Raw genomic sequence first — 55646 nt, 5'->3', positions numbered from 1 at the left:
CGAGGGCCTCACCCCCGCCCTGGGTGAAGACGAAGCCGAGCCCCGCGGCGACAGCGAGCACGGCCACGCCCGCCACGAGCTTGCCCTTGCCGGCCTTCGGCGCGGTGGGCGCGTTGGCGGGCGCGGCCTTGGGCCGGGCCGGGGTCGGGGCCGGCTGCATCGGCTGGCCGCTCATGAAGGCCAGCCATTCAGCGGCGGACTGCATCCGGTCACGCGGCAAGATCGACAAAGCCTTGTCGATCGCCTTCAGCATATTCTCGTCATATTCCGGGAAGCGCCCCGCCAGCGGCACATAGGGGTCCGGATCCCCCGTAGCGATGGCGGTCAGGCGGCGCTGGCTGTCCGGCGGGATCTCGCGCGAGATCAGATGGTAGAACGAGGCGCCCAGCGCGTAGAGGTCGCTGAACGGCCCCTGCTCCGACCCGGTGATGTAGAATTCCTGCGGCGAGTAGCCGTCCTTGACGACGCGCATCGCCGAGAGAACGCGGCTCTGCTTTTGCGCCTGCTGACGCGCGGCGCCGAAATCGATCAGCACGGGCTTGCCCGAGCCGTCGATCAGGATGTTATCCGGCGAGATGTCGCGATGAAGCATCCCCTGCCCATGCACGAATCGCACCGCGTCCAGCATGTCGTCCAGGATCGAGACGATCTGGTCAGGCGGCAGATCCGTGCTCGGATCCTCCAGGATGTCGAGCAGGTCGCGGCCCTCAACGAAATCGAGCGCCATATAGGCCGTGTCGTTCTCCTCGAAGACCTGATGCACGCCGACGATATTGGGGTGCTGGAGCTTGGAGAGGCTGCGCGCTTCTTCCACGAAGAGGCGGACAATTCCGTCGAACTCATTGGTATGGGCGCGAGATCTGGGCTGCACGATCGCGCGCGAGCGGCGGCAGAAGGCGCCCGGGAAGCACTCTTTGATGACGACGGGACGGTCGAGGCTGTCGACCGCGCGATAGGTGATGCCGAAGCCGCCAGCGTTCAGGAAACTGACGATCTTATACTGGCCGTGCAGCAGTTCCGTGCCGGCGGGGAGTTCGTCCGCCGTCCCCTCCGCAAAGGTCTGATCACCCATCTCAGCGCTAACCATAGCTACCATCCTCGGTCCTTGGCCGCCTCGCCCGACGGCTTTTGTTGACCCAGAATTGACAATGCAGTTTGGTTAAAACGTGGCGTCGTTAGGGTTAATTCTGCCCGTTTCCGCGGTGCGGAGAGCGGACGGCGCCCCTGCCCAGGCGTCGTTTTGCGGGTCTGCTTCGTCGCGAAGTGCCTTTCTGTCTGACCTTTTGCCGCCTACCCTGACGCCAACAGGCCAGCGGAGCGACCATGCCCGACACGATCACATTCACCCTGGATGGCGAGACCGTCCAGGCCCGCCCCGGCGAGACCATCTGGGAGGTCGCGAACGGCCGGGGCCTCGTGATCCCACATCTTTGCCATAAACCCGCGCCGGGCTATCGCCCCGACGGGAATTGCCGCGCCTGCATGGTCGAGATCGAGGGGGAGCGGACGCTCGCCGCCTCCTGCATCCGGGAGCCGACCGATGGCATGGTCGTCACCACCCATAGCGCCCGCGCCAAGAGTGCCCGCAAGATGGTGATCGAGATGCTGCTCGCCGACCAGCCCGAGCGGGACGCGGCGCATGACCGCTCGTCGCATCTATGGGACATGGCCGAGGCCAATGGCATCGCCGAAAGCCGCCTGCCCACCCTGGAAGCGGAGCGCATCCCCCTGCTCGACGACAGCCATGTCGCGATGCGCGTCAATCTCGATGCCTGCATTCAATGCGGCCTCTGCGTGCGCGCCTGCCGCGAAGTGCAGGTCAATGACGTGATCGGCATGGCCGGGCGCGGGCATGACGCCTATCCGGTCTTCGATTTCGACGACCCGATGGGCGAAAGCACCTGCGTCGCCTGCGGCGAATGTGTCCAGGCCTGCCCGACCGGCGCGCTGATGGAGGCGTCAATAGTCGACGCCCGGCAAATCGGCGATTCGGCCGATTGGGACCGGGAGACCAAGTCGATCTGCCCGTTCTGCGGCGTCGGCTGCCAAGTCTCGCTCAAGTCCAAGGGGGACCGGATCGTCAAGGTCGATGGCATCGACGGGCCCGCCAATGAAGGTCGGCTTTGCGTCAAGGGCCGCTTCGGCTTCGACTACATCCACCACCCCCACCGCCTGACGGTGCCGCTGATCCGCCGCGACGACGCGCCGGCCAAGGGCCTGAACGTCGATCCGGGCAATCTGTCCACCCATTTCCGCAAAGCGACCTGGGAAGAGGCGCTGGAGGCCGCCGCAGCGGGGCTGCGTGGCCGGGGGCGCGAGGTGGCGGGCTTCGGCTCGGCCAAATGCTCCAACGAAGAGGCGTATCTCTTTCAGAAGTTCATCCGCCAGGGCTTCGGCCACAACAATGTCGACCACTGCACCCGGCTCTGCCACGCCTCCTCGGTCGCGGCGCTGCTGGAGAATGTCGGCTCCGGCGCCGTGACAGCGACCTTCAACGAGATCGAGAACGCCGATGTCGCCATCGTCATCGGCGCCAACCCGGTAGAGAACCACCCCGTCGCCGCCACCTATTTCAAGCAATTCGCCAAGCGCGGCGGTAAGCTGATCGTGATGGATCCGCGGGGTCAGGCGCTCAAGCGCCACGCGGCGCATATGGTGCAGTTCCGCCCCGGCGCGGATGTGGCGCTGCTGAACTCGATCATGCACGTGATCGCCGATGAGGGGCTGACGGACCGCCAGTATATCGAGGCGATGACCGAGAACTGGGAGGCGCAGAAGGCCCATCTGGAGGGCTTCGCCCCCGAGAAGATGACCGGCCTGACCGGGATCGACGCCGACACCGTGCGCGCCGTGGCGCGGACCTTCGCGGGCGCAAAGGCCGCGATGATCTTCTGGGGCATGGGCGTGTCGCAGCATATCCACGGCACCGACAACTCCCGCTGCCTGATCTCGCTCGCGCTGATGACGGGTCAGGTCGGGCGGCCCGGCGCGGGGCTGCACCCGCTCAGGGGACAGAACAACGTGCAGGGCGCCTCCGATGCGGGGCTGATTCCGATGTTCCTGCCGGACTACGCCTCGGTGCTATCGGAGGAGGTGCGGGAGAAATACGCGGGCCTCTGGGGCGATGAAGGCGGCCATGGCGGCGAGATCGTCGCGGAAAAGGGCCTGACCGTCACCGAGATCCTGGGCGCGGTCCATGACGACCGGATCAAGGCGATGTACATCCTGGGCGAGAACCCGGCCATGTCGGACCCCGACCTGGACCATGCCCGCGCTGCCCTCGCCAAGTTGGACCATCTGGTGGTGCAGGACATCTTCCTGACCGAGACGGCCAATTATGCCGATGTCATCCTGCCCGCCTCGGCCTTCGCGGAAAAGGCGGGGACCGTCACCAATACCAACCGGCAAGTCCAGATGGGCCGCCCCGCCGTGCCGCCCCCGGGCGAGGCGCGCCAAGACTGGTGGATCGTCACCGAGCTGGCGAAGCGTTGCGGTCTCGACTGGCGCTACACCCATCCGCGCGACGTCTTCGCCGAGATGAAGCAGGTGATGCCGTCCCTCGACAACATCACCTGGGCGCGGCTGGAGGACGAGGGCGCGGTCACCTATCCGTCGCTATCGCCCGAAGATCCTGGCCAGCCCATCGTCTTCGCCGACGGCTTCCCGAGGGCCGGAGGCCGAGCGCGCTTCACCCCCGCCGACGTGATTCCACCCGACGAGACCCCGGACGCCGAGTATCCGATGATCCTGACCACGGGACGGCAGCTGGAGCATTGGCATACCGGCTCCATGACCCGACGCGCCACCGTGCTCGACGCCGTTGAGCCCGAGGCGAACTGCTCGCTCCACCCCTCGACCCTGCGCAAGCTGGGCGTGGCACCGGGCGGCACGGTTCGGCTGACGACGCGGCGCGGCTCGGTAACGCTGCTGGCACGGATGGACCGCGCGGTGGCGCCGGACATGGTCTTCCTGCCCTTCGCCTATGTGGAAGCCGCGGCGAACCTCCTGACGAACCCGGCTCTGGACCCGTTCGGCAAGATCCCCGAATTCAAGTTCTCGGCGGTCAAGGTCGAAGCAGCCGAGCCGATCGCGGCCGAATAAAGCGAGAAAGGGGGAGACCCATCGCCTCCCCCTCCCACAACACACTCGAGAAAAGACGGCACATCGGTCGGAGACCATAATGCCGCCGCACCGTCTCCTGACATAGTGCATCGAACCCGGTTGACCTATTGCAGATCGAGGTAAACCGGATACCACTGACGCAACGTCATTTAAGAGCCACACAAGGCAGTCTTATTCCGCGGCCAGCCGCGTGATCAGGACCGTCACTTCAGGCCGTTTTCCGACCTCGTCCTGGGCGACCTTACGCACGCCCTTGATGATCAGATCTTCGAGCTTTTCGTCATCGCCCGCCGTGCGCGTGTCGATCCGGGCCAGTTGCCGGGCGAGGTAGTCCTCCATCCGGTCCGCCAAAGGTCCGCCCTTGTCCATCTCCGGCAGGCCGCGCAGATCGACCCAGGTGTCTTCTAGAACCTCGTCGTCATCGTCGACCATGACCGCGACCACGGCATGGCCGTTCAGCGCCATGCGGAGACGATCCCGAACGACGCCGTCGAACTGCCCCACCAGCTCCGAGCCGTCGAGATAGGTCCGCCCCGTCTCAACGTGATCGACCACTTCGGGCTGATTGCCCGCCAGGTCCACCATCGTGCCGTTCGGCGCCAGCACGCCCACCCGGCCCAGCCGATCGGCCAGCTTGGCGTGTTCACGAAGATGTCGATGCTCGCCATGCATGGGAATGACGATCTGCGGATCGACGAGCTGATGCACGGTCTCCAGGTCCGGGCGGTTGGCATGGCCCGAGACGTGGTAGAGCCCATCCGCCTCGGTCACCACATCCACCCCCAGTTCGGAGAGGTTGTTCATGATGATCGCCACGTCCCGCTCGTTCCCCGGGATGGTCTTGGAGGAAAAGAGGAACGTGTCGCCGTCCTTCAACTCCATTCCGAAATACTTGCCGCGGCTCAGCTGCGCCGAGGCCGCCCGCCGCTCCCCCTGGGAGCCGGTGACGATCAGCATCAGGTTCTCGCGCGGAACCGAAGCGGCATCCTCGGGCGAAATCGTCTTGGGGAAATCCGTCAGGATCCCCTCCTCCACAGCGGCTTCGGTCATGCGGCGCATGGCGCGGCCCATCAGACAGATGGAGCGGCCCGCCGCCTCTCCGGCTTTGGCTAGCGATTGCAGCCGCGCCACGTTCGAGGCGAAGGTGGTCGCCACGAACATGCCCTTGGCCGATTTAACCAGGGGTTCCAGGTTCGGCTTCACCTCCGCCTCGGAGCGGCCGGGATGCTTGCTGAACACATTGGTCGAGTCGCAGACCAGCGCCCGCACCCCGCCCCGCGCGACCTCGGCCCAAAGCGCGTCATCGAAGGGCTCGCCCACGACGGGGGTACGGTCGATCTTGAAGTCGCCGGAATGGATGATGCGGCCCGCGGGCGTGTCGATGACCAGCGCAGCGCTCTCGGGGATGGAATGCGAGACGGGCAGGAAGCCCACCTTGAACGGCCCGGCCTCGATCTGCGCGGGCCAGGGATGCGCGGTCTTGACCAGACCGACATCCTGGCCCTTCTCGGCCAGCTTGCGGCGGGCGAGGTTGGCGGTGAACTTGCGGGCGTGGATGGGGGTCTTGAGATGCGGGCTGAGATGCCCGACACCGCCGACGTGATCCTCGTGGGCGTGGGTGATGAAAACGGCCTCCAGCCGGTCCAGCTTGTCGGTCAGCCAGGAGATATCCGGCAGGATCACATCCACGCCGGGGGTGCTGTCCATGTCCGGAAAGGCGATGCCCAGATCGACGAGGATCAGCCGCTCCGCCCCTTCCGGCCCGTAGCCGTAGACATAGGCATTCATGCCGATCTCGCCCGCCCCGCCGAGGGGGAGGTAGATGAGCCTGTCGCGTGCCATCCTAAATTTCCTTGTTGTATCGGTGGATCACGGTGAGGCCGTGCATCGTCAAGTCTTCTTCGAAGACATCAAATAGGGTGTCGCCCTGCTGGAACAAAGGGGCCAGCCCGCCCGTGGCGACGGTGCGCATCGGGCGGTCCCGTTCCGCCCGGATGCGGGCGGAGATCTCCTTGATGAGGCCGACATAGCCCCAGAAGATCCCGGACTGCATGCAGGCGACCGTGTTGGTGCCCACGACCCGCGTGGGCTGCGTGATGTCGACATGGGGCAGCGCGGCGGCGGCCATGTGGAGCGCCTCCAGGCTGAGATTGACGCCCGGCGCGATCACCCCGCCGACATAGGCGCCGTCATGGTCGACCACGTCGAAGGTGGTGGCGGTGCCGAAATCCACCACGATCAGGTCGCCGCCATGCCGGTCATGGGCGCCCGCGCTGTTGACCAGGCGGTCGGGCCCGACTGTGGTGCCGGCATCGACCCGGGGCGGGACCGGTAGCGCGCAGTCGGGCTTGCCCACGACCAGTGGACGCGTGTCGAAATAGCGGTCGCAGAGGACGCGCAGGTTGAACACCACCCGGGGCACGGTGCTGGAGATGATGCACTCGGTGATGGTCACGTCGATTCCGCGCAGCATCATCGAGGTACGCAGCCAAGTGTAATACTCGTCCGCCGTGCTCTGGTGATTGGTCGCCCGCCGCCAGGAGGCGACGAAGGCGGTGCCGTCCCAGATGCCGAAAACGGTGTTGGTGTTGCCACAATCGATGGTCAGGAGCATAGCGCGGCCTCCGTCTCTTCGCCCGGGACCGGTCCGAAGAAGATATCCGCCGCCGGGATGCGTCGCGGCCCCTCCGCAGTGCGGAGCACGAGCTGCCCGTCCTCGTCCACGTCCTCGAACGTGCCTTGGAGCGTCTCGCGCATGGTCCGCGCCGTGACGCCCTCCCCCAGCCGGGCGGCGCGGTGTAACCACGCCCTACGGATCGGCGCGAAGCCCCAGGTGACGAGCTCCGCCTCGCGGGCGGCGAAGGCGGGTGCCAGCGCGTCGAGCATCGCTTCGGGCGTGACGCGCAGACCCGTGGCTTCCAGCAGGGAGACGGGACGCACCGCCCCGGGCTCCACCTCGGCCGCACCCGGGGCGGCGACCAGATTGATGCCGATGCCCAGGATCAGCCGGTCTCCGGATCCCTCCAGCAGGATGCCGGCCAGCTTTCCGCCCTCCAGCAACACGTCGTTCGGCCATTTCAGCGTCAGTCCCGCCACGCCCATCCCGCTCAGCGCGTCATGGAGGGCCAGCGAAGCGGTGAAGCTGCGCAGCGCGTGCATGGCCGGGGCGCCACCGGGGCGCCAGGTCAGAGAGGCGGCGAAATTGCCCTCCGGCATCGACCAGGCCCGCCCGCGACGCCCGCGCGCGGCGGTCTGGCGGCGGGCCAGGATCCAGGTCGGACCCGGAGGCGCCCGGCGCGCGGCCTCGGCGGAGGTGCTGTCGGTGCTCTCCAGGACGACCCGATCGACGTCAGCGGGCCACGCCGCCACTCAGTTCACCAGCGTGGTGGCAGCGGCCAGGGCGGCACCTTCCAGCCCGAACATGTTGATGATGCCCACCAGCATGATCGCGGCGGAGGCGACCAGAGCGACCATCTGCACCAGCGGCATATCCCCATCGACCGGGCTCTCGGTCTTGCCGAAATACATGTAGAACACGATGCGGAGGTAGTAGAACGCCCCGATCACCGAGGCGATCACGCCCAGAACGGCCAGCCAGACCAGCCCCGCCTCGACCGCCGCCTGAAGCACCGCCAGCTTGGCGAAGAAGCCTAGCATCGGCGGAATGCCCGCCAGCGAGAACATCAGGACGAGCAGCGCCAGCGCCTTGCCCGGATGCTTGTCCGAGAGCTGATTCAGGGACCGGATATCGGTGGTCTCCATTCCGTCGCGGGTCATGCACAGGATGAAGGCGAAGGTGCCGATATTCATCACCACGTAGATCGCCATGTAGAGCAGCATCGCCTGGACGCCACCCGCCGTGCCGGCGGCCAGCCCCATCAGCGCATAGCCCATATGGGCGATCGACGAGTAGGCCATCAGCCGCTTGATATCGCGCTGCCCGATAGCGGCGATGGCGCCGACGAACATCGAGAGCACCGCGAGCAGCGCCACGATCTGCTGCCAGTCGCCGACCACACCGCCGAAGGCATCATGCACGACACGGGCGAACATCCCCATGGCGGCGACCTTCGGCGCGGTGGCGAAGAAGGTGGTCACCGGCGTGGGCGAACCCTCGTAGACGTCCGGCGTCCACATGTGGAACGGGGCCGCCGACACTTTGAACGCCATGCCGGAGATCATGAACACTAGGCCGAACAGCAGGCCCAGCGGGATGTCGCCATCGGTTGCGGCGGCGATCACGCCGGCGAAGTCGGTTGTGCCCGTATAGCCGTAGGTCAGCGAGATACCGTAGAGCAGCAGGCCCGAGGACAGCGCGCCGAGCACGAAGTATTTCAGACCCGCCTCGGTCGACTTGACGTGGTCGCGCCGCATGGACGCGGCGACGTAGAGCGACAGCGACTGAAGCTCCAGGCCCATATAGAGGGTCAGAAGGTTACCGGAGGACACCATCACCATCATGCCGATGACCGACAGCGTGATGAGGATCGGATACTCGAACTTCATCAGCCCCGCGCGCTCCATGTAGTCGGCGCTCAGGACGAGGACGATCGCGGCGGAGAGCAGGATGGTCACCTGCGCGAAACGGGCGAAGCTGTCCTTGACGATCATGCCGGAGAAGCCCGCGCCCAGGTCGTCCGAGAGCCCGACAAGCGCCGCCATCAGCACCAGCACGGCTGCCGTCACCCAGACCAAGGGCCGCGCCAGCGCGTCCTTCGTCGTGTAGACGGCCCCGATCAGCGCCACCATCGCGTAGACGGCCAGCAGGATCTCGGGGAGGATGAGTTCGAGGTCGGTAGCGGTCATGTCTCGGCCCTCAGTGGTCCGCATCCGCGACCGCGTGGTCGAGGATCAGGTCGGCGGTGGCGATCTGGTAGTCGGCGACCAACTCGGCCACGGAGGGGCCGATAATGTCGGTCAGAAGCGACGGGTAGACGCCAAGCAGGATGGTGAAGAAAACGAGTGGCGCGAAGATCGCCTTTTCGCGGGACGTCATGTCGGTGATCGAGCGAAGGCTCTCCTTGATGAGGTCCCCGAAGACCACCCGGCGATAGAGCCACAGCGCATAGCCCGCCGACAGGATCACGCCGGTACAGGCGACCAGAGCGACCCAGGTGTTGACCTGGAACACGCCGATCAGGGTCAGGAATTCTCCGACGAAGCCCGAGGTGCCCGGCAGGCCGACATTGGCCATGGTGAACAGCATGAAGACCAGCGCATAGGCGGGCATCCGGTTCACCAGACCGCCATAGGCGTCGATCTCGCGGGTGTGCATCCGGTCATAGATTACGCCGACGATCAGGAAGAGCGCGCCCGAAATGAAGCCGTGGGAGATCATCTGGAAGATCGCCCCATCCACCCCCTGCTGGTTGGCCGCGAAGATGCCCATTGTCACGAAACCCATATGGGCGACCGAAGAATAGGCGATCAGCTTCTTCATGTCCTCCTGCATCAGCGCGACGAGCGATGCGTAGACGATGGCGATGGCCGAGAGCCACAGCACCAGCGGCCCCATCACCTCGGACCCGACCGGGAACATCGGCAGGGAGAACCGCAGGAAGCCATAGCCGCCCATCTTCAGCAGGATCGCGGCCAGCACGACCGAGCCCGCGGTGGGCGCCTGGACGTGCGCGTCCGGCAGCCAGGTATGGACCGGCCACATCGGCATCTTGACGGCGAAGCTCGCGAAGAAGGCCAGCCACATCAGCGTCTGCGCGCCGCCGACGATGTTCAGGCCCAGCACGTTCAGCGGCGCATAGCTGAAATCATGGGCCAGCAGCGTCGGGATGTCGGTGGTGCCGGCATCGACATACATCGCGATCATCGCGATCAACATCAGCACCGAGCCGAGCAGCGTGTAGAGGAAGAACTTGAAGGAGGCGTAGATGCGATCCTTCCCGCCCCAGATGCCGATAATCAGAAACATCGGGATCAGGCCGGCTTCGAAGAAGAGGTAGAACAGGATCAGGTCGAGCGCACAGAACACGCCGATCATCAGCGTCTCAAGCACCAGGAAGGCGACCATATACTCCTTGACCTTGTGGGTGACGTCCCAGGCCGAGGCGATCACCAGCGGCATCAGGAAGGTCGTCAGCAACACAAAGGTGATCGAGATGCCGTCGACGCCCATCTTGTAGTTGAGGCCGAGCAGCCATTTCCGCTCCTCCACGAACTGGAAGCCCGTGTCCTGCGGGTCGAAGCCGAACAGCACGAAGAGCGACACGAGGAACGTGAAGCTGGTAGCGCCGAGCGCGAGCCATTTGGCGTTGCGCTGCGCCGCCTCGTCCTCGCCGCGCAGGAAGAGCGCGAGGATCAGCGCGGCGATCAGCGGCGTAAAAGTGACGATGGAGAGGAGGTTGGCCATGGCTTAGTTCCCCGCACCGATGGTCGTCCAGGTGATCAGGATCACGATCCCGATGACCATCGCGAAGGCATAGGTGAAGATGTATCCCGACTGCGCCTTGCTGAGCGCCTTGGTGAAGAACGGCACGATCCCCATCGCCAGCCCGTTGATCGAGCCGTCGATGACCGTCCCGTCTCCCCGTTTCCAGAGGAAGCGGCCCAACCACTTGGCGGAGCGGACGAAGACGTAGTCGTAGATCTCGTCGAAATACCACTTGTTGAAGATGAACTGATAGGCCGCCCCGGCATTGCGCGCCCAGATCCCCGGCAGTTCCGGCTTGCGGATGTAGAACATGTAGGCGGTGCCCAGGCCCAAGAGCATCGCCAGGAAGGGCGAGACCTTGACCCATTTCGGAACCAGATGCGCCTCGTGGATCACGTGGTTCTCAGGACCGACGAAGATCGCGCCCTGCCCCGGCTCCTGATGGCGCGGGTGCGCCTCCTCGGCTCCCTCTCCCGCGGCATGGGCCGCGCCGAGCGGGACGAGATCGTTGACGGCATATTCCGCCTCCGAGATCCCGAAGAACTTGTCGACCTTCTCCTGGCTTCCGAAATAGGGTCCGTAGAACACCATCCCCGCCAGCACCGAGCCCACGGCCAGCACGCCGAGCGGCGCGACCATGTTCATCGGGCTCTCATGGGCGTGCTCATGGGTGTGCTTGTCGCCCCGCGGCTTGCCGTAGAAGGTCAGGAACATCAGCCGCCAGGAATAGAAGCTGGTCATCGCGGCGGCCACGACCAGGATCCAGAAGGCGCCGGTATTGCCGACATAGGCCACCTCGATGATCGCATCCTTGGAGATGAACCCGGCAAAGCCCACCGGGAAGCCGATATAGAGAAGCGGGATACCCACGCCGGTGATCGCCAGCGTTCCGATCATCATCGCCCAGAAGGTGTAGGGGATCTTGTCCTTCAGACCGCCATAGTTCCGCATGTCCTGCTCGTGATGCATGGCATGGATGACGGAGCCCGCGCCGAGGAACAGCTGCGCCTTGAAGAAGGCGTGGGTCAGCAGGTGGAACATGGCGACCGAGTAGGCTCCAAGACCGGCGGCCACGAACATGTAGCCCAGCTGGGACATGGTGGAGTAGGCGATCACGCGCTTAATGTCGTTCTGCACCAGGCCGATCGTCGCCGCGACGAAGGCCGAGGCCGCGCCGATCACGACGACGAAGCCCATGGCGGAGGGCGCGAACTCCATGATCGGCGACATGCGGCAGACCAGGAAGACGCCCGCAGTGACCATGGTCGCCGCGTGGATCAGGGCCGACACCGGGGTCGGGCCCTCCATCGCGTCGGGCAGCCAGACATGCAGGCCCAACTGCGCCGATTTGCCCATGGCGCCGATGAACAGCAGGAAGGCGATGAGCTCCGCCGCGTTCCACGTGGTCCAGAGGAAGCTCAGCTCGGTCTCCGCGATCTCCGGCGCCATCTCGAAGATGGTCTGCAACTGGATCGTGTCGGTCACGTAGAAGATGGCGAAAATGCCCAGCAGGAAGCCGAAATCTCCGACCCGGTTGGCGATGAACGCCTTCATCGCGGCGGCACCGGCCGAGGGTTTGCGCCAGTAAAACCCGATCAGCAGGTAGGAAGCAACGCCTACGCCCTCCCAGCCGAAGAACAGCTGCAACAGGTTGTCCGCCGTCACCAGCATCAGCATCGCGAAGGTGAAGAAGGACAGATAGGCGAAGAAGCGCGGCTTGTAGACCTCGCCCTCCTTCCACTGCGGATCGTGATCCATGTAGCCGAAGCTGTAGACATGGACGAGCGCCGAGACCGTGGTGATCACGATCAGCATGGTCGCCGTCAGCCGGTCCATACGGATGGCCCATTCGGTGAACAGGCTGCCCGACTCGATCCAGGTCAGCAGCGGGATCGTCTCGGTGACACCATCATGGGAGAGGAACACGATCCAGCTGAGCAGCGCCGACAGAATCAGTAGGCCCGTAGCCGTGACCATGGCGGCCTGCTCGCCGATGAACTTCCAGCCGAAGCCGCAGATGATCGAGCCGACCAGGGGCGCGAGGAGGAGGATGGTTTCCATCTTTCGTTACCCCTTCATCACGTTGACGTCTTCGACGTCGATCGTGCCCTTGTTGCGGAAGAAGCAGACCAGGATGGCGAGGCCGATGGCCGCCTCGGCCGCGGCGACGGTCAGCACGAAGAGGGTGAAGACCTGCCCCGTCAGATCGCCCAAGAAGCCTGAGAAGGCGACGAAGTTGATGTTCACCGCCAGCAGCATCAATTCGATCGACATCAGGATGATGATGACGTTCTTCCGGTTCAGGAAGATGCCGAAGATCCCGATGACGAACAGTGCCGCCGCCACGGTGAGGTAGTGTTCCAGTCCGATCATCCGGTCGTCCCCTCGGGCCATTGCCCCGTCTTGGTCGCGGGGCCGTCCGCCCCGCCGTCTGTCATTCCAGCGCGAAGGCGTCCAGCCCCCCGCGCAAATCCGGGTGCAGCGCCGCGCAGGCGCAAGCCTCCCGCAGCATGGGCTCCACCCGGCTATCCTCGGCGACGCGATCCATTGCGGCGCTCAGGTCGTCCAGGTCGTAAAAGGCCGCGGCGCGGCCCGCATAGGTCTCGAACGCCTCCATCCCCGCGCGGCGGCGGTCGAATCGGCGGTCCTTGATGTTCTCTTCCCGCAACCGCGCGGTCATCAGCCGGTGGTCGCCGCAATCGGCGACCTTGAGGTCGGTATAGACGCCCTCCTGGCTCCACCACTCGATCCAGGACGCCCAATCCCCCGCCATCGCCTGATGCCGCGCCTCGCCCCCATAGGACGGGGTCGTGATGCGGCGGCATTGGGACAGGTCGAGCGCGAGGCCCGGGCCCGTCAGCGCCAGCAGGAAGAGGGCGACCAGGCGCACCTCAGAGCCCCTGCCCCGGCTTGACGTCATGCACCTCCATCGCCTTGGCCGGGTCGCGCCACATCTGATGCAGCACGTTCTGGCGCTTGACGTCCTTGCGGTGGCGCAGGGTCAGCGCGATGGCCCCGATCATCGCGACCAGCAGGATCAGGCCGGAGAGCTGGAATTGCAGGAAATACTCGTCATAGAGGACAAGGCCCAAAGCCGAGGTGTTCAGCGTCTCGGGCGGCGGGATATTGGACAGCCCATCGGCAACCACGACCCCCTCGGCCACGTCCCAGACGCCATAGGCGATGACCAGCTGCATCAGCAGCACGATCCCGATCAACCCGGCGAGCGGCACGTATTTCGCCATCTCCGCCTTGAGCGCGGCGAAATCGATGTCGAGCATCATCACCACGAACAGGAACAGCACCGCGACCGCGCCGACATAGACGATGATCAGCAGCATCGCCACGAACTCCGCCCCGATCAGCACGAAAAGGCCGGCCGTCGAAAGGAATGTCAGGATCAGCCAAAGCACCGAATGGACCGGGTTCCGGCTGAGCACCGTCATCAGGCCGCCGGTGATCGTGAGGATCGCGAACAGGTAGAACGCGAAGGTCAGGACAGTCATTCCGGCGTCTCCTCCAGCACTTCATTGGCGAGGCTCATCGCCTTGTTCATCGCGGGCAGGCCGCCGAACAGGCCCATCAGGCCGATTGCCTCGGCGATCTCCTGCTTGGTGGCGCCCTGCGCCACGGCTTGGCGCACGGTCATCCGAATCTGCGCCTCGGCCTGCGCCCCCAGGATGGTCAGCCCGCCCAGCGTCAGCAGCATCTTGGTCTTGGCGTCCAGCCCCTCGGGGTTCATCCCCTTGCCGGCGAACTGCTCGACCATGTCGCCGGGCATCGTCGGCCAGAGCTTCTCGAAGCCCTTGGGGGTGAAGCTCTCCAGCGCAGGGTTCATGGCCTTGGCCATGTCCTGCATCTGCTTGGTCCAGGCGGCGAAGGGGTTGTCGGTCATCTGTACGGCGCGTCCAGCTCAAGGTTCTTGGCGATCAGCGCTTCCCACCGCTCCCCGTTCGCGAGCAGCTTCTCCTTGTCGTAGAACAGTTCTTCCCGGGTCTCGGTGGCGAACTCGAAATTCGGGCCCTCGACGATGGCATCCACCGGGCAGGCCTCCTGACAGAAGCCGCAATAGATGCACTTCGTCATGTCAATGTCGTAGCGCGTCGTCCGGCGGGAGCCGTCGTCCCGCGGCTCGGCGTCGATGGTGATGGCCTGCGCGGGGCAGATCGCCTCGCAGAGCTTGCAGGCGATGCACCGTTCCTCGCCGTTGGGATAGCGGCGCAGGGCGTGCTCCCCCCGGAAGCGCGGGCTCAGCGGGCCCTTTTCGTGCGGATAGTTCAGCGTCGCCTTAGGCGCGAAGAAATACTTCAGCCCCAGCTTCATCCCGGTCCACATGTCCGCCAAAAGAAAATACTTGGCGCTGCGTTTCCAGTCGATCTGCGTGTCGGTGGTGGTCATTGGTCAGCCTCCGATCATCGGAAAGTTGCGTGCGGCCCGGGCCATCAGTTCACCATCGCCGCGACTTCGGGCCAACGCGCCCAGAACCCGCCCAGGATCTCGAACTTGGCGAGAAACGCGACCAGAACGACCCAGCCCAGCGAGAACGGCAGGAACACCTTCCAGCCCAGACGCATCAGCTGATCATAGCGGTAGCGGGGCACGATGGCCTTCACCATCGCGAAGAGGAAGAAGAAGAACGCCATCTTCGCCACCATCCAGACCGGCCCGTCGGGCAGGAACGGGATCGGCGACAGCCAGCCGCCGAAGAACAGCAGCGTAATCAGCGCGCACATCAGGAAGATCGCGATGTACTCCCCCGCCATGAACAGCAGGAAGGGCGTGGAGGAGTATTCGACCTGGTAGCCCGCGACCAGCTCCGACTCGGCCTCGGGCAGGTCGAAGGGCGGGCGGTTGGTCTCGGCCAGTGCCGAGATGAAGAACAGGAACACCATCGGCAGGTGCGGGAGCCAATACCAGCCGAAGAAGCCATAGGCCGTGTCCTGCGCCCGCACGATATCGCCGAAATTCAGCGAACCCGTCGACAGGATCACCCCGATGATGATCAGACCGATCGAGACCTCATAGGAGATCATCTGTGCAGCGGACCGCAGCGACCCGAGGAACGGGTATTTCGAGTTCGACGCCCAGCCGCCCATGATGACGCCGTAGACCTCCAGCGAGGAGATCGCGAAGACGTAAAGGATGGCGACGTTGATGTCGGACAGCACCCAGGTGTCGCTGAACGGAATCACCGCCCAGGCGATGAGCGCCAGCACGAAGGAGATCAGCGGCGCCAGCATGAACACGGTGCGATCCGCGCCCGCCGGGATCACGATCTCCTTGACGACGTATTTCAGCGCGTCGGCCACCGTCTGAAGCAGGCCGAAGACGCCCACCACGTTGGGGCCCCTGCGCATCTGGACGGCGGCCCAGATCTTCCTATCGCCGTAGACGAGGAACAGCAGCGAGACCATGACGAAGGTCACGACGCTCAGCACCTGAGCGAGGATCAGCAGGGCCAGTCCCGCCGGTGTCGCAAGAAAGTCAGCCATGTCGGTCCCTCATGGGTCTTGCCCCCCCACTCAGATCGTGGGGATGCCGCGGGCTTGGCAATCGTCGACCACCACTTCCGCATCGATCGTTCTCACCCCCCGTGGGAGGTCCGGCGACACGGTGTAAACCGCATCTCCGCTCCAAAGGCCAGCCCGTTCCTCGACGGATGTGCGCACATGACGCGCGAATCCGAAGCCCCGGATCAGCGCGTATTGCGCCGCCGCGCAGCGAGCGTAGTCGCTGACGTCCTCGCCGTCGCGCGCGCCTTCCATGCGGACGATCAGGTTGACCAGATTTTCCGCCAGAAGGCGCGTCTCCACACCTTGGTAGTCGGGGCGGAAGACGTTGATTTCCGGCAACTCCTCCATCTCGCACGCGGCACAGGCCAGGAGCGCCGCGCAAAGCGGCGCAGCCCGCATCACTCCGCGGCGATGGGCTGGGCATCGCGCCCCTTCGCCAGGGCGGCCAACTCGCCCATCAGCTTGGAGGCGCGCGCGATCGGGTTGGTAAGGTAGAACTCGTCCACGGCCGTCGTGAAGTCGCCCGCGCCCAACTCCGGCGCCGCGCCCAAGGCGCCCGCCTCGTTCACGGGCACCTGGTCGATCTCGCCCAGCTGCGGCGCCGTCTCGATCATCGCGCGGCGCAGCTGCGCCAGGCTGTCGAACGGCAATTGATGTCCCAACTCGGCCGAAAGCGCCCGGAGGATCGCCCAGTTCTCCTTGGCGTCGCCGGGGGCGAAGCCCGCGCGCAGGGCCAGTTGCGGACGCCCTTCGGTATTGACGAACAGCCCCTGCTCTTCCGTCCAGGCCGCGCCCGGCAGGATCACATCGGCGCGATGCGCGCCCCGGTCCCCATGCGAGCCCTGGTAGATGACGAAGGCGCCCTCGAGCACGTCCACCTCATCGGCTCCCAAGTTGTAGATAACGTCAGCGGCCAGCGCCTCGGCGATGCCGCCATCGCAGGTCGCGCCCACATCCATCGCTCCAACGCGACCGGCAGCCGTGTGCAGCACCAGCACCGATGCGCCCGCATCCGCCGCCATCGCCCGGATGACGGCGAGCACATCGGCCCCGTCCTCGCCCGTCAGAGCGCCTTGTCCGACGATGACGATTCCTTTGGTCTCGCGCTGACCGGAATGGTCCTGCGCGGCCAGCTTGGACAGCGCCTCGCGCCCGGTGCCGAGATCCACCGGTTCATAGGAGAGCTCCGCCGGAGCACCGATCCGCGCGACCTTGGCGCCGCGCAGCCACGCCTTGCGGATGCGCGCATTCAGCACCGGCGCCTCGACCGAAGGATCGGTCCCGATCAGGAGGATCGTCTCCGCATCGTCGATATCCTCGACCGCCGCGGTCCCGACATAGCCCGCGCGATCGCCGGCGGGCAGCTTCGCCCCATCGGTCCGGCACTCCGTCACACCGCCTAGAGAATCCATCAGCGATTTCAGCGCATAAGCCGCCTCGGTCGAGGCCAGATCGCCGACCAGACCGGCGACTTTCTTGCCCTTCATCGCCTCCGCCGCGGCCGAAAGCGCCTCGGGCCACGTCGCCGGCCGCAACCTGCCGTTCTCGCGCAGATAGGGCCGGTCCAGACGCTGCCGGCGCAGGCCGTCCCAGACGAAGCGGGTCTTGTCGCTGATCCACTCTTCGTTGGTGCCGTCATGGTTGCGCGGCAGGATGCGCATCACCTCGCGCCCTTTGGTATCGACCCGGATCGACGAGCCCAGCGCGTCCATCACATCGACCGTCTCGGTCTTGGTCAGCTCCCAGGGACGCGCAGTAAAGGCGTACGGCTTGGAGACCAGCGCACCCACCGGGCAAAGGTCGATGATGTTGCCCTGCATGTTCGACTTGAGCGTCTCTCCCAGATAGCTGGTAATCTCGCTATCCTCGCCCCGGCCTGTCTGGCCCATCTGGGTGATCCCGGCCACCTCGGTCGTGAAGCGAACGCAGCGGGTGCAGGAGATGCAGCGCGTCATATGCGTCTCGACCAGCGGGCCCAGGTCCAGGTCGACGGCCGCACGCTTGGGCTCGCGGTAGCGGGAGAAATCCACGCCATAGGCCATCGCCTGATCCTGCAGATCGCATTCCCCGCCCTGGTCGCAGATCGGACAGTCGAGCGGATGGTTGATGAGCAGGAATTCCATCACCCCCTCGCGGGCCTTCTTGACCATGGGCGAGTTCGTCTTGACCACCGGCGGCTGCCCCTCGGGCCCGGGACGCAGATCCTTGACCTGCATCGCGCAAGAGGCGGCGGGCTTCGGCGGGCCGCCCACCACTTCGACCAGGCACATCCGGCAATTGCCGGCGATCGACAGGCGCTCGTGATAGCAGAAGCGGGGGATCTCGATCCCGGCCTCCTCGCAGGCCTGGATCAGCGTCATCGCGGCGGGCACCTCGATCTCGTTGCCGTCGATCACGATTTTCTTGAGGTCGCTCATGGGAAGCTCCGGTCTCGGCGTTCGGGGGAGGTTCTACCCTCCCTCAACGCCCATGACCAGGAGGGGGTTCGCCGCAGGACGCGGGAATCGCGCGCCCCCGCCCGCCTCATCTTGCCGGAAATACCTCGGGGGGAGGCCGCAGGCCGGGGGGCAGAGCCCCCTCCCCGCCCGCCACGGGCGCTGTCACTTGGACAGAAGCCGCCCGATCTGGCTGTCGGCCGCAAGCTCCGCCTCGCCGACGCGGCAATGGGCCGCGACATCCCCGCGCCGCGCTCCCTTGGCTGCCAGCCGCGCGCGCGCGACCGCCTCCAGGCGGTCCTTGGCTGCATCGTCATCGATGAAGGCGTCGATCTCCGCATCGCTATAGCCCAGATCCCGCGCGGCGGCCTTGAGCGCCAGCAGATAGCGCAGGCCGCGAATCGTTCGCGCGTCGAGAGAGGGGCACAGCTCGCTGATCTCGTAGGCGATGCCGACCGTGATCAGCCCTTCGGTGATGCGCGGTTCCTGCTCCAACTCCGCAACGGCGGGCTGGGCGAAGAGAACGGCGAAGGCGAGGGCCAGGCGCGGCATGTCGGGTCTCCGGTGCTGTCCCGCCACCAGATCGGGCGCAGCCGGCTGTCATTCAATAGCCCGGGCGCCGCCACCGGCGCACGGCCGAGCGATCCGCTATCGGGCCAGGCAACGCCCGCTCAGCACGAGCACACCGTCTTCGAGCGGGATCTCCTCGACCGGGCGGTCCGGCCCTTCGGTCCATTCGATGTTGGAGCCGCCATAGCGTGTCAGACAGTAGCGGACCGCCTCGATCCGCGCCGCTTCCACGGCTTGGGGCGGAGCTCGGTCCGCACCGCGGGTCGCGACCATGAACCGCCGCGCGTCCTCGCCCGGCGAGGTCACGCGCGAGCGGAACCGGATGCCCTGCACCTCCTCCGCCGATCCGCGCAAGCTGCGACCGCCGAACAGACCGCTATCGCCCGACCCGATCCCGCCGCAGCCGGTCAGCGCCATGGCCGCGGCCAGCACCGATCCCGTCACCCTCATCCGTCGACCTCCAATAGCAGCGCCCCGATCTCGCTCCCCTCGGCGATCTCAGCCCGCCCCGCAGCACAGACGGCCGCTTCGGAGGCGCCGGTGGCCAGTCCATGTTTCGCTAGGAACGCGTCCTGCAACACCGCGATGGCCTCCGATGGATCCGCCATCTCCTCGGCCAGGATCCGCGGGGTGAAGCCATCCTCGGTCAAACGGTCTAGGATCTCGGCCGACAACTGGGAGATAGCGCCCAGATCCACCGATAGGCCAGCGCAGTTGACGGCCAGGATATTGGCGGTACTCGTCCGCATCACCGACTCGACGAAGTAGTCTGGCGCGGACCGAAGATCCTCCGCGGCGGCCGGGAGGGCCAGGGCAAGCGTAGCGGCGACGGCGAGCCTCATGAGACAACGCCCGCGATCACGGCCAACGCGGCCATTGCCAAGACGCAGACGGTGCCGGCCAGCCAGAAGGTGGAGCGCATCGGCTGATTCTCGGTACCGACATGGACGGCCACCATCGCGATCCGCGCGACAAGGAACAGCGACGCGAAGAGATTGACCCAAAAGGCTGACGCCCCGGTGAGGATGGCGGCGAGGAGCGCCGCGACGAAAGGGCCGGAGGTCTCGATGGCGTTCTGAAAGGCCCGGTGCCGGCGATAGGCGGGATCGGAATAGTCTCGCACCGGGTGGCCGCTCTCGGTCTTGGCCTTGGGCGCGCCCGAGACGGACAGCATCGACAGGCCCACCATCAGCACCGCCCAGAGCGCCAGCGCCACAAGCGCGTGCGAATAGGGTTCGAAGACCGCGCCGAACGACGCTCCCCCCGCCGGTTGAGCAGCGGCGGGCACGGCCATGGCGAAGACGGCCGCGCAAGGCCGGATGAGCCGTCGCGCGGCGTGGGTCACTGGGCAGCCACTGCCGGGCGGGAGGTCCGCTTGTGCTTGATCCGGTCCTCGATCTCGTCGCGGAAGTGGCGGATCAGCCCCTGGATCGGCCAGGCCGCCGCATCGCCCAGGGCGCAGATCGTGTGGCCCTCGACCTGCTTGGTCACGTCGAGCAGCATGTCGATCTCCTCGACCTCCGCTTCGCCGCGCACCAGGCGGTCCATGACCCGCATCATCCAACCCGTGCCCTCGCGGCAGGGCGTGCACTGGCCGCAGGATTCGTGCTTGTAGAACTTGCTCAGCCGCCAGATCGCCTTGATGATGTCGGTCGAGTTATCCATCACGATCACCGCCGCCGTGCCAAGGCCCGACCGCTGCTCGCGCAGGTAGTCGAAATCCATGATGGCGTCGCGCATGTCCTTGCCCGGGATCATCGGAACCGAAGACCCGCCGGGGATCACCGCCTTGAGGTTGTCCCACCCGCCGCGAATGCCGCCGCAATGGGTCTCGATCAGCTCCTCGAAGCTGATCGACATCGCCTCTTCGACGACGCAGGGCTTGTTCACATGGCCCGAGATCGCGAACAGCTTGGTGCCCGCGTTGTTCGGCCGCCCGAAGCTCGCGAACCATTCCGCGCCTCGGCGCAGGATGGTCGGCACAACGGCGATCGATTCGACGTTGTTGACGGTGGTCGGGCAGCCATAGAGCCCCGCGCCCGCCGGGAAGGGCGGCTTCATGCGCGGCATGCCCTTCTTGCCCTCCAGGCTCTCGATCAGGGCCGTTTCTTCGCCGCAGATATAGGCGCCCGCCCCGTGATGCAGGTAGAGGTCGAAATCCCAGCCCGACTTGCAGGCGTTCTTGCCGATCAGCCCGGCCTCATAGGCCTCGTCGATGGCGTTCTGCAGCGCTTCCTTCTCGCGGATATATTCGCCGCGGATGTAAATGTAGCAGGCATGCGCCCCCATCGCGAAGGAGGCGATCAGCGCCCCCTCGACCAGCGTGTGGGGATCGTGGCGCATGATCTCCCGGTCCTTGCAGGTCCCGGGCTCGGATTCGTCGGCGTTGATGACCAGATAGGCCGGACGCCCGTCGCTCTCCTTGGGCATGAAGGACCACTTCAGACCGGTCGGGAACCCGGCACCGCCGCGCCCGCGCAGGCCGCTCGCCTTCATGATCTCGACGATCTTGTCGCGCCCCAGCGCGATCAGATCCTTGGTCCCGTCCCAATGCCCCCGGGCCTGCGCGCCCCTCAGCGAGCGATCGTGCATCCCGTAGATATTGGTGAAGATCCGGTCCTGATCCTTCAGCATGCGTCTACTCCTCTTCGCGGCGCATCCGGCGCACGCGCAGCAACATGATAAGCGCCCAGGCCAGGGCGGCCAATGCGACGAGATCGGCCAGAGCCAGCCACCGCGCAGGAATGCCGAACGCGGCCCCCGCCCACTGAAGCGGAAGCCAGATCGCGAACGTTCCGAGGATCGTCAGTGCGACGTTACGCTGCGCCGTGGCAATGCGCTTTTGGAGGTCCGAGGGGCCGGTCATTTCGACCCCTCTTCAACAGGTCGCGCCCGGCGGCGTCAAGCGCGACGGGGCGCCGCGCGGCGTCGCCGCGCGCGCGGCGCTGGTCTTACTTGCCGCCCGCAAGCTCCTTGGCCTGCGACACCCAATCGTCACGGCTCACCCGGCCCCGGAAGCCTTCCAGGTTCTCATCGACCCAGGCGACTTCCTTGTCGGTCCAGGCGGCGATCTGATCGAAGGTCCAGAACCCCATGGAGTTCAGCACGCCTTCCAGCTTGGGCCCCACGCCCTTGATCTTCTTGAGATCGTCGCCGCCGCCCTCGGGTGCGGCGTCCAGGGTCATGGGCTTGCCGGCCTCTTCGGGCGCGGCCGGGGCGCTGGCGGCGACGGTGGAGGAGACGGTGGGGGAGACGTCCGCAGCTGCGCTGCCGCTCTCAGCCGCAGGGGCCGGCGCCGTGCCCACGGTCACCGGGGCGCCTCCGGCCAGTGCCGCCTCGTTCAGCGAGATCCGGCCGGGGGCCTCGCCCTCGAAGGGCTGCGGCGGCTCGGGCGAGACGATCTGGCCGTTGAGCGGGGTCGGATGAAGCATCGTTTTCGGATCGGCCGTGACGCCGATGGGCCGCGCGACGGCCGGATCGCCGGCATTGATCGGCGCGGGCGACGGCACGATGGTCGCGGGCTCGGCCTCGATCGTCCCCGTGATCGGCTGACGGTGCGACGGCCCGTTGAACCCCCGGCCCGAATCGGTGTCCGAGATCATCGACACGTCGACCGCCGCCTTGTGGGGCGACGGCTTATTGAGATCGCGCGGACGCATCGCGGACAGGTCAATGGCGAGCCCGCCCCCCGCCGTGCCCATCGCCCGCGTCGTCGACTCGTGGGGGAGAGCATCGCTCGGGCCGGTCTTGCCGACGGTCAGCGCGAGCACCGTGCCGAGGACGCCCAGGACCACAATCCCGGCAAAAGCGCCCTGGATAAAGGTCCAGCCGCCCAAAACGAGCAGTGCGCCAAAGGTCGCCACGCCCGCGAGAGCAGCCACACCCCAGGTGGTGGCTGCCGCTTCCATAGCCGGGATCGGACGGATTTGTTGTTGCATATCAATGCTCCCCATATGTCACGGGGAGCGGGCGGTCAGTCGACCTCTCCCCGATCGTGGCGCGCGGAGAACTCCGTTTCTCCGCCCTCGGCAAGGATCTTAGCCTGTTTCACCCATTCGTCACGAGTCACGCGTCCTTTGAATCCTTCAAGGTTCTGATCGACCCAGGCGACTTCCTCCGCCGACCAGGCCGCGATCTGGTCGAAATGGTAGAAACCGAGGCGGTTGCATAGCGCCGCCAGCTTGGGTCCGATCCCGCTGATCCGCGTCAGATCGTCGGCGCCGCTCTCGCGCGGGGCGCTCAGGGTCTCGGGCTTGACCGGGGCCGTGTCGCCGGTCGGCGCATCGGCAACGGCACCTTGCTCGGGCTTGCCCTTCGGCATGGCGTCGGAGCCTCGGACATTGGCAGCGCCGTCGCTCGCATCGCCGCGGTCACGCGGGGCCGGCTCCTGACCGGGGGTGCGGCCGCCCTGCGGGCCGTCGGGTCCGTCGGGGCCCAGAAGCGTGCTCCGCGAGGCCGTGACCGGATCGGGATCGGCCTCAGCGGCCCCCTGCCACGGCGCCTTGAAAGGCACCTCGGTCCCGTCGATACGCTTGACCGTGTCGCCGATTTCGGTGGCCAGCGCGACCGACGCGTTCTGGTCGTGGTCGCGGTTCTCCGCATAGGCCGTCAGCGAGGTCGCGCCTCCCAGAGGCTCGGAGGTGAAGCGCCCGTTCTGCGGCCCCGGCACCGGCACTTCGCCCGCGCGGAACTGATCCAGCATCTCGGAGAACCGCTGCGGCGTCAGGTCCTCGTAATAGTCCTTGCCGATTTGCGCCATCGGCGCGTTGGAGCAGGCGCCGAGGCACTCGACCTCTTCCCAGCTCAGCTTGCCGTCCTCGGAAATCTCATGCGGACGCTTGGCGATCTTTTCCTTGCAGACGGCGACCAGATCCTCTGCGCCGCAGATCATGCAGGAGGTGGTTCCGCAGATCTGGATATGGGCAACAGAGCCCACCGGCTGAAGCTGGAACATGAAGTAGAAGGTCGCGACCTCCAGCACGCGGATATAGGCCATGCCCAGCATCTCCGCGACATGCTCCATCGCGGGGCGGGTCAGCCAGCCCTCCTGCTCCTGCGCGCGCCAGAGCAAAGGGATCACGGCGCTGGCCTGACGGCCTTCGGGATATTTGGTGATCTGCGCCTCGGCCCATTTCTGGTTGGCCGGGGTGAAGGCAAAGGTCTCGGGCTGATCTTTGTGGAGGCGGCGGAGCATGGGGTCCTCGCGAATGGTCTGGATTGCGTCTTAACGCGCAAGGACCGCGCGCGAAAGGGCACGGCGGCTGCGACTAGAAGTATCGGAGGGTGAGCAGGACGCAGACGATCACCAAGCCGAAGGCGGGCACCTGCGCCCGGTCGCAAAAGCGCACGAAGCGCCCGCTATGCGAGCCCCGCCCCATGGAGACGAGGAACACGGTCAGGGCCAAGACTGCCGCTAGCGGCGTTATCAGGTAGAGGGCCCATGCGAGCACCGAGGCCGCCGAAGCGGGATCGGACGCCATGTCGCGCGCCCCGTCCCGTCCAGGTCAGCGATCGATCTCGCCAAACACCACGTCGAGCGTGCCGATGATCGCCGCCACGTCGGCCAGCTGGTGGCCCTTGGCGACGTGGTCCATCGCCTGCAAGTGCAGATAGCCCGGCGCGCGCAGCTTGGCCCGGTAGGGTTTGTTGGTTCCGTCCGAGACCATGTAGACGCCGAACTCGCCCTTGGGTGCCTCGACGGCGGCATAGACCTCGCCGGGGGGCACGTGGAAGCCCTCGGTATAAAGCTTGAAGTGATGGATCAGACTCTCCATCGAGGTCTTCATCTCGCCGCGCTTGGGCGGGGTCATCTTGCCCCGGGCCAGGACGTCGCCCTGCCCCTCCGGCGCGCGCAGCTTCTCGATGGCCTGGAGCATGATCGACACCGACTGCCGCATCTCCTCCATGCGGACGAGATAGCGGTCGTAGCAGTCGCCGTTCTTGCCCGTCGGGATCTTGAAGTCGAACTCGTCGTAGCACTCGTAGGGCTGAGCGCGGCGCAGGTCCCAGGCGAGGCCGGAGCCGCGGGCCATCACGCCGGAGAAGCCCCAATCCATCACCTCCTCCTCGGAGACGATGGCGATATCGACATTGCGCTGCTTGAAGATCCGATTCTCGGTCAGGAGTTCGTCGATATCCTGCATCACAGCCGGAAAACTGTGGCACCAGGCCTCGATGTCGTCGAGCAACTCGGGCGTCAGGTCCTGATGTACGCCGCCGGGCCGGAAATAGGCGGCGTGGAGCCGCGCGCCGCAGGCCCGCTCGTAGAAGACCATAAGCTTCTCGCGCTCCTCGAAGCCCCAGAGCGGCGGGGTCAGCGCGCCCACATCCATGGCCTGCGTGGTCACGTTCAGCAGATGCGACAGGATGCGCCCGATCTCGCAGAAGAGTACGCGAATCAGCTGGGCGCGGCGCGGCACCTCGGTGCCGGTCAGCCGCTCGATGGCGAGGCACCAGGCATGTTCCTGGTTCATCGGCGCAACGTAGTCGAGCCGGTCGAGATAGGGCAGGTTTTGCAGGTAGGTCCGGCTCTCCATCAACTTCTCAGTGCCGCGGTGGAGCAGGCCGATATGCGGGTCGCAGCGCTCCACGATCTCGCCGTCGAGTTCCAGCACGAGGCGCAGCACGCCATGCGCCGCCGGGTGCTGGGGGCCGAAGTTGATGTTGAAGTTGCGGATCTTCTGCTCGCCGGTGAGGGCGTCTTCGTAGCCGCGCGGGTTCAGGTCGCCGTCCATCATATCCGTCTCCTCACCCGTCCAGATCCGAGGCGCCCATCGTGCGGAACACCTTGGTCAAAAGTTTCCAGTTTCCGTCGACACGCACGAAGCCCAGGTGATCCTCGTAACGGCGCGGGGGCACGTCGACCCAGAGATGCACGCGCGCGATCTCCTCGCCGGCGACGTCGATGCTTAGGATCTCCGCCGAGACATCCCCGGGAAAGGCGTCGCGCCCGCGCACGCGGTCGAGATAGGACGCCTTGTCCCAGAAATTCGCACCGCCCTCGGCGGTGATCTCGGTCATCTGAAAGCGGTCGTGGCAGATCGCCTCGAAGATCTCGGGGCGCGCCTTGTAGACGCCTTCGCAATATTGCTGGGCCAGGTCCCGGATGGCGGCCTCGCCCGCAGTGGCTCCATCCTTCATTTGGAGCCCCCCTTCTCGTCGCCGGGCAGCACGTATTCCGCGCCCTCCCAAGGGGACATGAAGTCGAACTGCCGGTATTCCTGCGTCAGCGAGACCGGCTCATAGACGACGCGCTTCTGCACTTCGTCGTAGCGGACCTCGGTATAGCCCGTGGTCGGGAAGTCCTTGCGCAGAGGATACCCGCGGAAGCCGTAATCGGTCAGGATGCGGCGCAGGTCCGGGTGGCCCGAGAACAGGATGCCGAACATGTCGAACACCTCCCGCTCGAACCAGTTGGCGGCGGGGTATATGTCGGTAATGGAGGGGACGATCTCCTCCTCGCGGACATAGGTTTTCACGCGAATCCGCTGATTCCGGTACATCGACAGGAAGTGATAGACGACGCAGAACCGCTTTTGATCGCCGGGATAGTCGATCGCGGTGATGTCGACGAGCGTGGCGAAGCGGCACTGCTCGTCGGTCTTGAGGAAGTCCACCAGGGCCGGGATGTCGGCCGGCTGCGCCTCGACGGTCAGCTCGCCCAGCGTGATCGCGGTCGATTCGACCAGATCGGGCTGGCGCAGCTCCAGGTGGTCGAGAAGTTCCTTCAGTTGCTCTTCCATGACCCTCTCCTCAGCGAACCAGTGTGCCGGTCCGGCGGATCTTCCGCTGGAGCTGGAGCAGCCCGTAAAGCAGCGCCTCGGCGGTCGGCGGGCAGCCCGGCACGTAGAGGTCCACCGGCACGATCCGGTCACAGCCGCGCACCACGCTATAGCTGTAATGGTAATAGCCGCCGCCATTCGCACAGGACCCCATCGAGAGGACATAGCGCGGCTCGGGCATCTGGTCGTAGACCTTGCGCAGCGCCGGCGCCATCTTGTTGGTCAGCGTCCCGGCCACGATCATCAGGTCGGACTGGCGTGGAGAGGCGCGGGGCGCCGTCCCGAACCGCTCCATATCGTAGCGCGGCATGGCGGTATGCATCATCTCGACCGCGCAGCAGGCGAGGCCGAACGTCATCCAGTGCAGCGAGCCGGTGCGCGCCCAGTTGATGATGTCCTCGGTCGAGGTCAGCAAGAATCCCTTGTCCTGAAGCTCGCGGTTCAGGAGCTGGGTCGCATGCTCCTTGTCTGCGCCTGCGGTGTTCAGAGATGTCTGCACGCCCATAGCTTGCTCCTGGCTGAGGGCGGGACGCGGTCTGACGACGCCCCGGTCAATCTGCGGTCTAGCGCGCGGCCCTTGGGGGGTCAACGCGGCCCTCCCGAGATGTGGGGACGGCACGCGCCCCGCCCACCGCGACGGATCGTAGCGCCGCCGACAGGGCGCGTCCCCTGCCCCGGCAAGACGGGAGCCGCACCCGTTCAAGCAGGCATATTCCGCCGTCCCTGTCTATCGGCCTGCGGCCCGAGCGGCCAGCGGGCGCGTCAGACCGGAATGATCTCGTCGGGCCCGGACCGGCGCCGCGCCCCGCGGAAGGGACCACCGTGACAACATGGGCCAAGGCGCGAACGGCTTGAACGACCGAAGAAGTGACATGCGATCGCGGTTTGAGAGCGACGATGATGGCCTGCGGGCAGAGCGCGTCAGGCGCGCTGACCATTCGCGCCGGGACGAGCCCAATCCCCGAGGACGGCCCCGGGATTCGGCGCGCGCGTCACTCCCAGTCGAGGGCGCCCTTCTTCCATTCGTAGGCGAATCCGACGGTCAGGACGGCCAGGAACGCCATCATCGACCAGAACGCCGCCTCCGACAGGCCCGCGAAGCTGACGGCCCAGGGGAAGAGGAACGCGATCTCGAGGTCGAAGATGATGAACAGGATGGCGACGAGGTAGAAGCGCACGTCAAACTTCATCCGCGCATCGTCGAAGGCGTTGAAGCCGCACTCATAGGCCGAGACCTTCTCGGGGTCCGGGGCGCGGACGGCGATGATGGCCGCGGCCAGGATCAGCACCAGGCCCAGGCCGATGGCCACCCCCAGGAAGATCAGGATGGGCAGGTATTCCATGAGCATGGTCGACATGAGGGGCCTCCGCGCGTTTGCCCCGGTCTAGGCCGCGGCAGCGCGGGCGTCAACGCGGCTCGATGACATGACGCCTGGCCCCGACCAGAGTCATCTCGACCCAGCCCCGGCCCACCGGCGTGCGCAGCAGGCACCACTGTCCGGTCGGGTTGCAGGTCTCGATCGGCCCTCCCTCCCCCGGCTGCAACCGGCCGATGATAGGCCGGTCGGTGCCCGGTCCCGCGCGCAGATTGACCACGCCCTCGGTGACGTTCCGCATCGGTGCCGTCAGCGACAGGATCGGCGGCAGGCGGGCGCCTGGCACCTGCTCCAGCTCCGCCTCGGGAACGGCATCGAGGATCGCGGACGGCAAGGGTGGCGGGACCTCCGACAACGGTGTGACGGAGATGGATGGCGGCGGTGGAACGGCGGCGGCGGGCGATCCGTCGTGCAGGGCGGCGGCGTCCCGGTCGATCCAGCCGACCTCCCGGTCAGTCGAGACGAGGCACCAGCGCCCCGTCACGTCGCAGCGGGTGATCTGCGCCACCGCGCCCGGTGCCAGCGACCCGACCACCGGGGCCAGATCGTTCGGCCCGCTCCGCAGCGGCGCAACCACACGCCCGAGGTTCCAGACCGGCTGAGCGGCGACCGGAAGCGCGAAGAAGAACAAGCAAAGCAGCAGACGAAGCATCGGCCCCACCGTCGCACCGGCCGCACGCGGCGACAACGCGATCAGCGCAGCGCCCGCAGCAGCCCCTGCGAGGGATCGCCCGTCACCGCCAGCCCGTTGGCGCGCTGATAGGCCTCGATCGCCGCGCGGCTGTTCGGCCCGATCACGCCATCGTCACCCTGCGTGTCGTAGCCCGCCGCCGTCAGCCTGCGCTGCAATTCCTTGCGGTCGTCGATATCGAGCCCGAACTCGTCCGGCCCGAATTTCTGCGTCAGCGGCCCACCCCCGGCGATGCGCCCCGCCAGATAGGCCACACCCAGCGCGTAATTGTCCGAATTGTTGTAGCGCTTGATCGCGCGGAAATTCGGCCCCGTCCGGAAGATCGGCCCGCCCGCATCCGGGCGCAGGTCGCCGCCCGAGTCCTCCACCGCCGCCAGGGCACCCCTCTGCCAGCCGTTGCGCGCCAGATAGGCGGCGGTCGAGGCCAGCGCGTCCGAAGGATCCTCAGCCCAGATGTCACGCCGCCCGTCTCCGGTAAAATCGACGGCGAAAGCCTGGTAGGAGGTCGGGATGAACTGCGTATGCCCCATCGCGCCGGCCCAGCTGCCCACAAGGCGCTGCGGCGTGGTGTCGCCCGTTTGCAGGATGCGCAGGGCGGCGACGAGCTGCTGTTCGAAGAAGCGGCCCCGGCGGCCGTCATAGGCCAGCGTTGAAGTGGCGGAGATCACCGGGATCGTACCGCGCCGCTGGCCATAGCGGCTTTCGACGCCCCAGATCGCCGCGACGACCTCGGCGGGCACGCCATAGCGCGCCTCGATGGCATCCAGCCGCGCCCGCTGCGCGGCGAAGGCCGCGCGCCCCTCCTGCACCCGGGCCTCGCCGGCGATGATGGCGAGATAGTCCTCGAAGCTGCGCCGGAACTCGGTCTGGTTGCGGTCCCGCGCGACGACCCCGGGCACGAAACCCTGCCCACGAAAGGCCGTGTCGAGGAGATCGGCGCGGATGCCCTCCCCGGCGGCGCGGCGCTTGAAGGCCTCGACCCAGGCGGTCCAGCCGGGCGTCGTGCGGGGCACGAGATCCGGGTCGGAGTCGCGCGCGGCGGGCCGCACCGACGTCAAGGGCTGCGCACCGACACACCCGGCAATCGGGGTAGCGGCGAGGGACATCACGAATGCACGACGGGTATACATGGGCCTGTACTCCTTCTGACGAGGGGTTGCCGTCACGCTAGGCCATTGGCGACTCGCCGCCAAGCGCGCGGTGTTCCCCGCTCAGCGATCCGCCCCCAACGGCATGCTATCCCGCATCAGAGGGCGGCCCTTGTTCCGCGCCCCGCGCTCACTCCGCCCAGCGCGGCGCGCGCTTTTCGAAGAAGGCGCCGACCCCCTCGGCGGCCTCATCCCCCGCCCAACGGCGGGTCAGGGCGTCGATGCTGGCCGCGATGGTGTCCCGGTCGATCACAGGCCCCAGGCTGCGGGCCAAGGCCTTGGCCTCGGCCACCGCGCCGGGGGCGCAGGCCAGATAGGGCGCGACCTCCGCCTCGACCGCCGCGTCCAGCGCCTCGGGCGGCACGGCGCCGGCGATCACGCCCAGCGCCTCGGCTTCGGCGGCATCGAAGCGGCGCGACGACATGAACACGCGCCGCGCGCGCCCCTCGCCCATCCGCGCGATCACGTAAGGCCCGATGGTCGCCGGGATCAGCCCCAGCCGGGTCTCGGTCAGACCGAACTTCGCCGTGTCGGCGGCCACCGCCACGTCGCAGACGCAGGCCATGCCGACCCCGCCGCCGAAAGCCGCCCCCTGCACCCGTCCGATCAGCGGGACCGGCATCGTGTTGAGCGCCTGCAACATCTCCGCCAGACGCCGCCCCTCGGCCGCCCGCGCCTCTGGGGCGGCATCGAACTGCGCCCGCATCCACCCCAGATCGCCGCCCGCGCAAAAGCTGCGCCCGGCACCGGTCAGGACCACGGCCCGGGTCTCGCCCACGACGACGCTGCCGGCGAAGTCGGTCAATTCGTCCATCATCCGCGCATTCAGCGCGTTATGCACATCCGGACGGTTCAGCGTCACGGTCACCACACCGCGCCCGTCCCGCGCGATCTCCAACGTCTCGTCGCTCATCCTGTCCTCATCTTCCGCGCCATACGCCCCGCCTCGGCGACAATCCCTGCGTCCAGCCCCGTGGGATGGCCCGCCGCCTCCAGATGCGCCATCAGCGCCTCCGTGGCCACGTTCCCCGCGGCGCCCGGCGCATAGGGGCAGCCGCCCAGGCCGCCCACCGCCGCGTCGAACACCCGCAGGCCATGGGCCAGCGCCACATCCACATTCGCCAAGGCCCGCCCGGCCGTGTCGTGAAAATGCCCGGCCAGGTCCGCCGCAGGCATCTCGCAGGTCACGGCGGCCAGCATCGCGTCCACCGCCTCGGGCGTGCCCTGCCCGATCGTGTCGCCCAAGGACACCTCATAACAGCCGAAGTCGCGCAAGATGGCCACGACCCGCGCCACGTCGCCCGGCGCCACCGCGCCGTCGAACGGGCAATCGGTCACGCAGGAGACATAGCCCCGCACCGGGATCCCGTCGGCGCGCGCGGCCTCGACCACGGGCACGAACCGCTCCACGCTCTGGGCGATGGTGGCGTTCAGGTTGGCCTTCGAGAAGCCCTCGGAGGCGCTCGCGAAGATCGCAACCTCGTCGGCCCGCGCCGCCCGCGCGCCCTCGTAGCCGCGCAGGTTCGGCGTCAGCGCGGCATAGCGGACGCCCGCCGCCCGGGTGATCCCCGCCAGCACCTCCGCGCCATCGGCCATCTGCGGCACCCATTTCGGCGACACGAAACTCGCCACCTCGATCCGCCGAAACCCGGCCCGCGACAGCAGGTCCACCAGCGCCACCTTCTCGGCGGTCGGGATGGCCCGCTTCTCATTCTGGAGCCCGTCCCGCGGGCCGACCTCAAAGATCTCGACAGGATCAGCCATCTGGCACCTCATAGAAGTCGCGGTCGTAGAATTGCTGCGTGCCGTCCTTGGCCTTCGCCGCGGCGAAGGCCGGCCGCGCCTCGATCCGCGCCTTGTAAGCCACGAGCTTCGAGAAAGGATCCAGCCGGACGAAATGCGGCGCCGCCCACAGATTGAAACCCAACATCGCGTCCGCCGCCGAGAACCCGCCCGGCAGCAGATACCCATCCTCCCGCAGCATCCCCTCCAGCGCGCGCAGCGTATCCCGCAGCCGCGCGGTCACGATCTTGACGACCACCGGGGAGGGCCGCGCGGGTGGGCGCAGGAAGACATGGTTGAGGTTCAGGGTCTCGATCAGCGAGCCCATCGTCTCGGCGAAATGCATCGCCTGGAGGAAAGCCACCCGCTCGCCCGGACCGCCCCCCAGCCCCGCCTCGGGATGGCGCTCCGCCAGATATTGCAGGATCGCCCCGCTCTCGAAGATGGAGATCCCGTCGATCTCCAGCGCCGGCACCCGCCCGGCGGGCGTCACCGCCAGCACCTCCGGCGTGCGCAGGCTGCCGCCAGTGATCGTGTGCGGCACGATCTCCGCCTCCAGACCCAACTCCTCCAGCATCCAGAGCACCCGGAAAGACCGCGACATCGGCACATGGTGCAAGATAATCCGGCTCAAGCTCCGCCCCTCCTTCTTCCCTGCACAAATATCCCGGGGGGGCGCGAAGCGCGGGGGGCAGAGCCCCCCTCCCCGCTTGCAGCACGCGCTCCCGCAGCCCCGAGGGCCTGCCATCCGGCGCGCCTAGCGCGGATCATCGTCTGCGGTCCCCTCTTCCATCCGCACAAGCGCCGCGCCCGCCTCGACCTGGACGCCTTCGGCGGCCAGCACCTCGGCCACGACCCCGTCGCTTGGAGCGACCAGCGTGTGCTCCATCTTCATAGCCTCCAGCACAGCCAGCCGGTCGCCCAGAACCACCGTGGAACCAGCCGCAACGAAGACCGCCTTAACCAGCCCCGGCATCGGCGCCTCGACCAAGCCCGAGGCCGCGCGCGCCGCGCCTGCGACAGCCAGCGGGTCGGGGACGGCGAAGGAATAGACATTGCCCCAGAAGAGATGCACGGCTCCCTCGGCATGGCCGATCTCGGCGGGCACGCGGGCGCCGTCGACGGTCCAGCCCGCGCCGCGCGCGACCTCGTGAACCGCATCGCCGACCGTCACCCGGAATCGCCCTCGGCCCAGCGCCTCGACCTCGGCTGCGATCTCCTCCGCGCCCCAGGCAAGCATCTGCCGCCACCGCAGCGGCGCCCAGAGATGCATCCCTTCGAATGCCGTCTCCCGGTCCAGCCCGAGCGCCCCCAGAGCGGCCAGGGCCCTGGCGCGGCTGCACGGCACCGGCGGCGCGACGAGCGCATCGGCATGGCGGTCGATCAGGCCGGTATCGACCTCTCCGGCCGCGAAATCCGCCTGCGCAGCGAGGCGGCGCAGGAAGGAAAGATTCGTCACCGTGCCCGCGACCCGCGTCTCGGCCAGCGCCCGCTCCAACTGGCGCAGCGCCACAGCGCGGGTCGGCCCGTGCACCGTCAGCTTGGCGATCATCGGATCGTACCACGGGCTGATCGTGTCGCCGGGTCGCACGCCTGTATCGGCCCGCGCGCCTGCGGGGAACGTCAGGTGCGTCAGCGTCCCGGTGGCCGGCAGAAAGCCCGCTGCCGCATCCTCCGCATAGAGCCGCGCCTCGAAGGCATGCCCCGTGATCGACAGGTCCCCCTGCGCAACCCAGAGCGGCTCGCCCGCCGCCACGCGCAGCATCCATTCGACCAGATCGACCCCGGTGATCGCCTCGGTCACCGGATGCTCGACCTGAAGCCGCGTGTTCATCTCCATGAAATAGAACCGGTCGGGGCGCAGCCCGTCGGAGGCATCGACGATGAACTCGACCGTCCCCGCGCCCGAATAGCCGATCGCCTCCGCCGCGCGCACCGCCGCCGCGCCCATCGCCTCGCGCATCTCGGGGGTCATGCCGGGCGCGGGCGCCTCCTCGATCACCTTCTGATGGCGGCGCTGGAGCGAGCAGTCGCGCTCGAAGAGATGCACGGCCCGCGTGCCGTCGCCAAAGACCTGCACCTCGATATGCCGGGGCGTCGCAACGTATTTCTCGATCAGTACACGGTCGTTGCCGAACGCCTTGGCCGCCTCCGACTTGGCCGCCTCCAGCGCGTCGGCGAATGCGGCGGGGCCCTCCACCCGGCGCATCCCCTTGCCGCCGCCCCCCGCGACGGCCTTGATCAGGACCGGATAGCCGATCGCTTCCGCCTCGGCGGTCAGGCGCGCGACGCTTTGATCCTCGCCGCGATAACCGGGGACCACGGGCACGCCCGCGTCTTCCATCAAGGCCTTGGCCGCGTCCTTCAGCCCCATCGCCCGGATCGCTTTGGCCGAGGGCCCGATGAAGGTCAGGCCCGCCGCCTCCACCGCTTCCACGAAATCCGGATTCTCCGAGAGGAAACCATAGCCCGGATGGATCGCGTCCGCGCCCGTCTCCTGGGCCGCGGCGATGATCGTGTCGCCTCGCAGGTAGCTTTCGGCCGGGGCGGCCCCGCCCAGCGAGACCGCCTGGTCGGCCATCTCGACATGGCGCGCGCCCGCATCCACGTCCGAATGGACCGCAACGGTGGCCACGCCCATGCGACGGCACGTGTCGATCACCCGGCAGGCGATCTCGCCCCGGTTGGCGATCAGGATCTTACGGAACATCACTCCGTCCCTCCGATGTCGAAGTTCATGCGCCCGCCGCACCTCTCCCCTGAGGCGTAGCGGGACAGGTTCGTCTGCGGGACGATCTCGGCTCTGACCGGTGCGACCGCCTCCCGTCCCTTCCGCGCAAAGCTCTGGTGCTCGGACGCATCACGGCAGGCCGCGCAACGGATCTGCCAAGAACTGATGCCGACGGCTCGGCCCGATTCCCGCAAAAACGCGAAATGCGGCCGCGCGATCCCTGACGGACGGATGGCGCGGCGAAGGCACCGCCGGATCAACGCCCCCCCGTCCTCGACAGTCAGGATCCGTCCGGACAGGCCCCCGCGCGGTGGAAGACGATGCCATTGCCCATGCCGCGCCGAACGCTGGCGCAGTCGCTCCCTCCCGGCAGGCCGCGGGAGACTGGCACCGGTGATGGCGCAGGACGCGTCTGCGCGGTGGAGTTCACGGGATAGGCCGGGTGCGCACCCGCCGCCCTCGCGGGCACCCGCCCTGCGGGGTCCGGCGCCTGGATATCGGCCATCAGCGGCTCGAGCCGGGACAGTACGATCTCGGCGCCCGGTCCCTTCCAGACGAAGAGAATGCCCGCCGCCGCAAGGGCCGGAATGACCAGGATCATCATCACGGTCCGCATGACCGAGCGGCGCGGCTCCGGCCTCGGCTCGGAGGATGCGACCGGCAGAATGGGGGGTGCCTCGGACACGGAAGGCTGCGGCGTTGCTTCGGAGTCCAATGAGGGCATCCACTCGCCGCTCTCGTCGAGGACCCACCCCGCCCCGCCGCTGCGCCGCCTGTCCTGTTCCCACGCCGTCATCCTTCCGGGCTAGTTCCAGATCGAGGCGAATTTTCGGCGAATTGAGGCAGGATTGCGGCCAATTCAGCAGTCGCCGGGACGTTGAAAGCGGATCGCCGTACCCTCGACCGGCCGGATGCACCCGCGACGCCCCTCCAGAAGCTCCGGCCGCGCGGAGGGATCGGACACCGCAGATCGCGCGCTCAACTGCGCCGCAAGCTCCGGGCCGTGCGTGCGAAGGAAGTCGCGCAGGTCCGGCAGGACGCCTCCGACTTCCAGGGCCGCGTAGACGGGGATCAGCAGCAGGGCACGCTGCAACCGGACTCGCAGGACGTCCCGAAGCGTGAGGCGCCGGTTGGGATAGCGACCGAACATGGCGCCTCCCTGGCATGAGATCGCGGCAGTCCGATGGCAGGGTCACAGCACCGCCCCCAACCGAAATCGTTCGCAAAGCAGCGTCAGGTCCGAGGGACCAGCCGCCATTGGCCTCGCAATCTCGGACATGGCAGTCCCACCAGGCCCGAACGTCGCCCTCTTCTTCGGCAATGGCGAAGGCGTCGGGACCCTGCTGGAAGGGCCGTTCGACCACGTCCACGGCCTCGATCACAACGGCCGGGGTCAACTCCCAGAGGCAGGCGATGTCGCGGCAGCCGGACTTGGGCCGGTCCCCAGGAGTGACGTCGCTGATCGCAATCGTAAGACCGCCGATCACAAGCCGCGTCAGCTCGGCACAGAAGCCTGACCCATCGCTGAAACGAAAGGCCTGCGCGCCGGGATATCGGCCCATGACAGCCTCCAGAGCGGTCATGCAGCCCCCCTCATCACGGGTTCACAAATACTCAATTCCCGCCCTCTCGGCCCGCTCCCCGCTGGAAGCGGAGCACAGCCCACGCGCGACCGCCTGCCTCCCCCAGCCCGCAACTCCTGGCGTCGAAGGCCCGACGAGGCCTTCGATCCGGCCGGCCCCGACCGCGCGTCACATCCGGAAAACGCCAAAACGCGTCTCCTCCACCGGCGCGTTCAGCGCCGCCCTGAGCGACAGCCCCAGCACCTCCCGCGACTTGCGCGGGTCGATGATCCCGTCGTCCCAGAGCCGCGCCGAGGCATAAAGCGGGTGCGACTGCCGCGCGAACATCTCCTCGGTCGGGCGCTTGAACGCGGCCTCTTCTTCGGCGCTCCAAGTCTGCCCCGCCCGCTCCATCGCGTCCCGCTTGACCGTGGCCAGCACGCCCGCCGCTTGCGGCCCACCCATCACGCTGATCCGCGAGTTGGGCCAGGTCCAGAGGAAACGCGGCTGATAGGCGCGCCCCGCCATCCCGTAATTGCCGGCACCGAAGCTGCCCCCCACCAGCATCGTGATCTTCGGGACGCGCGTCGTCGCCACCGCCGTCACCAACTTGGCCCCGTGCCGCGCGATCCCCTCGTTCTCGTATTTCTTACCGACCATGAAGCCGGTGATGTTCTGGAGGAATACCAGCGGCGTCCTCCGCTGCGAACACAGCTCCACGAAATGCGCGCCCTTCTGCGCCGCCTCGCTGAAAAGCACCCCGTTATTGGCCACGATCCCGACCGGCTGGCCGTAGACCTCGGCGAAGCCCGTCACCAGCGTCTCCCCGAACCGCGCCTTGAACTCGTCGAAGCGGGAGCCGTCGACCAGTCGGGCGATCACCTCGCGGATGTCGTAGGGTGTACGCAGATCGGCGGGCACCACGTCGAGCAGTTCATCCGGGTCGTAGGCCGGATCCTCGCCCCGTAGGGCGGGGGTCTCCCCGCCGCTCCCCAGCGACCGCACCGCCTCCCGTGCCAGGGCCAGAGCGTGGGCATCGTCCTCCGCCAGATAATCCGCCACGCCGGAGAGCCGCGTGTGCACGTCGCCGCCGCCCAGATCCTCGGCGCTCACCACCTCTCCGGTGGCCGCCTTCACCAACGGTGGACCCGCGAGAAAAATCGTCCCCTGCTCGCGCACGATGATCGAGACGTCGGACATGGCGGGCACATAGGCGCCCCCCGCCGTGCAGGAACCCATGACCACGGCGATCTGAGCGATCCCCTTCGCCGACATCCGCGCCTGGTTGTAGAAGATACGCCCGAAATGGTCGCGGTCCGGAAAGACCTCGTCCTGATTGGGCAGGTTCGCGCCCCCGCTATCGACGAGATAGATGCAGGGCAGGTGGCATTCCTCGGCGATCTCCTGGGCGCGCAGGTGCTTCTTGACGGTGATCGGGTAATAGGTCCCGCCCTTCACGGTGGCGTCGTTGCAGACGACCATCACATCGCGCCCGTGGACCCGCCCCACGCCCGCGATGGCGCCGCCTCCGGGCGCCGCGCCGTCATACATGCCGTGTCCGGCGAAGACGCCGATCTCCAGGAAGGGTGAACCCGGGTCCAGCAGCCCCGCCACCCGGTCGCGGGGCAGCATCTTGCCACGGCTCAGATGCCGGTCTCGGGCCTTTTTCCCACCGCCGGCTTGGGCAGCGACGGCTGCCGCCGCGACCTCGTCCAGCGCGGCGAGATGGGCGGCGCGATTGGCGCGGGCCTGGTCCGAGCTGGGGATGAGAGAAGATATGAGCTTCATGACCTCAGGCTCCGCGCGCGACCCGGCGGGACGAAGCGGGGGCCAGCCCCCGCACCCCCGGGATATTTGTGCAGGGAAGAAGGGGGCATGCGGCGCGAGGCCGGTGGACGGGCCCGGAGGGGCAGGCGGCGACATGCGCCGAGGGGGAGAAGGGGGCGCTCACCCCATCGCTCCCATCAGCTCCCGTCCGACCAGCATACGGCGGATCTCGGAGGTGCCGGCGCCGATCTCCATCAGCTTGGCGTCGCGGAAGAGGCGCGAGACGGGGCTGTCGTTCATGAAGCCCGCGCCGCCCATCGCCTGTACCGCCTGATGCGCCTGTTTCATCGCCTCCTCGGAGGCATAGAGCACGCAGGCCGCCGCATCCTGGCGCGTGACCTCGCCCCGATCGCAGGCCTTGGCGACCTCGTAGACATAGGCCCGGGCGGAGTTCATCGCGGTATACATGTCCGCGATCTTGCCCTGCATCAGCTGGAAGCTCCCGATCGGCTTGCCGAACTGCTTGCGCTCGGCCAGGTAGGGCATGACGTGATCGAGGCAGGCGGCCATGATGCCGGTGCCGATGCCCGACAGCACGACGCGCTCATAGTCCAGACCGGACATCAGGACGCGGACGCCGCCGCCTTCCTCGCCCAGGACGTTCTCGTAGGGCACTTCGACATCCTCGAAGATCAACTCCGCCGTGTTCGAGCCCCGCATTCCCAGCTTGTCGAAATGCTTCGAGGTGCTGAACCCGGTCATGGACTTTTCGATCAGGAAGGCGGTGATGCCCTTGGAGCCGGCATCGGGGTCGGTCTTGGCGTAAACAACGAGGGTGTCGGCGTCGGGGCCGTTGGTGATCCAGTATTTCGTGCCGTTCAGGACGTAGCGGTCGTTGCGCTTCTCGGCGCGCAGCTTCATCGACACCACGTCCGAGCCGCTGCCCGCCTCGGACATGGCCAGCGCGCCCACGTTTTCGCCCGAGATCAGGCCCGGCAGATACTTGGCCTTCTGCTCCGCCGTGCCGTTCAGCGCGATCTGGTTGACGCAGAGATTGGAATGCGCGCCGTAGCTGAGGCTGACCGAGGCGGAGGCGCGCGCGATCTCCTCGATGGCGATGGTATGGGCGAGATAGCCCATGCCCGCCCCGCCATCGGTCTCGGGCACGGTGATGCCGAGCAGGCCCAGCTCTCCCATCTCGCGCCAGAGTTCGGACGGGAAGGTGTTGGACTGGTCGATCTCGGCGGCCATCGGCGCGATCCGCTCCTGGGCCCAGCGATGAACCATCTCGCGCAGGGCGGCGACGTCCTCTCCCTCGTCGAAGCGCATGCTGGCGGTGAACATCGGCGACCTCCCATCCGGCCCGCCCGCGGGCGGAACCCGTCTCTCCTGCCCGCGGCAGGAATTGAACATTGGTTCAATTAATAGCCACTGCGGGCGCGCGCGTCCAGAGGATGCGACTTTCCCTCGCGCGCGGCGCGCTAGATGACGTGAGAGCACGATAGAGAGGGGAACCACCGTGACCGAGACGCTTGACCGATTCGGTGCCCGTGGGGATGGGCGGACCGACGACACCGCGGCCTTCCAGCGCGCGGTGGAGTGGTCCGCGGCGCAGGGCGGCGCCATGGTCCGCGCCACGTCCGGCGCGGTCTACCGGCTGACCGAACGGATCCGATCGACCGGCCCGCTCAGGCTCGATCTGGGCGATGCGGAGTTGATCCTGGACGCGGAACACGCCGGCCTTCAGGCGGCCGCGCGGCTGGAGGGGCCGTTCGATCTACGCGAGACGCAGGACGGTGGCACGCGGATTAGCGTCGCCCTACCCGACGACACTCCGCTGCCCGCCCCCGGCAGCTGGATCAAGATCGTCTCCGACGCCCTGGCCCCGTGGCAGCGGGACCGTGGCTCGGACGACCGAGTCTACGCGATCGCAGAGTGGGCGGAGATCGGCGAGGGATCGACCCGCTCGCAGCTGGTCCTCGCGCGGCCCTTGCGGGTACGGCGCGGGATCGACCCGCGCTCCGTCCCCGGCGACGAGGACTCGGTTTGGCCTTGGGACACCCGATATAGACCCTGCGTCGTCTGGGCCCACGCCCATCCGGTGACGATCGCGGGCGGCGTCTGGGCGCATCCGCCGAATCGCGACGCCTGGAACGCGCCGACCCTCTTGGTTCTGGGCCATGTCGACCCGCTGATCGAGCGGGTCCACATCGCCCGCGGCTATGATACCGGGATTCGGCTGACGGGCACCCAGGGGGCTCGGATCGTCGATTGCCGGGCAGAGATGCTGGCGAGCGATCCGGGCAAGGGGCGCTTCGGCTATGGCGTGGCCGACGGAGGCGGACGCGGAACTTTGGTGCAGGGGCTGCGCGGCACTGACACGCGCAGTCTGTTCACCACCAGCATCGGCCCCTCTGAGCGCGGCGAACGGCGAACGGCGCGCCTGCTCGGCATGGGCAGCAGCGAGGCGATCCTCGTACGCGATGGCCAGGCTGGACCGCACGAGTCCGCCCCCTGGGACACGCATCACGACGGGCGCCACGTCACTTTCGAGCGGATCACGGCGACCGGAGGCGGCGGCCCAGCCGTCTCCATCCGCGCGCGGGAGACGGCGGTACGCGGCCTCGTGCTGAACGGGACGGAGCGCGGCATCCTCGTCTTCACCGATTGGGGCGGCGGTCGCGAGGATGGCGACAATTGGCTCAACGGGGCGACGCGCGCCGACTACCCGATGGTGCAGGTGGCCGATTACGCGGGCACCTGTCGGCGCAGGCCGATCTTCGTACGCGCCGGAACCCTGTCACTCACCGGAACGGGGCGGATCACGACACAGGCATGCTGCGGTCTGCGGCTGTCGGGTGGCACCGTGACCGTAACCGGGGCACACCGCATCGCCCTCGGCTCGGAGGTCGGTGAAGAAGACGACGAGGAGGCGCTGATCCGCCTCTTCCAGGGCCACGAGAAATCCCGGCGTATCTTCGGCGGCGCCACGGTCGATGTCGCGGGGCTACTGGAGCTCGACGGACGCGCGATCGGTCGGGCCGGAACCTACGGCCTCTATCTCGAGGAGAATACGCAGGTCCGGGTGTCTGGTTTGCTGGTGTTGCGCCTGCCCGCCCTGGCGACGGACTTGCGGGGCGGGCAGGGCAGGCTCGACATCCTCGGGACCGGATCCGTCGCCGTGACGCGGCCAGAGCGGGACGGGGCCGTCCTCCTCGACGCAAGCGGCAGCACCCAGATCACCGAGCGGGCGCTGGAGCGCCTGATCGCCGCCTACGCGCCAGGGCCGTAGGTCGGGAAACCCCTGACGTGACCCAGGGTCGCCTTGGACGCAGCGTCGTCGGTGCCATTCATCGCAAAGGAGCCGCCATGGGCCATTCTGTCGCTTTCCACAGGGGCAATGGCGCCGTGGCCGACCGCATCCTGCGCTGGGCGACCCGCTCTCCGTTCGGTCCTTGCGCGATGATCCTAACGGACCGGACGCCGCGCCGAGGCGATATGCTGCCCTGCCCCTCCGCGTCCGGGCGCGCTGGCGGCGTGCGGGTCGAGGACATCGCCGGGGCGGAGAGCACGTAGGACATCTACACGGCCCCCTGGGCCCAGGCCGAAGAGAAGCCGAGGCAGCCCTTGAAGCCATGGCAGATGGTGGACTCGCAGCTCTGCGATTTCCGCAAGACAGCACGGGACGGGTGGTTCCACACCGAGACCTGGCGCCCGCCGCACGAGATCGGCGCCGCGACATGACCGGAATCGCGGTGGAGCGCTGTGAGACGCTGCCCGACAGGCAGGCGCTCGACGGCATCTTGTCCCAATATTACGCCCCTATCGCCCGGCGGATGGGCGAGATCGGCCACCCGCTCGACCCGACCGCCCCGCAAAGCGCTGGCCGAATTCTGGAGCCATGCGGGGGATGACCTGCCGCCCGAGGGCTGTCTGGTCTTGGCGCGACGACCGGACGGCGAGAACGTCGGATGCGCCCTGCTCAAGCGCCTCGACCCGCGCACGGGCGAACTCCAGCGCATGTTCGTCTCCGAGGCCCGCGGGGCACGCGCACGGGCCGCGCCCTGGTGGAAGCCCGCGAGGCGGCCGCCCGCGAAATGGGGCTCACGCGGCTGGTGGCCGATACGCTCTCCCCCAATGCCGAAATGCGGTCGCTCTATCCCAAGCTCGGATTCGTCTAGCAGGAACCCCCATCGAGACGAGGACCTGGCGGGATCAGCCGATGCTGCGCCCGCACCTGCATTACTTCGTCAAGGCGCTGTGACCGGACGGGTCACACCAGATGCCGCGCCGCCTCTTCCGAGGTGATCCGCGCGATCACGGCGCAATCCTCCAGATCGAAGGTCAGCGGCACCCGCAGGTCGATCAGCCGGGCGAGCACGGCATCGGTGCGCGGCAGCGACTGCGCCTCGACATATTCCCAATGGCGGTGGGCGGAGGTGAAGCCGACCGCCTGGTCGGCCCCGAACCACTTCCATTCGACGCCCCGCGCGAGACAGCCCTCAATGAAGGGCGGCAGGCGCGCGGGATCGTCGGCCAGAAGCTGGATCGAGGAGCCGACATAGGCTTCGGCCTGCGGGCGCGGGATCACGGAGAGGCCCGGCGCGTCGCGGAAGCCCGCCTCCAGCGCGCGGTAGCGGTCGTTCCAGCGCTCCGCCTGCTGGGGCAAGTCGCGGATCTGCGGCGCCAGGATCGCAGCGCGCAATTCGTCCATCCGGCCCGAGACGTTGGGCATGATCCCCTTGTGGCGGGCGAAGACCTCCTCCCCGGGCGCGGTGCCATTTCGGGCATAGAGCATGTAGCTGCCGGAAAGCAGGATCATCCGCGCGGCGAGATCCGCGTCGTCGGTGACGATCAGCCCGCCCTCGCCGGAATTGACATGCTTGTAGGTCTGGCAGGAATAGCAGCCCACCGCGCCCCAGCGCCCCGAGGGCGTCCCCTCCCAAGCGGCGCCCATCGTGTGAGCGCAATCCTCGATCACGGCGATGCCATGGGCGTCGCAGATCGCCATCAGGGCGGGCATGTCGGCGATATGGCCGCGCATATGGCTGAGCATCAGAACCTTGGCGCGGTCCGCCTTGGCGGCGAGGTCGTCCAGGTCGATCACCAGATCCTCGGTCACCTCGACCAGGATGGGACGCGCGCCGACGGCGGCGATGGCGCCCGGAACGGGGGCCAGGGTCCAGCCATTGGTCAGAACCGGGTCGCCCGGCCCCACCCCCAGCGCCCGGAGCGCGCAGCCCATCGCATAGCCGCCCGAGGCGACGGCCAGCGCATGGGCCGCGCCGGTCTGCGCGGCGAAGGCCTCCTCCAGCGCGGCGACGCGGCTGGGCTGGGCACCGTAGCGGTGCAGCGCCCCCGAGCGCATGACCTCGACGGCATCGGCGATCCCCTCTTCCGGGATCGGCTCCTGACGGGTGAATGGCTTCGTGAAGGTCTCCATGCCTTTCAATGTCGCTAAGGTCGAGACGCGTCAATCCGTGTCGCTTCCGGCGCAGTGCGCGCGTCCCGCCCGGCGCAGGCTGGGCGGATGGACCCGGTCGACTTCCTCCTGAGCGATGCGCCCCTGCCCGACCAGGTGATCGCCCAGGCCCGCCGCTGCCTGCTCGACCTCGTGGGCGTGGGCTGGGGCGGCGCCGCGCTGCCGCTGTCGCGCATTGCCCGCGACCATGCGGCGGAGGATCTGGGCGGTGCCGTCCCCCTACCCTTCGACACGCGCCGGGCCGGATCGATGGGCGTGGCGCTGGCGACGGGCATGACCATCGACGCGCTGGACGGGCATGACGGCGCGAACCTGACGAAAGGCCATGCGGGCTGCGGCGTCTTGGCCGGGCTGATCGCCGTCGCCCCCGACGAGATGCCGGCGGCGCCGTTTCTGGACCTGCTCGCGCGGGGCTACGAGGTCGCGATTCGCGCGGGCATCGTGCAGCACGCGACCTGCCCCGATTACCACACGTCCGGCGCCTGGGTGGCCGTCGCGGTGGCCGGGCTGGCCGGGCGGATGCTCGGGCTGGACCGCGCCGCGATGGCCCACGCGCTGGGCATCGCCGAGTATCACGGGCCGCGCAGCCAGATGATGCGGGTGATCGACCATCCGACGATGCTCAAGGACGGCTCGGGCCAGGGCGCGATGATCGGCGTGCAGGCCGCGCAGCTGGCGGCGCGAGGCTTCACCGGCGCGCCGGCGCTGGTGGCGCAGGGGGCCGGCTGGGACGATCTCGGAACGCGCTGGATGATCCACGAGCAATATTTCAAGCCCTACCCCGTGTGCCGCTGGGCCCAGCCCTGCGTCGAGGCCGCGCTGTCGCTCCGCCCGGCGCTCAGCGGCCCCATCGAGCGCGTCGTGATCGAAACCTTCCACGAGAGCCTCCGCCTCGCCGTCGCCCGGCCCATGACGACCGAGGAGGCGCAGTATTCCACCGCTTTCCCCGTCGCCGTGGCGCTGGCCCGGGGCCGCGTGGGGCCGAGCGACGTGTCGGGGGCGGCGCTGACCGATCCCGCGATCCTCGCCCTGGCCGACCGCATCGACTTCCGCGAAAGCGCCGAGGCCAACGCCGTCTTCCCCGCCATCCGCCAGGCGCGCGCGCGCATTACCGCCGGGGGCCAGACCCATCTCAGCGACTGGCACCGTCCCCGCTGGGACGCCGAGGCGCCCCCCACCGATGCGGAGCTGGCGGCGAAGTTCGACGAGACGGCGGCGGGCGCCCCCCGACCCGCCCCTTCGATCCGAGCGGCGGTCGAACGCTTCGCACATGTGGGCGCGTTGCGGCGCGCCATGCGCTGCTAGGACCGTCCACCAAACACGCCACACCCGTCGGAGACTGCCTCATTCTTCTGGCCGCAAATACTCCGGGGGTCCGGGGGCTGGCCCCCGGCCCTGCCCTCTCGGCCGCGACCTCCGGCCTGGTCCCGGATCCCTACAGTCCCACCACCGCCAGCGCCGCCTCCAATTGGTCGAAATGGTGCAACAGCGCGTCCGGCCGCAGATCCGCCACCGCCGGGCCGAGCGGCGCGAAGGTCACCAGGATCGACGGCACCCCCGCCGCGGTCGAGGTCCTCCGGTCGGTCTCGGTATCACCCACCAGCACCGCGCGGGAGGCCGCGCCCCCCGCTCGCTCGATCGCAGCCATAAGTGGGGCAGCGTCCGGTTTGCGCACGGGCAGCGTATCGGCACCCACCAGGGCGTCGAAGGCGTCGGTGGCGCCTAGTTCCGACATCAGCAGCCGCGCGAGGCCCTCCGGCTTGTTGGTGCAGATCGCCACCGCGTCGCCCCGGTCCCGCAACCGCGCCACCGCCTCGCGCGCGCCGGGATAGAAGGTCGTGTGTTCGCAGATCGCGGCGCGATAGGCGTCGAGCAGCGGCTGGTAGCCGGCATCGATCAGCGCCTCGTCCACCGGGCCCGTCCGCGAGAGCGCCAGCCGCAGCATCGCGCGCCCGCCGCGGAGCGCCGTGGCCCGGTCCTCGACCGCGGAATGGTTCAGCCGTTCGGGCCGGTCCAGCGCCGCCAAGGCCGCGTTGGCCGCCGCCAGCAGGTCACCCGACGTGTCGCAGAGCGTCCCGTCGAGGTCGAAGACGACACAACGTTTCATCGCTCGGTGTCCTTTCGCCGATGCCGCAGTTGCGACGGATTGAACCGCAGGTAGAACGGCCCTGCCCAAAGCGAAAGGCCCACCATGCCCACAGCCCTTATCGTCCTCGCCGCAGGCCAGGGAAGCCGGATGCGTTCCGACCGGCCCAAGGTCCTGCACGAGGTCGCCCATGCCCCCCTACTCGTCCATGCGCTTCGCGCCGGGGCCGCCGTCGCGCCGGAGCGAGTCGTGGTCGTCGCCGGGCATGGCGGGGATGCCGTGGAGGCCGCGGCGCAGGCCCATGACGATGCGGTCACGGTCGTCCGCCAGACCGAGCAGTTGGGCACCGGCCATGCCGTGCTCCAGGCGCGCGACGCGCTGGCGGGCTTTTCGGGGGATGTGATCGTTCTTTATGGCGACACGCCCTTCATCCGGGCCGAGACCTTGCAGGCGATGCTGGACACGCGTGCCGACGGCGCGGACGTGGTCGTGCTGGGCTTCGAGGCCGCCGCGCCAGGCCGCTACGGCCGGCTGATCGCGCAGGGCGACCGGCTGGAGCGGATCGTCGAGGCCAAGGACGCGACGCCGGAGGAACTGGCCGTGACGCTGTGCAATTCGGGGGTGCTGGCGGCGGATGCCGAGACACTCTTCGCGCTGCTCGACCAGGTGGGCAACGACAACGCAGCGGGCGAATACTACCTGACCGACGTGCCCGGCCTCGCCCGCGCTGCGCGCATGTCGGCGCGGGTCGTGACCTGCCCCGAGGCGGAGACGCTGGGCGTCAACACCCGCGCCGACCTCGCCGCCGCCGAAGCCGCCTTCCAGGCCCGGGCCCGGGCCGAGGCGATGGAGGGCGGCGTGACGCTGGTCGCGCCCGAGACGGTGCATCTGGCCTACGACACAGTGCTCGGCCGCGACGTGATCGTCGAACCCAATGTCGTCTTCGGACCCGGCGTCACCGTCGAGAATGGCGCGACAATTCGCGCCTTCACCCATCTGGAGGGCTGCCACATTTCCGAGGCCTGCGTCGTCGGGCCTTATGCGCGGCTGCGCCCGGGGGCGGAGCTGGACCGCGCCGCCAAGGTCGGCAATTTCGTGGAGGTCAAGGCCGCGCAGGTGCACGAGGGCGCCAAGATCAACCATCTCAGCTATGTCGGCGACGCGGAGGTGGGCGCGCGGGCGAATATCGGAGCGGGCACGATCACCTGCAATTACGACGGCGTCTTCAAGCATCGCACGGAGATCGGGGCGGACGCCTTCATCGGCTCCAACACGGCGCTGGTGGCGCCGGTGCGCGTCGGTGCGGGGGCGATGACCGCTTCGGGCTCGGTCATCACCCAGGACGTGCCGGACGGGGACCTGGCGCTGGGCCGGGCCAAGCAGGTGAACAAGGACGGGCTGGCGGCCCGGCTAATGGCGAAACTCAAGGCCGCGAAGGCACGGGGGCGGAACTAGATGTGCGGAATCATCGGGATACTCGGCGATCACCAGGCCGCGCCGATCATGGTCGACGCGCTCAGGCGGCTGGAATATCGTGGCTACGACTCGGCCGGGATCGCGACCGTTCAGGACGGCGTGCTGGACCGGCGGCGCGCGGTGGGCAAGCTCGTCAACCTCGCCGACCTGCTGGTCGAGCAGCCGCTGCGCGGACGCGCGGGGATCGGGCACACGCGCTGGGCCACCCATGGCGGCCCCTCGGTCGCCAATGCCCATCCCCACCGCGCGGGCCGGGTGGCGGTCGTCCATAACGGCATCATCGAGAACTTCCGCGAATTGCGCGCCACGCTCGACGGCCCGTGGGAGAGCGAGACCGACACCGAGACCATCGTGCGCCTCTGCGAGAGCTATCTGGACCAGGGGATGCCGCCCAAGGAGGCCGCCTTCACGACGGTGGACCGGCTGGAGGGGGCCTATGCGCTCTGCTTCCTGTTCGAGGGCGAGGACGATCTGCTGATCGCCGCCCGCGCGGGTTCGCCACTCGCCATCGGGCATGGCGCGGGGGAGATGTTCGTGGGCTCCGACGCCATCGCGCTGGGCCCGCTGACCGACCGGCTCACCTATCTGGAGGAGGGCGACCGCGCCGTTGTCACCCGTTCGGGGGTCGAGATCTTCGACGCCCAGGGCGGCCAGGTGCAGCGCGAGATGCGCCGAGTCCGCGTCGATGCCGCCCGGATCGAGAAGGCCGGGCACAAGCACTTCATGGCCAAGGAGATCCATGAGCAGCCCCAGACCCTGAAAGACGTGCTGGATGCCTATTTGGACGACGGCCGGATCGCGCCGCCCGCCACTTTCGACTGGACCGGGATCGACCGGCTGACCATCGTCGCCTGCGGCACGGCGCATATCGCGGCCACGGTGGCGAAATACTGGTTCGAGAAGATCGCCCGCCTGCCGGTCGAATGCGATATCGCGTCGGAGTTCCGCTATCGCGATCCGGTGATCGCGCCCGGCACGGCGGTCATGGTGATCTCCCAATCCGGCGAGACCGCCGACACCCTGGCCGCCCTGCGCCACGCGCAAGGACAGGCGCGGACCCTGGCGGTGGTGAACGTGGCCGAGTCGTCCATCGCGCGAGAGGCGGAGGTGGCCTTCCCGATCCTCGCGGGGGTCGAGATCGGCGTGGCCTCGACCAAGGCCTTCGTCAACCAACTTGCGGTTCTTCTGATGCTCGCCGTGCGGGCGGGGCTCGACCGGGGCGCGGCGACGGCGGGGACCGAGGCGGAGTGGGTGGCGAAGCTGACCGCCCTGCCCGGCCTGGTGTCTCAGGCGCTGGCGGTGGAGGACCGCTGCGAAGCGCTGGCCCACCGCCTGGCGGAGGCGACCGACATCCTCTTCCTCGGTCGCGGGCCGATGTATCCGCTCGCCCATGAAGGGGCGCTGAAGCTAAAGGAAATCAGCTACATCCACGCCGAGGCCTACGCGAGCGGAGAGCTCAAGCACGGGCCCATCGCGTTGGTCGACCGGACGCTGCCGGTGGTGGTTCTGGCCCCGACGGATGCGCTTTTTGACAAGACCGTGTCGAACATGCAGGAGGTGATGGCGCGGGAGGGCCAGGTTCTGCTCGTCACCGATGCGGAGGGGGCGCGGCGCGCCTCCCATGGCGTCTGGGAGATGCTGGTGATGCCCACGGTCGACCCGGTTCTGGCGCCGATCCTCTACGCCGTGCCCGCCCAGCTGCTGGCCTATCACACCGCCGTCCACAAAGGCACCGATGTGGACCAGCCGCGCAACCTGGCCAAATCGGTGACGGTCGAATGAGCGGCGACGGGGAAGACGGCCGCGGCGGGGCATCGAGCCCCCCCGCGCCCGGACCTGCGGCCGCGCCCCGCCCGGACGGCGGCATGGGGCCGGAGACGGCGGAGGGGGGCCAGCCCCCCGCGCCTGCGGCGCCCCCCCGGAGTATTTCCAGCCAGAAGAAGATCGAGATCCTCGCCCGTCTGCGCGCGGCGGGCTCTCCGGGGCGCGCCGCCAAGCTGCGGGCCGCCAACCGGACGGAGCGGGAGGCCTGGGGCGTGGAGGGCGGCCTGCTGTCCGAGATGGCCCAGGACCTGCGGGCCGAAATCAGTGTGGATGGGCGCGTCCTGCTGGCGGATGCGCTGTGGCGCGAAGGGGTTTTGGAGACGCGGATGCTGGCGCTGAAGCTGCTGACGCAGGCGCGGATGCGGCCTGATCACGGGGCTTGGGATCTCTTGTCGCGCTGGGTCTACCGCTTCGACTGCCGGGCGGTGGCCGAAGCGGGGGCGGCTGCGCTGGCGCGGCGGTTGGCGGCGGAGCCCGCGCGCCTCGCCGTGCTGGACGACTGGGCGGCGGCGTCGAATGTCTGGACCCGGCGGTGCGTCTTCAGCGCGACGGCGGGCTTCGCCAAGGGGCGGCACCCGTCGGCGGAGGAGATCGCGGCGCGGGACAAGGTCGTCGCGCTCGCCCGGGCGATGGAAGGCGAGACGCGGCCGGTGATCCGCCAGGCCATCGACAGCTGGTGCACCGCTCTGGCCCGGCACGATCCGGAGCGGGCCGCTCAGGCGGTGGCCCGGCGATAGAGATGCCAGCTGGCATGGCCCAGCACGGGCATGACCACGAAGAGCCCCAGGAACACCGGAAGCATGCCCGCCAGGGTCGCCACCGCGATGAGCGCGGCCCAGACCAGCATCACGCCGAGATTCGCCCGGGTAAGCGCGAGACTGCGCAGCATGGCCGTGACGAAGTCGACCTCCCGGTCGAGCAGCATGGGCAGGCCGATCACCGTCAGCGCGAAGAGCAGGAAGGCGATCACCCCGCCCAGGACCAGCTGCGTCGCCACCATGGCGAGGCCCGCGCCGCTGGTATAGGCGGCCAGCTCCGTCGGGGGCCCGAGCAGCGCCGTAGGCCCCATGAATAGGGCAAAGATCATGTGCGACAGGAACGACCAGAACAGCAGGTAGATCAGGATCATCGCCCCGATCCACGGCATCTGGCGGTTGCGCTCGGCCCAGACGACGCCGAGGATCGCGGGCCAGGACAGGGGCTCCCCGGCCTCCAACCGGCGCGACACCTCGTAGAGGCCGACCGCCAGAAACGGCGCGGCGAGCGGGAAGCCCAGGCACATCGCCAGCGTCCAGGTCAGCGGTCCCGCGCCGAGCCCGGTCAGAATGAGGCCGCCCAGCACATAGGCCGAGGCGAAGAAGAGCCCGAACAGGGGCGCGCGGCGGAAGTCGCTCAGCCCCGCCCCCAGCACCGCCCCGAGATCGGGCAATGTGAGACGGGAAGGGTCGCCGGCGGTGGGGCCGGTCTCGGGTTGGATCGCAGTGGCCATCGCGGTGTCCTCCTCACTCGCTCGAAATTGAGAGTGCCAAGGCCCGGGGCGTCTGTCCACGCCATCGCGCGGGTCAGGCCAGGATGGCAAGCGTGAGGAGGGATAGCAGGCTGGTCCAAACCAGGACCTGGGCAATCCGTTCGGTCGGCACGTTGTAAAGCAGCGCGAGACTGAAGGCCGTCGCGCCGGACGGGCCGGCCGATCCGAAGACGAAGCGCTGTCCCGTCTCGCCCGCCCCGCCCGCGAAGAGGACGAGACCCAGCGCGATCGCCGCGGGAAACAGCAGCAGCTTGATGCCGACCGTCGCCGCGACCGCTCCGTCCCAGCCGAAGCGCGTTGACGAGAGCACCACTCCGAGCGCGAAAAGCGCCACCGGGGCAGCGGCCTCTCCGTTGAAATCGAGGAAGGTCAGGACGGGCGCGGGCATCCTCAAGCCGGTCGCGCCATAGGCCAGCCCGGCCAGCATCGCGAGCAGAGCCGGCGTCCGCCAGAAGATGCCGAGCACGGCCAGAGGCGAAGCGCTGCCCTGCCGGATCGCTTGCAGCGCGATCATCGTGCCGCCCATCGCGACCGTCGAATCGAGAATGATGATCGTCATGATCGGTAGGACGCCGTCTTCCCCGTAGAGCAGCACCGCGATCGGAAGCCCATAGAAGACGTTGTTGGTGAAGATGCTGGCAAAGCCGAGGATCACGGCCTCGCCGGCGGGCAGGCCGAACAGCCGCCGGCAGACGAGCACGGTCGACGCGAAGACCGCGGCCTCGACGCCGACATAGACGAGCAGCGCGCGCGGCGCGAAGGTCGCATAGGGTGCGTTGGCCAGCAGGTCGAACAGCACGATCGGGATGAGGACCGTCATCGCTAGGCGATTGACCAGCCGCGCCTCCTCGACCGACATCCAGCCGAAGCGGCCCAGGGCGAAGCCGATCGCGAGAATCGCGAAAACCGGCAGGATCGGGTCGGCGAGGACGCTCAGCATGGTCGGATTCGCTCCCGGGATCGATGCGCCAGCGCAGGGATGGTGCCGCAGCCAGAGCGGCAACGCCAGCCAGGGACCGGACAGGATGCGGCGCGCGCTCCCTTGCCCCTGCCGCCCCCCTCCCCTAACAGGCGCCCGACCGATCGACCCCGGGGGCCCGCGATGCCGCGACTCGTGATGAAATTCGGCGGAACCTCCGTCGCCAACCTCGACCGCATCCGCCGGGTCGCCAAACGCGTCGGGCTGGAGGTGGCCAAGGGCTACGAGGTGATCGTCGTCGTCTCCGCCATGTCGGGCAAGACGAACGAGCTGGTGGGCTGGGTGAACGAGACCTCCCCCTTCTACGACGCGCGGGAATATGACGCGGTCGTGTCCTCGGGCGAGAACGTGACGGCAGGCCTGCTGGCGCTGGTGCTCCAGGAAAACGGGATCGACGCGCGCTCCTGGCAGGGCTGGCAGGTGCCGGTGAAGACCACCTCGGCCCATGGCTCGGCCCGGATCGAGGACATCCCGACCGAGAATTTCGACGACCGCTTCGCCAAGGGCATGAAGGTGGCCGTGGTCGCGGGGTTTCAGGGGGTCAGCGCCGAGGGCCGGATCACCACGCTGGGGCGCGGCGGCTCGGACACGACGGCGGTGGCCTTCGCCGCGGCCCACAAGGCGGAGCGCTGCGACATCTACACCGACGTGGACGGCGTCTACACGACCGACCCGCGGATCGTGCGCAAGGCGCGGAAGCTGGACCGCATCGCCTTCGAGGAGATGCTGGAACTGGCGAGCCTGGGCGCCAAGGTGCTGCAAACGCGCTCGGTCGAGCTGGCCATGCGCTACAAGGTCAAGCTGCGGGTGCTGAGCAGTTTCGAGGAACCGTCGGACGACGCGGGAACGCTGGTCTGCGACGAGGAGGACATCATGGAATCGAACGTGGTCGCGGGGGTCGCTTTCGTGCGCGACGAGGCGAAGATGACGCTGGTCTCTGTCGCGGACCGGCCGGGCGTGTCGGCGGCGATTTTCGGTCCGCTGTCAGAGGCCGGGGTGAACGTGGACATGATCGTCCAGAACATCGCCGAGGACGGGCGCACCGACATGACCTTCAGCCTGCCGGTCGATCAGGTCGCGCGGGCCCAGAAGGCCATGGAGGAGGCCAAGGCCGCGGGCGGCGTGAACTTCCACGACCTGATCGCCGATGAGGGCGTCTCCAAGGTCTCGGTGGTCGGCATCGGGATGCGCAGCCATGCGGGCGTCGCCGCGCGCATGTTCAAGGCGCTCTCGGACGAGGGGATCAACATCAAGGTCATCACGACCTCCGAGATCAAGATCTCCGTGCTGATCGACCGGAAATACATGGAACTGGCGGTTCAGACGCTGCACGACGCCTTCGGGCTGGAGCGCGCCTGAGCCTCGGCGCGCCCGGATCCGCCAACCGATCGCCCGCGCTCCCGTGGTATCTTTGCCGCAGGGGCGCCGGTCTGCCGTGAGATAGCCGCAATTCCTCCACAGTAGGGAGCGGATTGTGGCGGATCGCGGGGACATGAAACCCGCTCCTCAAATCTCTCCGATCTGGATCGTCGCGCTGGCGGCCTTGGCGTTGGCCAGCCTCGGCCTCGACTCGCAGCGGCCGATGGTGGCCGATCTGGACCTGCCTCAGGCCCAGACGGCGGACTGATCCCGGCGCGGGATCACGGCCACGGCCCCTGACCGAGATGTCACGCCCGGTCGGGTCCGGGAAGCGTCTCGCGGTCCTTCTGCACCACAGTAGGAAACCGAGGGCACACGTGGACAGACCGCATCAGTGCCCTCTCGGATCGTCGGCCCCGGCGCGGCGGCCCCGTCCGGAGCCGCCTTGAGCGACCGGCGCCCTCGGACCGGTCCTGCCGGCCTCAGCCCCGCAACTGGCCGCCCGTGGCCTTCGTGACCTTTTCGACGACCTTGGCCGAGACCGCCTCGATTTCCTTGTCGGTCAGCGTCTTGTCGGAGGGCTGAAGCCGCACGGTCAGCGCGAGCGACTTGCGCCCCTCGCCCAAGCTGCCGCCGATGAACTCGTCGAAAACCCGCACATCGGCAATCAGCGCCTTGTCCGCGCCCTGCGCGGCCTGAACCAGCCGCTGAGCATCGACCTCGGCGTCGACCACGAAGGCGAAGTCCCGCTCCACCGCTTGCAGGTCCGACAGGGTCAGCGCGCCCTTGGACGTGCCGGCGGCCTTCGGGAAGGGCACCTCCTCGGGCCAGATGGTGAAGCCCATGGCGGGGCCCTTCACATCCATGGCGCGCAGCACCTTGGGGTGGATCTCGCCAAACACGGCCAGCACTTTCTTGGGTCCGAGGCAGATCTTGCCCGACCGGCCCGGATGCCACCATTCGTCCACACCGCGCAGGATCTGCGCCTTGGCCGGTGCCCCGATCGAGGCAAGCACCGCCTCCGCATCCGCGCGGGCGTCGAAGACGTCGACGGGCCGCCGGTCGCCATGGACGCCCTTCGGTCCGGTCTGGCCGACGAGCAGGCCGCTGAGGGACAGGCGCTGCTCTCCCGGCTCGCCACCGTCGAAGATCGCGCCGATCTCGAACAGGGCCATGTCGGCGAAGCCCCGCGCCTGATTGCGCGCTGCCGCGCGCAGCAGACCGGGCAAGAGCGCAGGGCGCATGTGGCTCATGTCGCTGGAGATCGGGTTCTCCAGCCGGGTCGCGTCGGTGCCGCCGCCGAACAACTCGGCCGCCTCCGCGTCGATGAAGCTGTAGGTGACGCATTCGTCATAGCCCAGCGCCGCCGCCGTCCGCCGCGCCATCCGCTCCCGCTGCTGCATCGGCGTGAGCACCGGGCGCAGCACCTGGGCGGGCCGCGTCATCGGCTTGCCCTCCAGCTTGGTGAGCGAGGCGATGCGCGCGACCTCCTCGACCAGATCGGCCTCGCCCTGCACGTCCGGCCGCCAGGATGGGACATGCGCCATATCGCCGTCCAGGCAGAAGCCCAGCGCCGTCAGCGTCTCGCGCTGCGTCTCGGCGGGGATGGACATGCCGACCAGGCTTTCGACGCGGGCGGTGTCCAGCCGGTAGGCGCGCGACGTGTCGGGCAGTTCGCCCGCGATCACCATCGTCGACGCCTCGCCCCCCGCATGGTCCAGGATCATCCGCGTGGCGTGATCCAGCCCCTCGGGCGTGAATGCCGGGTCGACCCCCCGCTCGAAGCGGTAGCGGGCATCCGAGTTGATCTTGAGCGCCCGGCCGGTCATCGCGATCTGGACCGGGTCCCAATAGGCGCTCTCGACCAGGACATCGACGGTGTCCTCGGTGACGCCGGAATGGGCGCCGCCCATGATGCCGGCGATGCTCTCGGGGCCGGTATCATCGGAAATGACCATCGCGCCCTGGGGCAGCGTATAGTCCTTGTCGTCGAGCGCCGTGATCGTCTCGCCACCCGCGGCGCGGTGCACCCGCAGGCCGCCCTTGACGATATTCGCGTCAAACACGTGGAGCGGGCGGTTCAAGTCGTAGGTGAACCAGTTCGTCACATCGACGAGGAAGCTGATCGGGCGCAGCCCGATGGCGTGCAGCTGATCCTGCAACCAGTCCGGGCTGGGCCCGTTCTTCACGCCTCGGATCAGGCGCAGCGCGAAGGCCGGGCAACCGTCGCGCGTGTCGTCGTCGATGGTCACGCCCACGGGACAGTCGAAGCCAGCCTCGATCACCGGGCGCTCCAGCGGCTTGAGCGTGCCTAGACCCCGCGCCGCCAGATCGCGGGCGATGCCACGCACGCCCAGCGCGTCGGGCCGGTTGGGGGTGATGGCGATCTCGATCACCGGGTCGACCTTGGCCGGGTCGTTCTCGGCCAGCCAGTCGACGAAGCGCTGGCCGACCGCGCCGGAGGGCAGCTCGATGATGCCGTCATGCTCGTCCGACAGCTCCAGTTCCCGCTCCGAGGCCATCATGCCGTGGCTCTCGACGCCGCGGATCTTGCCCACGCCGATGGTGGTGTCGATGCCGGGCACATAGACGCCGGGCTTGGCCACCACCACGGTGATCCCCGCGCGCGCGTTGGGCGCGCCGCAGATGATCTGCTTCGTGCCCTCATCGGTCTCCACCTGGCAGACGCGCAGGCGGTCGGCATCGGGGTGCTGTTCCGCCGAGGCGACATAGCCGAGCGTGAAGTCGGCCAGCCGCGCGGCGCGGTCCTCGATTCCCTCGACCTCGAGACCGAGATCGGTGAGCGTGTCGGCGATCTCCACCACCGTGGCGGAGGTGTCGAGATGGCGGCGGAGCCAGGAGAGCGTGAACTTCATGGGACGGGCCTCGGAATTTGTCGCCGCTCTCTAGCGGCAACGCCGGGGGGGTGGAACCCCGCGCCGTCCCTCCCCCGCCTAGGCTCCGGCCTGATAACCAGTAGCTGACGGTTGCGGCCAGTGCGACGGCGGAGAGGAAGACATCGGCGCGGCGGTCGTAAGGCGTGGCAATG

55 protein-coding genes (1 of these 55 running past the window's edge) are annotated in these 55646 nt (G+C 68.0%); 11 read left to right on the top strand and 44 right to left on the bottom strand.

Features of this window, described 5'->3' with window-relative positions; translation table 11 throughout:
- Positions 1 to 1072, bottom strand: the start of a protein-coding gene (locus DTQ71_RS20515) for a serine/threonine-protein kinase (RefSeq protein WP_245947674.1). 1100 nt of this gene lie to the left of the window's left edge; the window shows 1072 of its 2172 coding nt (coding positions 1-1072); its start codon is at positions 1070 to 1072; its stop codon lies beyond the left edge, outside the window.
- A 251-nt stretch (positions 1073 to 1323) separates the two neighbouring features.
- On the opposite strand from DTQ71_RS20515, the gene fdhF reads away from it, so the two are divergent.
- Complete coding sequence (gene fdhF, locus DTQ71_RS20510; RefSeq protein WP_109566169.1) at positions 1324 to 4101, top strand: formate dehydrogenase subunit alpha; 2778 nt, start codon at positions 1324 to 1326, stop codon at positions 4099 to 4101.
- A gap of 192 nt (positions 4102 to 4293) precedes the next feature.
- On the opposite strand, the gene DTQ71_RS20505 is transcribed toward fdhF, so the two are convergent.
- From DTQ71_RS20505 to DTQ71_RS20315, 38 genes are all read right to left on the bottom strand, one after another.
- Positions 4294 to 5964: a ribonuclease J gene (locus DTQ71_RS20505; protein ID WP_109566168.1), complete on the bottom strand. Its 1671-nt coding sequence runs from the start codon at positions 5962 to 5964 to the stop codon at positions 4294 to 4296.
- A 1-nt stretch (position 5965) separates the two neighbouring features.
- Positions 5966 to 6736 (bottom strand): type III pantothenate kinase, encoded by a 771-nt coding sequence (locus tag DTQ71_RS20500; RefSeq protein ID WP_109566167.1) that lies wholly within the window; start codon positions 6734 to 6736, stop codon positions 5966 to 5968.
- A complete protein-coding gene (locus tag DTQ71_RS20495; RefSeq protein WP_109566166.1) occupies positions 6727 to 7491 on the bottom strand; it encodes a biotin--[acetyl-CoA-carboxylase] ligase in 765 nt (254 codons plus the stop codon). Before DTQ71_RS20495 ends, DTQ71_RS20500 begins: the two co-directional genes overlap by 10 nt.
- Positions 7492 to 8928 carry an NADH-quinone oxidoreductase subunit NuoN gene (nuoN, locus tag DTQ71_RS20490; protein WP_109566165.1) on the bottom strand — a complete coding sequence of 479 codons (1437 nt, stop codon included), beginning with the start codon at positions 8926 to 8928 and terminating at the stop codon, positions 7492 to 7494.
- Positions 8929 to 8938: 10 nt separating this feature from the next.
- Positions 8939 to 10486, bottom strand: a complete 1548-nt coding sequence (locus DTQ71_RS20485; RefSeq protein WP_109566164.1) for an NADH-quinone oxidoreductase subunit M — start codon at positions 10484 to 10486, stop codon at positions 8939 to 8941.
- Between the two features lie 3 nt (positions 10487 to 10489).
- Positions 10490 to 12568: an NADH-quinone oxidoreductase subunit L gene (nuoL, locus tag DTQ71_RS20480; RefSeq protein WP_109566163.1), complete on the bottom strand. Its 2079-nt coding sequence runs from the start codon at positions 12566 to 12568 to the stop codon at positions 10490 to 10492.
- 6 nt (positions 12569 to 12574) lie between these two features.
- Entirely contained in the window at positions 12575 to 12880 is a 306-nt protein-coding gene (gene nuoK, locus DTQ71_RS20475) for an NADH-quinone oxidoreductase subunit NuoK (RefSeq protein WP_109566162.1), read from the bottom strand.
- A 61-nt stretch (positions 12881 to 12941) separates the two neighbouring features.
- On the bottom strand, positions 12942 to 13397 hold the full coding sequence (locus tag DTQ71_RS20470) for a hypothetical protein (protein ID WP_109566161.1): 456 nt from the start codon (positions 13395 to 13397) through the stop codon (positions 12942 to 12944).
- A gap of 1 nt (position 13398) precedes the next feature.
- Complete coding sequence (locus tag DTQ71_RS20465; protein WP_109566160.1) at positions 13399 to 14013, bottom strand: NADH-quinone oxidoreductase subunit J; 615 nt, start codon at positions 14011 to 14013, stop codon at positions 13399 to 13401.
- Positions 14010 to 14402 carry a carboxymuconolactone decarboxylase family protein gene (locus tag DTQ71_RS20460; protein WP_109566159.1) on the bottom strand — a complete coding sequence of 131 codons (393 nt, stop codon included), beginning with the start codon at positions 14400 to 14402 and terminating at the stop codon, positions 14010 to 14012. Before DTQ71_RS20460 ends, DTQ71_RS20465 begins: the two co-directional genes overlap by 4 nt.
- On the bottom strand, positions 14399 to 14905 hold the full coding sequence (nuoI, locus tag DTQ71_RS20455) for an NADH-quinone oxidoreductase subunit NuoI (protein WP_109566158.1): 507 nt from the start codon (positions 14903 to 14905) through the stop codon (positions 14399 to 14401). Before nuoI ends, DTQ71_RS20460 begins: the two co-directional genes overlap by 4 nt.
- Before the next feature lie 44 nt (positions 14906 to 14949).
- Entirely contained in the window at positions 14950 to 15999 is a 1050-nt protein-coding gene (gene nuoH / locus DTQ71_RS20450) for an NADH-quinone oxidoreductase subunit NuoH (protein ID WP_109566157.1), read from the bottom strand.
- A 30-nt stretch (positions 16000 to 16029) separates the two neighbouring features.
- Positions 16030 to 16419: a hypothetical protein gene (locus tag DTQ71_RS20445; protein WP_172500073.1), complete on the bottom strand. Its 390-nt coding sequence runs from the start codon at positions 16417 to 16419 to the stop codon at positions 16030 to 16032.
- Entirely contained in the window at positions 16419 to 18437 is a 2019-nt protein-coding gene (nuoG, locus tag DTQ71_RS20440) for an NADH-quinone oxidoreductase subunit NuoG (protein WP_109566155.1), read from the bottom strand. The genes DTQ71_RS20445 and nuoG overlap by 1 nt, the downstream gene beginning before the upstream one ends.
- Positions 18438 to 18620: 183 nt before the next feature.
- Entirely contained in the window at positions 18621 to 19007 is a 387-nt protein-coding gene (locus tag DTQ71_RS20435) for a DUF5333 domain-containing protein (RefSeq protein WP_109566154.1), read from the bottom strand.
- Between the two features lie 96 nt (positions 19008 to 19103).
- On the bottom strand, positions 19104 to 19475 hold the full coding sequence (locus DTQ71_RS20430; RefSeq protein WP_109566153.1) for a hypothetical protein: 372 nt from the start codon (positions 19473 to 19475) through the stop codon (positions 19104 to 19106).
- Positions 19472 to 19867, bottom strand: a complete 396-nt coding sequence (locus DTQ71_RS20425; protein WP_109566152.1) for a DUF5333 family protein — start codon at positions 19865 to 19867, stop codon at positions 19472 to 19474. Before DTQ71_RS20425 ends, DTQ71_RS20430 begins: the two co-directional genes overlap by 4 nt.
- Positions 19864 to 20319 (bottom strand): MAPEG family protein, encoded by a 456-nt coding sequence (locus tag DTQ71_RS20420; RefSeq protein WP_109566205.1) that lies wholly within the window; start codon positions 20317 to 20319, stop codon positions 19864 to 19866. The genes DTQ71_RS20425 and DTQ71_RS20420 overlap by 4 nt, the downstream gene beginning before the upstream one ends.
- 47 nt (positions 20320 to 20366) lie before the next feature.
- A complete protein-coding gene (gene nuoF / locus DTQ71_RS20415) occupies positions 20367 to 21659 on the bottom strand; it encodes an NADH-quinone oxidoreductase subunit NuoF (RefSeq protein WP_109566151.1) in 1293 nt (430 codons plus the stop codon).
- A 4-nt stretch (positions 21660 to 21663) separates the two neighbouring features.
- On the bottom strand, positions 21664 to 21891 hold the full coding sequence (locus DTQ71_RS20410) for a DUF5337 family protein (RefSeq protein WP_109566150.1): 228 nt from the start codon (positions 21889 to 21891) through the stop codon (positions 21664 to 21666).
- 85 nt (positions 21892 to 21976) lie between these two features.
- Positions 21977 to 22933: an NADH-quinone oxidoreductase subunit E gene (locus DTQ71_RS24445; RefSeq protein ID WP_245947673.1), complete on the bottom strand. Its 957-nt coding sequence runs from the start codon at positions 22931 to 22933 to the stop codon at positions 21977 to 21979.
- A 65-nt stretch (positions 22934 to 22998) separates the two neighbouring features.
- Entirely contained in the window at positions 22999 to 24219 is a 1221-nt protein-coding gene (locus DTQ71_RS20400; protein WP_109566149.1) for an NADH-quinone oxidoreductase subunit E, read from the bottom strand.
- Positions 24220 to 24292: 73 nt separating this feature from the next.
- Positions 24293 to 24505: a hypothetical protein gene (locus DTQ71_RS20395; RefSeq protein ID WP_109566148.1), complete on the bottom strand. Its 213-nt coding sequence runs from the start codon at positions 24503 to 24505 to the stop codon at positions 24293 to 24295.
- Between the two features lie 24 nt (positions 24506 to 24529).
- Positions 24530 to 25762 carry an NADH-quinone oxidoreductase subunit D gene (locus DTQ71_RS20390; protein ID WP_109566147.1) on the bottom strand — a complete coding sequence of 411 codons (1233 nt, stop codon included), beginning with the start codon at positions 25760 to 25762 and terminating at the stop codon, positions 24530 to 24532.
- Positions 25763 to 25772: 10 nt separating this feature from the next.
- A complete protein-coding gene (locus DTQ71_RS20385; RefSeq protein ID WP_109566146.1) occupies positions 25773 to 26165 on the bottom strand; it encodes a nuclear transport factor 2 family protein in 393 nt (130 codons plus the stop codon).
- Positions 26162 to 26767 (bottom strand): NADH-quinone oxidoreductase subunit C, encoded by a 606-nt coding sequence (locus DTQ71_RS20380; RefSeq protein WP_109566145.1) that lies wholly within the window; start codon positions 26765 to 26767, stop codon positions 26162 to 26164. Before DTQ71_RS20380 ends, DTQ71_RS20385 begins: the two co-directional genes overlap by 4 nt.
- A gap of 10 nt (positions 26768 to 26777) precedes the next feature.
- The gene (locus tag DTQ71_RS20375; protein WP_109566144.1) at positions 26778 to 27311 is read right to left on the bottom strand and encodes a NuoB/complex I 20 kDa subunit family protein; all 534 of its coding nucleotides are present in this window, start codon (positions 27309 to 27311) and stop codon (positions 26778 to 26780) included.
- Between the two features lie 487 nt (positions 27312 to 27798).
- The gene (locus DTQ71_RS20370; RefSeq protein ID WP_109566143.1) at positions 27799 to 28164 is read right to left on the bottom strand and encodes an NADH-quinone oxidoreductase subunit A; all 366 of its coding nucleotides are present in this window, start codon (positions 28162 to 28164) and stop codon (positions 27799 to 27801) included.
- Positions 28165 to 28213: 49 nt separating this feature from the next.
- Positions 28214 to 28834 (bottom strand): SH3 domain-containing protein, encoded by a 621-nt coding sequence (locus DTQ71_RS20365; RefSeq protein ID WP_109566142.1) that lies wholly within the window; start codon positions 28832 to 28834, stop codon positions 28214 to 28216.
- Between the two features lie 41 nt (positions 28835 to 28875).
- Positions 28876 to 30003, bottom strand: a complete 1128-nt coding sequence (locus DTQ71_RS20360; protein ID WP_109566141.1) for a lytic murein transglycosylase — start codon at positions 30001 to 30003, stop codon at positions 28876 to 28878.
- Positions 30004 to 30151: 148 nt separating this feature from the next.
- Entirely contained in the window at positions 30152 to 30934 is a 783-nt protein-coding gene (locus tag DTQ71_RS20355; RefSeq protein WP_109566140.1) for a crotonase/enoyl-CoA hydratase family protein, read from the bottom strand.
- Entirely contained in the window at positions 30931 to 31785 is an 855-nt protein-coding gene (locus DTQ71_RS20350) for a hydroxymethylglutaryl-CoA lyase (RefSeq protein ID WP_109566139.1), read from the bottom strand. The genes DTQ71_RS20355 and DTQ71_RS20350 overlap by 4 nt, the downstream gene beginning before the upstream one ends.
- Positions 31778 to 32437: a glutathione S-transferase family protein gene (locus DTQ71_RS20345; protein WP_342768146.1), complete on the bottom strand. Its 660-nt coding sequence runs from the start codon at positions 32435 to 32437 to the stop codon at positions 31778 to 31780. Before DTQ71_RS20345 ends, DTQ71_RS20350 begins: the two co-directional genes overlap by 8 nt.
- Before the next feature lie 123 nt (positions 32438 to 32560).
- Positions 32561 to 34513, bottom strand: a complete 1953-nt coding sequence (locus DTQ71_RS20340; protein ID WP_109566138.1) for an ATP-binding protein — start codon at positions 34511 to 34513, stop codon at positions 32561 to 32563.
- Positions 34514 to 34814: 301 nt separating this feature from the next.
- Positions 34815 to 35138, bottom strand: a complete 324-nt coding sequence (locus tag DTQ71_RS23260) for a hypothetical protein (RefSeq protein ID WP_146204912.1) — start codon at positions 35136 to 35138, stop codon at positions 34815 to 34817.
- A 255-nt stretch (positions 35139 to 35393) separates the two neighbouring features.
- Entirely contained in the window at positions 35394 to 35684 is a 291-nt protein-coding gene (locus tag DTQ71_RS20325) for a hypothetical protein (RefSeq protein ID WP_109566135.1), read from the bottom strand.
- 601 nt (positions 35685 to 36285) lie between these two features.
- Positions 36286 to 37884 (bottom strand): carboxyl transferase domain-containing protein, encoded by a 1599-nt coding sequence (locus DTQ71_RS20320; RefSeq protein ID WP_109566134.1) that lies wholly within the window; start codon positions 37882 to 37884, stop codon positions 36286 to 36288.
- Between the two features lie 159 nt (positions 37885 to 38043).
- Complete coding sequence (locus tag DTQ71_RS20315) at positions 38044 to 39207, bottom strand: isovaleryl-CoA dehydrogenase (RefSeq protein ID WP_109566133.1); 1164 nt, start codon at positions 39205 to 39207, stop codon at positions 38044 to 38046.
- A 175-nt stretch (positions 39208 to 39382) separates the two neighbouring features.
- Between DTQ71_RS20315 and DTQ71_RS20310 the strand changes: the two genes are divergently transcribed.
- From DTQ71_RS20310 to DTQ71_RS24435, 4 genes are all read left to right on the top strand, one after another.
- Positions 39383 to 41155, top strand: coding sequence for a hypothetical protein (locus DTQ71_RS20310; RefSeq protein WP_109566132.1), 1773 nt, complete (start codon positions 39383 to 39385; stop codon positions 41153 to 41155).
- Between the two features lie 77 nt (positions 41156 to 41232).
- Positions 41233 to 41439 (top strand): hypothetical protein, encoded by a 207-nt coding sequence (locus tag DTQ71_RS20305; RefSeq protein ID WP_109566131.1) that lies wholly within the window; start codon positions 41233 to 41235, stop codon positions 41437 to 41439.
- Between the two features lie 164 nt (positions 41440 to 41603).
- Entirely contained in the window at positions 41604 to 41777 is a 174-nt protein-coding gene (locus tag DTQ71_RS24440; RefSeq protein ID WP_245947672.1) for a hypothetical protein, read from the top strand.
- 153 nt (positions 41778 to 41930) lie between these two features.
- Entirely contained in the window at positions 41931 to 42044 is a 114-nt protein-coding gene (locus DTQ71_RS24435; protein ID WP_245947671.1) for a GNAT family N-acetyltransferase, read from the top strand.
- Between the two features lie 92 nt (positions 42045 to 42136).
- Here the strand turns inward: DTQ71_RS24435 and DTQ71_RS20295 are convergent, their stop codons facing one another.
- Complete coding sequence (locus DTQ71_RS20295) at positions 42137 to 43306, bottom strand: DegT/DnrJ/EryC1/StrS family aminotransferase (protein ID WP_109566130.1); 1170 nt, start codon at positions 43304 to 43306, stop codon at positions 42137 to 42139.
- An 87-nt stretch (positions 43307 to 43393) separates the two neighbouring features.
- Between DTQ71_RS20295 and DTQ71_RS20290 the strand changes: the two genes are divergently transcribed.
- Positions 43394 to 44650: an MmgE/PrpD family protein gene (locus DTQ71_RS20290; RefSeq protein WP_109566129.1), complete on the top strand. Its 1257-nt coding sequence runs from the start codon at positions 43394 to 43396 to the stop codon at positions 44648 to 44650.
- Positions 44651 to 44780: 130 nt separating this feature from the next.
- On the opposite strand, the gene DTQ71_RS20285 is transcribed toward DTQ71_RS20290, so the two are convergent.
- A complete protein-coding gene (locus tag DTQ71_RS20285; protein WP_109566128.1) occupies positions 44781 to 45452 on the bottom strand; it encodes an HAD family hydrolase in 672 nt (223 codons plus the stop codon).
- Between the two features lie 84 nt (positions 45453 to 45536).
- Between DTQ71_RS20285 and glmU the strand changes: the two genes are divergently transcribed.
- The 3 genes from glmU (at position 45537) to DTQ71_RS20270 (ending at position 49468) form a co-directional block, all read left to right on the top strand.
- Positions 45537 to 46886, top strand: coding sequence for a bifunctional UDP-N-acetylglucosamine diphosphorylase/glucosamine-1-phosphate N-acetyltransferase GlmU (glmU, locus tag DTQ71_RS20280; RefSeq protein WP_109566127.1), 1350 nt, complete (start codon positions 45537 to 45539; stop codon positions 46884 to 46886).
- Positions 46887 to 48689 (top strand): glutamine--fructose-6-phosphate transaminase (isomerizing), encoded by a 1803-nt coding sequence (glmS, locus tag DTQ71_RS20275; RefSeq protein WP_109566126.1) that lies wholly within the window; start codon positions 46887 to 46889, stop codon positions 48687 to 48689.
- 83 nt (positions 48690 to 48772) lie between these two features.
- Entirely contained in the window at positions 48773 to 49468 is a 696-nt protein-coding gene (locus DTQ71_RS20270) for a DNA alkylation repair protein (protein WP_170125518.1), read from the top strand.
- Here DTQ71_RS20270 and DTQ71_RS20265 read toward each other — a convergent pair.
- A complete protein-coding gene (locus DTQ71_RS20265) occupies positions 49447 to 50220 on the bottom strand; it encodes a DUF2189 domain-containing protein (RefSeq protein WP_109566124.1) in 774 nt (257 codons plus the stop codon). The genes DTQ71_RS20270 and DTQ71_RS20265 overlap by 22 nt on opposite strands.
- Before the next feature lie 73 nt (positions 50221 to 50293).
- Complete coding sequence (locus DTQ71_RS20260) at positions 50294 to 51199, bottom strand: AEC family transporter (RefSeq protein WP_109566123.1); 906 nt, start codon at positions 51197 to 51199, stop codon at positions 50294 to 50296.
- A 162-nt stretch (positions 51200 to 51361) separates the two neighbouring features.
- Between DTQ71_RS20260 and DTQ71_RS20255 the strand changes: the two genes are divergently transcribed.
- Positions 51362 to 52597: an aspartate kinase gene (locus tag DTQ71_RS20255; protein WP_109566122.1), complete on the top strand. Its 1236-nt coding sequence runs from the start codon at positions 51362 to 51364 to the stop codon at positions 52595 to 52597.
- A gap of 133 nt (positions 52598 to 52730) precedes the next feature.
- Complete coding sequence (locus tag DTQ71_RS24710) at positions 52731 to 52865, top strand: hypothetical protein (RefSeq protein ID WP_281271261.1); 135 nt, start codon at positions 52731 to 52733, stop codon at positions 52863 to 52865.
- Between the two features lie 214 nt (positions 52866 to 53079).
- On the opposite strand, the gene pheT is transcribed toward DTQ71_RS24710, so the two are convergent.
- Entirely contained in the window at positions 53080 to 55473 is a 2394-nt protein-coding gene (pheT, locus tag DTQ71_RS20250) for a phenylalanine--tRNA ligase subunit beta (RefSeq protein WP_109566121.1), read from the bottom strand.
- Positions 55474 to 55646 lie beyond the last annotated feature (173 nt).

Origin of the sequence: Jannaschia seohaensis, assembly GCF_900116765.1 — a bacterium.
GTDB classification, from domain to species: domain Bacteria; phylum Pseudomonadota; class Alphaproteobacteria; order Rhodobacterales; family Rhodobacteraceae; genus Jannaschia; species Jannaschia seohaensis.
The sequence above is the reverse complement of the archived record's forward strand: the minus strand, read 5'-3'. Positions and strand labels throughout refer to the sequence as shown.

What these genes read in the sequence shown, in the direction of transcription:
- DTQ71_RS20370 (WP_109566143.1), bottom strand. Translation starts at nt 28,164, where the DNA reads ATGTCGACCATGCTCATGGAATACCTGCCCATCCTGATCTTCCTGGGG.
- DTQ71_RS20315 (WP_109566133.1), bottom strand. Translation starts at nt 39,207, where the DNA reads ATGTTCACCGCCAGCATGCGCTTCGACGAGGGAGAGGACGTCGCCGCC.
- DTQ71_RS20505 (WP_109566168.1), bottom strand. Translation starts at nt 5,964, where the DNA reads ATGGCACGCGACAGGCTCATCTACCTCCCCCTCGGCGGGGCGGGCGAG.
- DTQ71_RS20465 (WP_109566160.1), bottom strand. Translation starts at nt 14,013, where the DNA reads ATGACTGTCCTGACCTTCGCGTTCTACCTGTTCGCGATCCTCACGATC.
- DTQ71_RS20340 (WP_109566138.1), bottom strand. Translation starts at nt 34,513, where the DNA reads ATGTTCCGTAAGATCCTGATCGCCAACCGGGGCGAGATCGCCTGCCGG.
- DTQ71_RS20425 (WP_109566152.1), bottom strand. Translation starts at nt 19,867, where the DNA reads ATGAGGCTCGCCGTCGCCGCTACGCTTGCCCTGGCCCTCCCGGCCGCC.
- DTQ71_RS20265 (WP_109566124.1), bottom strand. Translation starts at nt 50,220, where the DNA reads ATGGCCACTGCGATCCAACCCGAGACCGGCCCCACCGCCGGCGACCCT.
- DTQ71_RS20485 (WP_109566164.1), bottom strand. Translation starts at nt 10,486, where the DNA reads ATGGCCAACCTCCTCTCCATCGTCACTTTTACGCCGCTGATCGCCGCG.
- DTQ71_RS20500 (WP_109566167.1), bottom strand. Translation starts at nt 6,736, where the DNA reads ATGCTCCTGACCATCGATTGTGGCAACACCAACACCGTTTTCGGCATC.
- DTQ71_RS20295 (WP_109566130.1), bottom strand. Translation starts at nt 43,306, where the DNA reads ATGGAGACCTTCACGAAGCCATTCACCCGTCAGGAGCCGATCCCGGAA.
- DTQ71_RS20320 (WP_109566134.1), bottom strand. Translation starts at nt 37,884, where the DNA reads ATGAAGCTCATATCTTCTCTCATCCCCAGCTCGGACCAGGCCCGCGCC.
- DTQ71_RS20435 (WP_109566154.1), bottom strand. Translation starts at nt 19,007, where the DNA reads ATGCCGCGCCTGGCCCTCGCCTTCGCCGTTCTCTTCGCCCAGCCCGCC.
- nuoF (WP_109566151.1), bottom strand. Translation starts at nt 21,659, where the DNA reads ATGCTGAAGGATCAGGACCGGATCTTCACCAATATCTACGGGATGCAC.
- nuoL (WP_109566163.1), bottom strand. Translation starts at nt 12,568, where the DNA reads ATGGAAACCATCCTCCTCCTCGCGCCCCTGGTCGGCTCGATCATCTGC.
- DTQ71_RS20420 (WP_109566205.1), bottom strand. Translation starts at nt 20,319, where the DNA reads ATGGCCGTGCCCGCCGCTGCTCAACCGGCGGGGGGAGCGTCGTTCGGC.
- nuoG (WP_109566155.1), bottom strand. Translation starts at nt 18,437, where the DNA reads ATGAGCGACCTCAAGAAAATCGTGATCGACGGCAACGAGATCGAGGTG.
- DTQ71_RS20260 (WP_109566123.1), bottom strand. Translation starts at nt 51,199, where the DNA reads ATGCTGAGCGTCCTCGCCGACCCGATCCTGCCGGTTTTCGCGATTCTC.
- DTQ71_RS20325 (WP_109566135.1), bottom strand. Translation starts at nt 35,684, where the DNA reads ATGTTCGGTCGCTATCCCAACCGGCGCCTCACGCTTCGGGACGTCCTG.
- DTQ71_RS20355 (WP_109566140.1), bottom strand. Translation starts at nt 30,934, where the DNA reads ATGAGCGACGAGACGTTGGAGATCGCGCGGGACGGGCGCGGTGTGGTG.
- DTQ71_RS24440 (WP_245947672.1), top strand. Translation starts at nt 41,604, where the DNA reads ATGACCGGAATCGCGGTGGAGCGCTGTGAGACGCTGCCCGACAGGCAG.
- DTQ71_RS20350 (WP_109566139.1), bottom strand. Translation starts at nt 31,785, where the DNA reads ATGGCTGATCCTGTCGAGATCTTTGAGGTCGGCCCGCGGGACGGGCTC.
- pheT (WP_109566121.1), bottom strand. Translation starts at nt 55,473, where the DNA reads ATGAAGTTCACGCTCTCCTGGCTCCGCCGCCATCTCGACACCTCCGCC.
- DTQ71_RS20395 (WP_109566148.1), bottom strand. Translation starts at nt 24,505, where the DNA reads ATGGCGTCCGATCCCGCTTCGGCGGCCTCGGTGCTCGCATGGGCCCTC.
- DTQ71_RS20285 (WP_109566128.1), bottom strand. Translation starts at nt 45,452, where the DNA reads ATGAAACGTTGTGTCGTCTTCGACCTCGACGGGACGCTCTGCGACACG.
- DTQ71_RS20255 (WP_109566122.1), top strand. Translation starts at nt 51,362, where the DNA reads ATGCCGCGACTCGTGATGAAATTCGGCGGAACCTCCGTCGCCAACCTC.
- DTQ71_RS20380 (WP_109566145.1), bottom strand. Translation starts at nt 26,767, where the DNA reads ATGGAAGAGCAACTGAAGGAACTTCTCGACCACCTGGAGCTGCGCCAG.
- nuoI (WP_109566158.1), bottom strand. Translation starts at nt 14,905, where the DNA reads ATGACCACCACCGACACGCAGATCGACTGGAAACGCAGCGCCAAGTAT.
- DTQ71_RS20290 (WP_109566129.1), top strand. Translation starts at nt 43,394, where the DNA reads ATGGACCCGGTCGACTTCCTCCTGAGCGATGCGCCCCTGCCCGACCAG.
- DTQ71_RS20390 (WP_109566147.1), bottom strand. Translation starts at nt 25,762, where the DNA reads ATGATGGACGGCGACCTGAACCCGCGCGGCTACGAAGACGCCCTCACC.
- glmU (WP_109566127.1), top strand. Translation starts at nt 45,537, where the DNA reads ATGCCCACAGCCCTTATCGTCCTCGCCGCAGGCCAGGGAAGCCGGATG.
- fdhF (WP_109566169.1), top strand. Translation starts at nt 1,324, where the DNA reads ATGCCCGACACGATCACATTCACCCTGGATGGCGAGACCGTCCAGGCC.
- DTQ71_RS20375 (WP_109566144.1), bottom strand. Translation starts at nt 27,311, where the DNA reads ATGGGCGTGCAGACATCTCTGAACACCGCAGGCGCAGACAAGGAGCAT.
- DTQ71_RS20385 (WP_109566146.1), bottom strand. Translation starts at nt 26,165, where the DNA reads ATGAAGGATGGAGCCACTGCGGGCGAGGCCGCCATCCGGGACCTGGCC.
- DTQ71_RS24710 (WP_281271261.1), top strand. Translation starts at nt 52,731, where the DNA reads ATGAAACCCGCTCCTCAAATCTCTCCGATCTGGATCGTCGCGCTGGCG.
- DTQ71_RS20365 (WP_109566142.1), bottom strand. Translation starts at nt 28,834, where the DNA reads ATGCTTCGTCTGCTGCTTTGCTTGTTCTTCTTCGCGCTTCCGGTCGCC.
- DTQ71_RS20410 (WP_109566150.1), bottom strand. Translation starts at nt 21,891, where the DNA reads ATGACCGGCCCCTCGGACCTCCAAAAGCGCATTGCCACGGCGCAGCGT.
- DTQ71_RS20270 (WP_170125518.1), top strand. Translation starts at nt 48,773, where the DNA reads ATGGGGCCGGAGACGGCGGAGGGGGGCCAGCCCCCCGCGCCTGCGGCG.
- nuoH (WP_109566157.1), bottom strand. Translation starts at nt 15,999, where the DNA reads ATGGCTGACTTTCTTGCGACACCGGCGGGACTGGCCCTGCTGATCCTC.
- DTQ71_RS23260 (WP_146204912.1), bottom strand. Translation starts at nt 35,138, where the DNA reads ATGATGATCCTGGTCATTCCGGCCCTTGCGGCGGCGGGCATTCTCTTC.
- DTQ71_RS20400 (WP_109566149.1), bottom strand. Translation starts at nt 24,219, where the DNA reads ATGCTCCGCCGCCTCCACAAAGATCAGCCCGAGACCTTTGCCTTCACC.
- DTQ71_RS20360 (WP_109566141.1), bottom strand. Translation starts at nt 30,003, where the DNA reads ATGTATACCCGTCGTGCATTCGTGATGTCCCTCGCCGCTACCCCGATT.
- DTQ71_RS24445 (WP_245947673.1), bottom strand. Translation starts at nt 22,933, where the DNA reads ATGGAAGCGGCAGCCACCACCTGGGGTGTGGCTGCTCTCGCGGGCGTG.
- DTQ71_RS20430 (WP_109566153.1), bottom strand. Translation starts at nt 19,475, where the DNA reads ATGAGGGTGACGGGATCGGTGCTGGCCGCGGCCATGGCGCTGACCGGC.
- DTQ71_RS20445 (WP_172500073.1), bottom strand. Translation starts at nt 16,419, where the DNA reads ATGCGGGCTGCGCCGCTTTGCGCGGCGCTCCTGGCCTGTGCCGCGTGC.
- nuoK (WP_109566162.1), bottom strand. Translation starts at nt 12,880, where the DNA reads ATGATCGGACTGGAACACTACCTCACCGTGGCGGCGGCACTGTTCGTC.
- DTQ71_RS20305 (WP_109566131.1), top strand. Translation starts at nt 41,233, where the DNA reads ATGGGCCATTCTGTCGCTTTCCACAGGGGCAATGGCGCCGTGGCCGAC.
- nuoN (WP_109566165.1), bottom strand. Translation starts at nt 8,928, where the DNA reads ATGACCGCTACCGACCTCGAACTCATCCTCCCCGAGATCCTGCTGGCC.
- glmS (WP_109566126.1), top strand. Translation starts at nt 46,887, where the DNA reads ATGTGCGGAATCATCGGGATACTCGGCGATCACCAGGCCGCGCCGATC.
- DTQ71_RS20460 (WP_109566159.1), bottom strand. Translation starts at nt 14,402, where the DNA reads ATGACCGACAACCCCTTCGCCGCCTGGACCAAGCAGATGCAGGACATG.